Origin of the sequence: Aeromonas sp. QDB68, from assembly GCF_027707405.1 — a bacterium.
Lineage (GTDB): Bacteria > Pseudomonadota > Gammaproteobacteria > Enterobacterales > Aeromonadaceae > Aeromonas > Aeromonas caviae.
The window spans coordinates 1-56,193 of sequence record NZ_JAPCIQ010000006.1 but is presented as its reverse complement, the minus strand read 5'-3'; the positions used below and the strand labels follow the sequence as shown (position 1 = coordinate 56,193).

Genomic DNA, 56,193 nt, shown 5'->3' with positions numbered 1-56,193 from the left:
TTCGATGAGGGGGAGGAGTCCTTCATGGTCACCCTGGCGGCTCAGCTGGCTGCCCGCATCGCCCAGGCCCAGGCCAAGGGGTGGCTGCAGAAGACCGACTGGAGCAAGCCGCTGCGCGGTATTGCCGGGGCGAGTGGCATCGCCATCGCCAAGGCCTGGGTGTGGCGTCCGCGCAAGGCGCTCAATACCATCACGCCGCGCAAGGACGAGGATCATGCCAAGCAGCTTGCCCGTCTCGAGCTGGCGGTGGAGGAAGTGCGCCATGATCTGGAGAGCCTGGCACTGCGCTTTCGCGAGAGCTACAGCCAGGACTCGGTCGCCATCTTCGACATCTATCTGCACCTGTTGAACGATCCCGGCTACATCAAGCCCATCCGCAACAAGGTCAGCAAGGAACACTGGACGGCGATCTCGGCGGTCAAACTCATCAGCGATCGGCTGATAGAGCAGTTCAAGGGGATGAAGGATCCCTATCTGCGGGAACGTTCCACCGATGTGAAAGACATCGCCCAGCGGCTCATCAGCCGGCTGGTGCAGGACGAACCCGAGCAGCTCACCATCGGCGAACCCGTGGTGCTGGTCGCCGATGAAGTGACGGCCACCATCCTTGCGGAGATCCCGAGGGAATTTCTGAGCGGTGTGGTGTCGCTCAAGGGCGGGACCAACTCCCATGCCGCCATCCTGGCCCGTGCCATGGGGGTGGCGGCCATCATGGGGGTGGATCTGCCCCTCGGTGACATCGGCGGGCGCACTCTGGTCATCGATGGCTACAGCGGCGATCTCTTCATCGAACCCAACCAGGTGATCCTGACCGAGTACCGGCAACTGCTGAGTGAGGAGCGGGCACTCGACACCCTGGTGCGTAGCGTCGACAGCCAGCCCTCCGAGACTGCCGACGGCACCAAGGTCTCTCTGCTGCTCAACGCAGGGCTGAGTGCGGATACCGAGATCTCCCTCAATCATCTGGCGGACGGGGTCGGGCTCTATCGCACCGAGATCCCCTTCATGCTGCAGGACAGCTTCCCTTCGGAGTGGGAGCAGACTGCCCGCTATCGCGGGATCCTGGAAACCTATCGGGATCGCCCGGTTTGCATGCGGACTCTGGACGTGGGGGGGGACAAGCAACTGCCCTATTTCCCCATCGTGGAGGAAAATCCCTTCCTTGGTTGGCGGGGGATCCGGCTCACCCTGGATCACCCCGAACTCTTCTTGGTGCAGCTCAAGGCCATGTTGCGGGCCAGCGAAGGGCTGGACAATCTGGCCATCATGCTGCCGATGATCAGCAGTGTCAGTGAAATCAAGGCCTCCCGTCGTCTGCTGGATCAGGCGTGGCGCGAGGTGTCGGAAGAAGCGGCCAGCCGCGATGCGGTGATCCGCTACCCCAGTCTCGGGGTGATGATCGAAGTCCCCTCCGCGCTGTACATCCTGCCGGAGATGGCGCCGCTCATCGACTTCTGGTCGGTGGGCAGCAACGACCTGACTCAGTACCTGCTGGCGGTGGATCGCAACAATGCCCGTGTCGCCAGCATCTACGATGCCTTCCATCCCGCGGTGATCCGCGCTTTGCAACTGTTGGTCGATGCCTCTCAGCGCTATCACAAGCCGGTCTCTGTTTGTGGCGAGCTGGCTGGCGATCCGGTCGGAGTGCTGCTGCTGCTGGCCATGGGCTATCGCCGTTTCAGCATGAATACCCACAACATCTCCCGTATCAAATACGTGCTGCGGCAATCCGACCTTGGCGAGTTGAAGGCGCTGATGGCGGATGGTCTCAAGCATGACAATCCTCACGTGCTGCGGGGCCTGTTCGCCCGATATCTGGAAGAGCACGGTCTGGGCGGATTGCTGCGGGCTGGGCACAAGGTCAGGCTGCCCGATTGATATTCCACCTTGTTACTGCGTAAGAATGATCGGAGAATGCGGCTTTTCTTATGATTGGGGCCGCCTATGCAGCACGACGGATATTGGGTTTTCTCGCAGATTGATCCCGTAGCATTCAGTTTGGGACCATTATCGGTACGCTGGTATGGTCTCATGTACCTGTTCGGTTTTGCGTTCGCCATGTGGCTGGCAGGTCGCCGCGCCGATGCACCCAATAGCGGCTGGACCCGCAACGAGGTCTCGGATCTGCTGTTCTACGGCTTCCTCGGGGTGATCCTGGGAGGGCGCATCGGTTACGTGCTGTTCTATAACTTCGATCTCTTCCTCGCAGACCCGACCTATCTGTTCAAGATATGGACTGGTGGCATGTCGTTCCACGGTGGCCTCATCGGGGTGATCACCGCCATGATCTGGTTTGCCCACAAAACCCAGCGCCACTTCTTCACCGTGGCGGATTTCGTGGCACCGCTGATTCCGTTTGGCCTCGGTGTTGGCCGCATCGGCAACTTCATGAACGGCGAGCTGTGGGGTCGGGTGACCGATGTCCCCTGGGCAATCATCTTCCCCGAGGCGGGCCCCGAGCCGCGTCACCCGTCCCAGCTTTACCAGTTCGCGCTGGAAGGTGTGGTGCTCTTCATCATCCTGAACCTGTTCTGGCGCAAGCACCCACCCCGTGGCGCCATTTCCGGGATGTTCTTGCTGTTCTACGGCCTGTTCCGCTTCCTGGTGGAGTTTGTTCGTCAACCAGACAGTCAGCTGGGTCTCTACTTCAACGAGATCAGCATGGGTCAGATCCTCTCTACCCCGATGATAGTGGCGGGGGGCCTCATGGTCTGGGCCGCCTACAAACAGCCCCGTCTGTTCGGCAATGCACCCAAGGAGGCGAAGTAATGCGTGCCTATCTCGACCTGATGCAGAAAATTCTGGATGAAGGGACCGTCAAATCCGATCGCACCGGCACCGGGACCGTCTCCCTGTTCGGTCATCAGATGCGCTTCAACCTGGCCGAGGGATTCCCGCTGGTGACCACCAAGAAGTGCCACCTGCGCTCCATCATTCACGAGCTGCTCTGGTTCCTCAACGGCGATACCAACACCGCCTATCTGAAAGAGCACGGTGTCAGCATCTGGGACGAGTGGGCCGACGAGCACGGTGATCTGGGGCCTGTCTATGGTGCCCAGTGGCGCTCCTGGCCGGCAGCCGATGGGTCTGTCATCGACCAGATCCAGAAGGCGGTGGACGACATCCAGCACAACCCGGATTCCCGCCGCATCATCGTCTCCGCCTGGAACGTGGGCGAGCTGGACAAAATGGCGTTGGCACCCTGCCACGCCTTCTTCCAGTTCTATGTGGCGGATGGCAAGCTCTCCTGCCAGCTCTACCAGCGTAGTTGTGATGTTTTCCTTGGCCTGCCGTTCAACATTGCCAGCTATGCGCTGCTGACCCACATGATGGCGCAGCAGTGCGATCTGGAAGTGGGTGACTTTGTCTGGACCGGTGGCGATGTGCACCTCTATTCCAACCACATGGAGCAGACGGCACTGCAACTCACCCGCGAGCCGCGCCCCCTGCCGCAACTGGTGATCAAGCGCAAACCTGACTCCATCTTCGATTACAGATTCGAGGATTTCGAGATCCAGGGCTATGATCCTCATCCTGGGATCAAGGCGCCTGTCGCTATTTGAGTAGGTAATGAGCCTGGGGCGAGTATCGTCTCCCAGGTGACGATGAGTCGACACTCAGCTGTTAGAGGCACCTTCGGGTGCCTTTTTGCATTTTCTGTGAATTAATATGCAACATTCCGGGTGGAGAGATGGCTCCTGAAAAGGGGAAATAACCTGCTTATAGCAGGCATTATCTGTTTTGCTTTCGGTTTTTTCGTTGTTATCAGCCGTTAGAAACGATTTTTCATTGAGCTACTCTGGCCCTAGACTGAAAAGATGCAATTTTATGGGTAGTTAGATATGAGCGATGTATTCAAGCGTTTTCTCAAACTGGAGTCCGCTTCCGGGATCATTCTGATCCTGGCCGCCCTGCTTGCCATCGGCCTGGCCAATTCGGCGCTGGCGCAACACTATCAGGGCTTCCTCAATACCGAGGTACAGGTTCGCATCGCGGCGCTCGACATCAACAAGCCGCTGCTGCTCTGGATCAACGATGGCTTCATGGCGATCTTCTTCCTGCTGGTGGGTCTCGAGGTGAAGCGAGAGATGCTGGAGGGGGCGCTTTCCTCCCGGGTGCAGGCAACCTTCCCGGCCATTGCTGCCGTGGGGGGGATGTTGGCACCGGCACTCATCTATAGCTTCTTCAACTACGGGGACGAGGCTACCCGTGCTGGCTGGGCGATTCCGGCCGCAACCGACATCGCCTTCGCTCTCGGGGTCATGGCGCTGCTGGGCAAGCGGGTACCGACCAGCCTCAAGGTCTTCTTGCTGGCGCTGGCTATCATGGACGATCTGGGGGTCATCATCATCATTGCCCTCTTCTACACCCAGCAGCTGTCGCTGACTGCGCTGGCGATAGGTGTGGTGGCTACCCTGACCTTGCTCTGGATGAATCGCCGTGGTGAGGACAGGATTGGACTCTATATGCTGGTCGGCCTGGTGCTCTGGGTTGCCGTGCTCAAGTCCGGTGTCCATGCGACCCTGGCGGGGGTCATCGTGGGCTTCATGATCCCCCTCAACGGCAAGCGTTACGCATCGCCACTCAAGCATCTGGAGCATGTGCTGCACCCCTGGAGCGCCTTCCTGATCCTGCCACTGTTCGCTTTCGCCAACGCCGGGGTATCGCTGGAGGGGATCTACTTCTCGGCTCTGCTCAATCCGCTCCCCATGGGGATCATCCTGGGGCTCTTCGTCGGCAAGCCGCTCGGGATTTTCACCATCAGCTGGCTGGCTGTGAAATCAGGCATTGCCCAATTGCCGCAAGGAGTGAACTTCAGACAGATCTTTGCCGTCAGCATCCTGTGTGGCATCGGCTTCACCATGTCGATGTTTATCGCATCGCTGGCATTCGAGCATGGCGGACTGGACTACGGCAGCTACTCGCGCCTCGGGATCCTGGCAGGTTCCACACTCGCGGCCGTGATCGGTTACATCGCACTGCGGATATCGCTGCCCAATCGGGAGGCGAATCAAAGTACGGAGGGGTTATGAGAAAACTAGGATGGTTAGTCATGCTGGCGAGTCCTGCAATCTGGGCAAATGGCCTGGTCGATTGTCAGCGGGATGCCACCTCGGCAAGTTGTTCTGCCTATCTCAACGGGGTGGTCGACAGCGCACTCATGCTGGGGGACTCACAGGTAAAAGCTCGGTTCGGAGAGACCTTCGCCGAACGGGCACTGAGCAGTCGTGCCGGCGAGCGAGTCAAGCTGTCCAACAAGCGCTATTGTACCGAGCGAATGCCGGATGCCGGTCGTCTCAAGGCCCATCTGCAGGCACAGTTCGACGCGAACAAGGTTGACTCGATCAGCGACATGTATGACATTCTGGCGGTTGAACTCAGCTGCTACCGGAGCCCGCCTGGCGCGGGAACCCCATCGGATGTCACACCTTAACTACAACCATCTCTACTATTTTTGGATGACTCAGAAGAAGGGCTCCGTCACGCAGGCGGCGGAAGCCCTCTTTTTGACCCCACAGACCGTGACCGGTCAGATCAAACTGCTTGAGCAGCGTCTTGGCGGCAAGTTGCTGATCAGAAAGGGGCGCTCCCTTGAGGCCACCGAGCTTGGCCAACTGGTATTTCGCTATGCGGACAAGATGTTCAGCCTCTCCTACGAGATGCTGGATATCGTCAACTACCGCAAGGAGAGCCAGATCCTGTTCGATGTGGGCATCGCCGATGCTCTCTCCAAGCGTCTCGCCAGCCGGGTACTGCTCTCCGTGATCCCCAATGACGGTTCCATTCACCTGCGCTGCTTCGAGTCGACCCATGAACTGCTCCTGGAGCAGTTGAGCGAGCACAAGCTCGACATGATCCTCTCTGATTGCCCGGTGGACTCCAGCCAGCATGCCGGGTTGCTGTCCAAGCGTCTGGGGGGATGTGGCGTCAGTTTCTTCTGCAAGGCGCCTCTGCCCTCCCAGCCTTTCCCTGCCTGCCTGGAAGAGCGCAAGCTGCTCATCCCGGGCCGCCGTACCGCCATGGGTCGTCAACTGACCCAGTGGTTCGAGCAGCAGGGAATTTCCCCCAGCATTCTGGGAGAATTCGACGATGCGGCGCTGATGAAGGCGTTCGGCTTCTTCAACCAGGGCATCTTCATGGCACCGACCATTTATCGGGAGGAGATCCTGGAGGGGGAGGAGGTGATGCTGCTGGGTGAAACCCAGGATCTGATGGAGGAGTATTACGTCATCTTTGCCGAGCGGATGATCCAGCATCCTGCGGTCAAGCGGGTATGCGAGAGTGATTTCTCCTTCCTCTTTGCGGGGCAGGAGGATTTCACGGCCATTCAGCCGGCAAGCCTCTCGTTTTAAATCGACGGTGACGGCGCTATGATGCCAGTCTTGGAAGAGGAGGGTGAGATGCAATTGGAAGAGATGGAAGCGAATGCCGGGCGTGCCGTCACCCTGCTCAAGGCATTGGCCAATGAGCGACGGCTGTTTATCTTGTGCCAGTTACTGGATAGGGAGCTGTCGGTCGGCGAGCTGAACGAGGTCTTGGGATTGAGCCAGTCAGCCATGTCGCAGCATCTGGCGGTGTTGCGCCGGGATGAGCTGGTGGCGACGAGGAAGGAAGCCCAGACGGTCTATTACTCCCTGCGCAGCCATGAGGTGCGCGAGATGATCGGATTGTTGCACAGACTGTACTGTAGCGACCCCAAATAAAAAACCGGCACTAGGCCGGTTTTTTCAGCTTTCATCAGCGGATGCTGATTAAGCCATGGCTTTGATCTGGGCAGACAGGCGGCTCTTGTGACGAGCAGCTTTGTTCTTGTGGATCAGGCCTTTGGTCGCCATACGATCCATGATCGGCTGAGCAACAGCGAAAGCGGCAGTGGCAGCAGCCTTGTCACCAGAGGCGATGGCAGCGATCACTTTCTTCAGGTAGGTACGGGTCATGGAACGACGGCTGGCGTTGTGCTGACGACGTTTCTCTGACTGAAGAGCACGCTTCTTAGCAGATTTGATGTTAGCCAAGGTAAAACTCCTAAAACTGTCTTAGCGAGTGTATTGAAAAGGCCCGGAAATATGCCTTCCCAACCACATATTGTCAAATGATTTGTGCAAATAAACACCGCCCCCCGGTGGTGTGTCAGATGGGAGACGGTTAAACTGTCGGCCGATTCTAACAGCATTCTTTTCTTTCCGACAGTTCCAGAGGCCCCGTCTTGAGTAAGAAATTGATCAAATCCGGCATGATTGTGTCCGGAATGACGCTGGCATCCCGTGTGATGGGCTTGGTGCGCGATGTGGTCATCGCCAATTTGCTCGGTGCCGGGGTGGCCTCAGACGTCTTCTTCTTCGCCAATCGCATTCCCAACTTCTTGCGCCGTCTCTTTGCCGAAGGGGCATTCAACCAGGCCTTCGTGCCCGTGATGACGGAGTACAAGAAAAACGGTGACGAGCAGGCGGTTCGCGAGTTGCTGGCGGCGGTGGCGGGCACCCTGGGTGGTATCGTCACCGTGGTCACCTTGCTCGGGGTGCTGGGTTCCGGTGTCCTGACGGCCCTCTTTGGCTGGGGCTGGTTCTGGGACTGGCTGCACGGCGGACCGGCGGCGGAGAAGTTCGAGTTGGCCAGTCTGATGCTCAAGATCACCTTCCCCTATCTCTGGTTCATCACCTTCACCGCCATGGCGGGGGCCATTCTCAATACCTTTGGCCGTTTTGCCGTGTCCTCCTTCACGCCGGTGTTCCTCAACATCACCATGATTGCAGCGGCCTGGTGGATCGCGCCCTTGATGGAGCGCCCCGAGATCTCCCTGGCGATCGGTGTCTTCCTCGGCGGTCTGGTCCAGTTTTTGTTCCAGTATCCTTTTCTGCGCCAGCTCAACATGCTGGTCTGGCCCAAGTGGGGTTGGCACCATCCCGGGGTGGTGAAGATCCGTACCCTGATGATCCCGGCCCTGTTCGGCGTGTCGGTCAGCCAGATCAACCTGCTGATCAACACCATGCTGGCCTCGTTTCTGGCTACCGGTGCCATCAGCTATCTCTATTACTCGGACAGGTTGCTGGAGTTTCCCCTCGGCCTCTTTGCGGTGGCCATCAGCACGGTGATCCTGCCTGCCCTGGCCAGAAAACACGTGGATGCGGATCCGGCTGATTTCTCTCGCACCATGGATTGGGGGGTGCGCATGGTGATGCTGCTCGGCTTGCCAGCCATGGTCGGCATCGCCGTACTGCGCGAGCCCATACTGCGGGTACTTTTCATGCGCGGTGAGTTCGGTCTGCACGAGGTGAGCATGTCCAGTGCGAGCCTGCTGGCCTCCACCACGGGGCTGCTCTCCTTGATGCTCATCAAGGTGCTGGCCCCCGGTTATTACGCCCGCCAGGACACCAGGACGCCGGTGCGTATCGGCATCATGGCCATGGTTGCCAACATGGTGTGCAACCTCATCTTCATCTATCCGCTCGGCTACGTGGGGCTGGCTCTCGCCACTGCCTGCTCCGGCACCCTTAACGCCGTACTGCTGTTCAAGGGGCTCTATCAGCAGGATGTTTATCGCCCTTCCCGCAACACCGGGCTGTTCTGCCTCAAGCTCTTGGCGGCAACGGTCTTGATGGGGGGGCTTCTGGCCTATCTGTCACCGGATCTCGCCCAATGGGGGGCCTGGAGCATGGGCAAGGCCAGCCTGGAGTTGACCCTGCTGCTCTGCCTGGGCGGAGCGCTGTATGGCATTGTCCTTTTGGCATTGGGGATCCGGCCACGGCACCTGAGAGCCGGTCAGCAATAAGGAGCCAGCTGCAAGGGAGGGGACAGTACAGGGTCGATGGGGGCGGTCTCAGGGGCTGTCGGGTTGGCCCGCCAACGAGGTGCGATGCTCCTGGCCAAGTCCGAGAAGCGAGTGGGATGGCTAAATCGGGTCAACGGCAGGGCTGACCCTGCCTGCTGCCTGATATATAATCCGCCGATTTCCATGGCAGCAACGCACAAGGCACTGATGGAGCTTATTCGCGGCATTCACAATATCAAGCCCCGTCACCGGGGCTGTGTATTGACCATAGGCAACTTCGATGGGGTTCATCAGGGGCACCACGCAGTGTTGGCCCGTTTGCAGGAGAAGGCCGCCCAACTTGGCCTGCCGGCCTGTGTCATGTTGTTCGAACCCCAGCCGCTGGAGCTGTTTGCGGGCAGTGCCGCGCCCGCCCGTCTCAGCCGTTGGCGGGAGAAGTACGAAGCCCTCAAGGGAATGCAGATCGATCGCATGCTCTGCGTGCGTTTCACCCATCGTTTTGCCGAGCAGGTGGCCAGCACCTTCATCGAGCAACTGCTGGTGGAGAAACTCGGCGTGCACTATCTGGTGGTCGGCGACGATTTTCGCTTCGGCAAGGGGCGGGAAGGGGACTTCCACCTGCTGGAGGAGGCCGGTCGGCGCTTCGGGTTCGAGGTGATCAGCACCCAGAGTTTCCAGCTTTCCCGCCAGCGGGTCAGCAGCACCCTGGTGCGTGAGGCCCTCAAAGCGGGCCGCATGGCGGAGGTGGAGCTGATGCTCGGTCGCCCCTATGCCATCAGCGGCCGGGTGGCCCACGGCGATAAGCTGGGGCGCACCATAGGTTTTCCCACCGCGAATCTGGCCCTCAAACGCCAGGTTGTCCCGGTCGGTGGCGTGTTTGCGGTGGAAGTGATATGTTCCGGCAAGACTTTCCCCGGCGTCGCCAATGTGGGTGTACGTCCGACTTTGAGCGGTACACAAGCCAGATTGGAAGTACATCTATTTGATTTTTCTGGTGATCTATATGGTCAGCAGGTCAAGGTGCTGCTTCGCCACAAGCTGCGCGAAGAGCAGAAATTTGACTCTTTCACCGCCTTGAAAGAGCAGATCGAACGAGATGCCCTGGCGGCCCGAGCCTGGTTCGGGCTGCCACAATTTCATTTACCCAGCACTCTTTTAGAAAAGAAGGGAACCCAGGACTGATGAGCGACTATAAACACACCCTGAATCTGCCGGAAACCGAGTTTCCGATGCGTGGCGATCTGGCCAAACGCGAACCCAACATGTTGAAACGTTGGTACGATCAGGATCTTTACGGCGCCATTCGCCGCGCCAAAGCGGGCAAGCCTTCTTTCATTCTGCACGATGGCCCCCCCTATGCGAACGGCAGCATTCACATCGGTCACTCGGTCAACAAGATCCTCAAAGACATCATCATCAAGTCCAAAGGCCTTTCTGGCTTCGATTCCCCCTATGTACCGGGCTGGGATTGCCACGGTCTGCCCATCGAGCTGAAAGTGGAAGGCATGGTCGGCAAGCCGGGCGAGAAGGTTTCCGCCGCCGAGTTCCGCGCCGAGTGCCGCAAATACGCCAAAACCCAGATCGAAGCGCAGAAGACCGACTTCATCCGTCTGGGCGTGCTGGGTGACTGGGAACACCCCTACCTGACCATGGATTTTGGGACCGAAGCCAACATCATCCGCTCCATGGCCAAGATCGTTGAAAACGGCCACCTGCACAAAGGCTCCAAGCCGGTGCACTGGTGTACCGATTGCGGCTCCGCGCTGGCTGAAGCGGAAGTGGAGTACTACGACAAGAACTCCCCCTCCATCGACGTGCGCTTCAAGGCCGTCGACGAGGCTGCTGTTGCCGCCAAGTTTGATTGCGCCGAAGGCCACACCGGCAAGGGCGCGCTCTCTGCCGTGATCTGGACGACCACCCCGTGGACCTTGCCGGCCAACCGCGCCATCGCCATGCATGCCGATCTCGACTACGCACTGGTGCAGGTTGAGGGCGACAATCCCGAGCGTCTGATCCTGGCCGCCGAGCTGGTGAAGGATGTGATGGATCGCGCCGGCATCGAGCACTTCCACAACCTGGGCTACGCCAAGGGTGCCGCACTCGAGCTGCTGCGCTTCAACCACCCCTTCTACAGCTTCGACGTGCCTGTGGTGCTGGGTGACCACGTCACTCTGGACGCCGGTACCGGCGCGGTGCACACCGCCCCTGGTCACGGTCAGGAAGACTTCGTGGTCGGTCAGAAGTACGGTCTGGAAGTCGCCAACCCGGTTGGCAGCAACGGCGTCTATCTGCCGGATACCGAACTGTTTGCCGGCCAGCACGTGTTCAAGGCCAATGCGGCCGTGGTCGAGGTGCTGACCGAGCGCGGCGCCCTGCTGCATCACAAGGTGTTCAACCACTCCTACCCGCATTGCTGGCGTCACAAGACCCCGATCATCTTCCGTGCCACCCCCCAGTGGTTCATCAGCATGGAGCAGAAGGGTCTTCGGCAGCGCGCACTGGAAGAGATCGAGCGTATCGAGAAAGAGGGCATTGCCCAGCATGGCCAGAGTGGCTGGGTCCCGGCCTGGGGCAAGAACCGCATCCAGGCGATGGTCGAGAACCGTCCCGACTGGTGTATCTCCCGTCAGCGTACCTGGGGCGTGCCCATCTCCCTGTTCGTTCACAAGGATACCCAGGCGCTGCACCCGGATTCCGTGCGCCTGATGGAAGAGGTAGCCAAGCGGGTCGAGCAGTCCGGCATCCAGGCCTGGTGGGATCTGGACAAGGCCGAGCTACTGGGCGTCGATGCCGACAACTACGAGAAGGTACCCGACACCCTGGACGTCTGGTTTGACTCCGGCTCTACCCATGCCTCCGTGGTCGATGCCCGTCCCGAGTTCAACGGCAAGCCGGCCGACATGTATCTGGAAGGCTCTGACCAGCACCGTGGCTGGTTCATGTCATCCTTGATGATCGGCGTGGCGATGAAAGACAAGGCTCCCTACAACCAGGTGCTGACTCACGGCTTCACCGTGGATGGTCAGGGCCGCAAGATGTCCAAGTCCATCGGCAACGTGGTAAGCCCTCAGGACGTGATGAACAAGCTGGGTGCCGACATCCTGCGTCTGTGGGTAGCGAGCACTGACTACACCGGTGAGATGACCGTCTCCGACGAGATCCTCAAGCGCTCCGCCGACGCCTATCGTCGTATCCGCAACACTGCCCGTTTCCTCTTGGCCAACCTGAACGGTTTCAATCCGGCGACCGACATGGTGGCGCCTGCCGACATGGTGGTGGTGGATCGCTGGGCAGTGGGCCGTGCCAAAGCGGTACAGGCCGAGATCGTGGCCGCGTTCGACGAGTACAACTTCCACGGCGTGACCCAGAAGCTGATGCAGTTCTGCTCCATCGAGATGGGTTCCTTCTATCTGGACGTCATCAAGGATCGTCAGTACACCGCCAAGGCCGACAGCCTGGCCCGTCGCTCCTGCCAGACCGCCCTCTATCACATTGCCGAAGCCATGGTGCGCTGGATGGCGCCCATCATGAGCTTCACCGCCGACGAGATCTGGGCCCTGCTGCCGGGTGAGCGCGGTGAGTTCGTGTTCACCGAGGAGTGGTACGACGGCCTGTTCGGGCTTGAAGCGGGCGAAGTGCTGAACGACGAGTTCTGGGCCGAGATCCTCACCGTGCGCGGTGAAGTGAACAAGGCGCTGGAAGTGGCCCGTGGCGAGAAGCGCATCGGCGGTTCTCTGCAGGCCGAGCTGACCCTGTTCGCCAAGCCTGAGTTGGCCGCGCGTCTGAACGCATTGGCCGATGAGCTGCGCTTCGTGCTGCTCACCTCCAAGGCCAAGGTCGTCAGCGTCGATGTCGCACCGGCAGAGGCCGTGGCGACCGAGCGCGATGACCTGTGGCTCTGCGTGGCCCAGTCAGCTGCAGCCAAGTGCGACCGCTGCTGGCACCATGTAGAGGACGTGGGTACCATCGCGGGTCACGAAGAGATCTGTGGCCGCTGCGTCACCAACGTCGAGGGTGACGGCGAAACGCGTCAATTTGCCTGATGAACATGACTCAACATAAAAGCGGCCTGCGTTGGCTGTGGCTGGCAGTGCTGGCCTTTGTTCTGGACCAGGCGAGCAAGCTCGCCGTGGTCAAACTGCTGCCATTTGGCTACCCGGGGGTGGAGATCACCCCCTTCTTCAACCTGGTCCATGTCTACAACAAGGGCGCTGCTTTCAGCTTCCTGGCGGATCAGGGAGGCTGGCAGCGCTGGTTCTTCGCCGTGCTGGCGTTCGCCATCTGTGGCCTGCTGATCCACTGGCTGCGCAAGCAGTCGGTCACCCAGCGCTGGAGCGGTATCGCCTACAGCCTGATCATCGGCGGGGCGCTCGGCAACGTGTTTGACCGGCTGGTGCTGGGCCATGTGGTCGACTTCCTCGACTTCTATTGGCATCGCGCCCATTGGCCGGCGTTCAACCTGGCTGACAGCTTCATCTTCATCGGTGCCGCCATGATCGTGCTGGACGGCTTCCGTGGCGAGAAAAAACAGGACGCTACCTCATGAGCCAGCTGATTGTTGCGGACAGCAGCGTGCTGTTCCATTTCTCTATCAAACTGGAAGATGGCTCGGTGGCCGACAGCACGGCGCTGCACGGCAAGCCTGCCCGTCTGCGGATGGGAGACGGCAGCCTGACGCCGAGCTTCGAGCAATGCCTGCTGGGGCTGCGCGAAGGGGAGAGCAAGAGCTTTACCCTGGCGCCGGAAGAGGCGTTCGGCCTTTCCAATCCTGACAACATCTACCATCTCGATCGCGCCAAATTCGGTAACGAAGTTGAGCCCAAGGTGGGTACCATCATTCTGTTTGACCAGCCCAACGGCAGCGAACTGCCCGGGATCATCCGGGCGGTGGAAGGGATGTCGGTTACGGTCGATTTCAACCACCCCCTGGCCGGTCACATCGTCACCTTCGAGGTGGAGATCCTGGGAGTTGATGACGAGGAGAAGGTTCACTGATGGATATTCTGCTGGCTAACCCCCGTGGCTTCTGTGCCGGTGTCGACCGGGCCATCAGCATCGTCGAGAGCGCGCTGGAGAAGTTCGGTGCCCCCATCTATGTCCGTCACGAGGTGGTGCACAACCGCTACGTGGTGAACAAGCTCAAGGAGGCGGGTGCCGTTTTCGTCGAAGAGCTGGACGAGGTGCCGGATGACAGCATCGTCATCTTCTCCGCTCACGGTGTCGCCAAGGTCGTGCGCGAGATGGCCAAATCCCGCGCCCTCAAGGTGTTCGATGCCACCTGTCCGCTGGTGACCAAGGTGCACATGGAGGTCCATCGTGCCAGCCGCAAGGGTTCCGAAGCCGTGCTCATCGGCCATGCCGGCCACCCCGAGGTGATCGGCACCATGGGACAGTACGAGAACAGTGAAGGGGGCATGTATCTGGTGGAGACGCCGGAAGATGTGGCCAAACTCAAAGTGAAGAACCCGGACGATCTCTGTTTCGTCACCCAGACGACACTCAGCGTTGACGAGACCTCGGATGTCATCGATGCCTTGCGTGCGCACTTCCCCAAGATCCAGGGGCCGCGCAAGGATGACATCTGCTACGCCACCCAGAACCGCCAGGATGCGGTGCGGGAGATGGCCGGGCTGGTGGACGCCATGCTGGTGGTGGGGTCGCGCAACTCTTCCAACTCCAACCGTCTGCGGGAGCTGGCCGAGAAGGTGGGCGCCAAGGCCTACCTCATCGACGATGCCTCCATGATTGAGCCGCAATGGCTGGACGGGGTTGTCCGTATCGGGGTCACGGCGGGTGCGTCAGCCCCCGATGTGCTGGTTCAGAATGTCATTGCTCGTCTGCGCGAGCTGGGAGGCAAGATAGTGACCGAGCATCCTGGCCGGGAAGAGAATGTGGTGTTTGAAGTGCCGCCGGAGCTGCGCATCCTTTGAGTCAGCCATCCCGTGCGGCATAGTGCCATGAGTGCCTGAGCCACCTCCTGTGAGGTGGCTTTTTCATGGGCGATTCTTATGACTCTTGTTGTCCGGTTTGTGGTGAGATTGCAGCGAAATTTGATGATGTATGTCCAAGATCTGAGTAGATTGAATTGCAAGCGAAGGTCTGCGGTCTAGACTGCTGATGATCTTCTCATCTGGCTTGATGGCACATGGATATGCGAACGAGCCTCCCCGACAAAATCAGAGCGAAACAGGATGTTTTTGCGTTCAGGTTTTAGCCTCATCGAGCTGATGGTCACCGTTGCGCTCATCTCTATCCTGCTGACGTTGGGAGTCCCCTCCTTTAGCGCGATATTGCGCAACATGACGCTGACCAGCCAGGCCAACAACTTCGTGGCCGCCATCAACCTCGCCCGCTCCGAAGCCATTCGCCGCAATACCGCGGTCACGCTCTCCGCAACCGCCAGCAACCTGACCCAGAACCACTGGGAATTGGGCTGGCAGATCTGGGTCGATCGCAACGGCAATGGCACCCTCGACAACGGCGAACTGCTGCGGCTCTTTCCCGACATGGGCGCAGGCACCCTGGTCAGCAATACGTCGCTGGTTCGCTTCAGTGGCAATGGCTTTCTCGACGGACGTCAGCAGGTGGCGCTGGTGTTCTCTCTGCAGCCGCCGGAGTGTGCCCAAGAGGCATCGCGCGACATCACGATCACCCCGGCCGGGCGCCCATCCATCGTGGAGACCAGCTGCATATGAAACGACATCAGGGGGTATCTCTGCTTGAGATCATGATCGCCGTGCTGGTGCTGTCGATCGGCATTCTCGGCATGGCGACCCTGCAGTTGCAGGCGCTCAAGAGCAATCAATCGGCGCTTACCCGCACAGAAGCGACCCAGTTCGGCTACATGATCGCCGACATGATGCGGGCCAATCGCAGCGCGGCCCTGCTCGGTCAATACAATGTCGGGCTGGGAGAGGCTGTCTCCGGCAGCTCGATGGCGATACAGGATGTGCAGTACTGGAAACAGGCGCTGACCGGCCTGCCGGGCGGTGACGGGGCCATTGCCGTCAGCGCCGGGCAGGCGACCATCACCATCCAGTGGGATGCCAGCCGGCTGGCTACCGAGCCTGCGCTGCGCAGCATGACCCTGAGGACGGATCTGTGAGCGGGCGGCGCACCTTGTTGCGTCAGGCCGGTGTCGGTCTGGTGGAGGTGATGATCGCCCTGCTGCTGTCACTGCTGACGGTCGGGGTCATCATCCAGGTGCTGCTTGGCAACCACAAAACCTACCTGACCGGTGAGGCCATCGCCCGGGTGCAGGAGGACAGCCGGTTTGCCGTCAACCTGCTGCAACAAGAGCTGCGGATGGTGGGCTACCAGGGCTGCCTCAGCAAGCAGGGGGTCAACATCACCAATACCCTCAACGGGGCGACGACGCTGCCCTACAACTTCACCGTCTATCTGCGCGGCTATGACAATGTCACGGCGACGCTGCCTGCGCCGTTGTCGGCCCTGTTTACCGCGGCCGAGCCCAAACCCAAGCCGGGAACCGACGTGCTGCTGGTGCAGGGGCCTACCGGCAGCGGTGTGCCGGTGACCCGCAACAACAGTGCGGCCCAGCTGTTCGTGCAGCAACTCTCCAGCAAGGCCAACTACTGCGGCACCGGCAAGCAGGGCTACAGCGACCTGTGCGAGGGGGACATCGTCATGGTTTCCGATTGCCAGAAGGCGCGGATCTTCCAGATCACCCAGACCCAGGTGGTGGGAGGGGGCAGCGAGGTCAACATCGGCCACTCCAATGACAACAAATACACCCCAGGCAATGCCGTCAGCTCCTGGGGCGGGGCCAGCAGCCCGGTCGAGGAGCGCTTCGGCGCCGGTTCGGTATTGAGCCGGATGGAAACCAGGGTCTATTACATCGCCCGTCCCTCGGCCGGCGCGCCCTATGCCCTCTATCGCAAGAGCGGACTGGGGGCGGGCATGCCGCTGGTGGACGGGGTCACCGACATCCAGCTGACCTTCGGTGAGGATCAGAACCGGGATCGGGCGGCGGATCGTTACGTGAGTGCCGCCAGCAACCCGAACTGGGACAACGTGCTGGGGATCGGCGTTCAGCTGTTGATGCGCAGCAACCAGGGCAATGTGGTGTCGGATCCGCAGGCCATCAGCTTCGCCGGGGCTACCTTCCAGGCAACCGACAGCCACTGGTACTGGGTGGCCGAAACCACGGTCGCCTTGCGCAACCGGCTGCCATGAGGAGGGAGGCATGATGGGGCGACAAGGGGGAATGGCACTGGTGATCAGCCTGATTTTTCTCGCGGTAGTGAGCCTGCTGGCGATGGCCAGCATGCAGAGCGCCCTGCTGCAGGAGAAGATGGCGGGCAACCAGAAGGAGTCGCAACAGGCGCTGCAGGCGGCGGAGGCGGCACTGCGCGCTGCCGAGCGCTATCTGGAGGCGGGCAACTCAGGCCCCTACGACAACAGCGCCGGTCTCTATGAGTTCGTCAGCGTGGCGGTGGATCCCGCTTCTCCCTCCACGGCCTGGCGGACCTATGCCAATAGCGGTCTGGCGGGACGGGCCCCAGAGTACTTCATCGAGCGGCTGCCCTACACCCAGAGCAGCAACGAGAGTCTGGCGGTGGACGAGCCCATCAGCGAGCGCCGTCTTTATCGCATCACGGCTCGGGGATTCGGCCTCTCGGACGAGAGCCGGGTGCTGTTGCAATCGACCTACAGCCGCTAGGAGGGAACCATGCGTGCATCTGGCTACGGATTTTGCGCCCTGTTGCTCTGCACCCAGGTGCAGGCGGCGCTCGACATCGCCCAGGTTCCCCTCTATCTCGGCACCCGGGCCGAACCTAACATCATGTTCAGTCTGGATGACTCCGGCTCGATGCACTTCGAGCTGATGCCGGAGGATTTGATCGAAAACAGCGCTCGCTACGTCTATCCCCGTGCCGACAACGTCTATGGCAGCGAGGACTATGACAACCGGACCGTGACCTTCACCAGCAACAACGATCGCAACGCCTACACCCGCTCGAGCAACAACAACAAGCTCTACTACAACCCCTTGCTGAGCTACCGCCCATGGGCCAAGGCGGACGGTACCCTGATGGCGAATGCCAGCATCAGCTGCGCGCCGCACAACCCCTTCAACACCGCCGCCGGCTGTCGCGACCTGACCAAGAACAACCGCTCAAAGTCGTTGCGCTACTACACCGGGTTTTCCTCCAGCGACTACAACGATGACGAGACCTTCTGGCCCGCCGTCTATTTCGCCTACAAGGGCAGCGGTGACGTAAAGAGGGCGAGCAGCTATACCCGGGTCGAGATAAAGTCCGGCAGCACTTATGGCGGGCGCCCCAATCGCAGCGACTGCAAGAGCGCACCGGTATGTACCTATGAGGAGGAGATCCAGAATTTCGCCAACTGGTACACCTACTATCGCTCCCGGATCCTGGCGGCCCGGGCCGGGGTCGGTCGTGCCTTCGCCAGCCAGGGACAGGCCCTGCGGGTGGGGTTTGCCACCATCAATGCCAGCGGCAGCGTGATCCGCGGGGTGGCGCCCTTCTCAGGCACCGATCGCAGCGCCTTTTTCAGCGACCTCTACAGCCGCGACATTCCGGCCGCCGGCACGCCGCTGCGCACCAGCCTGAAGGATGTGGGGGAGTATTTCTCCCGCACCGACAACAATGGCCCTTGGGCGGCCAGCGCCGGCAGCACCTTGCCCCACCTCACCTGCCGGCAGAGCTACAACATCCTGATGACCGATGGCTACTGGAACGGGGATACCCCCTCGGTGGGGGATCTGGACAAGGATGGCTACAGCAATACCCTGGCCGATGTGGCCTACAAGTACTGGAAAACAGACCTGCGTGCCGATCTGGCCGACAAGGTGCCGACCAGCACGGCAGATCCTGCCAACTGGCAGCATCTGGTCAACTTTACCGTTGGGCTCGGGGTCAACGGGTCGCTCAATCCGGCCAACGGCATCCCGAACAGCTGGCCCAATCCCCATGATCCGGATGACAAGGAGTACAAGAACGCGACCTATATTCCGGAGTACAAGATCGATGACCTGTGGCACGCGGCGCTCAACAGCAAGGGCAGCTTCTTCAGCGCGGGTGACCCCGACGTCTTTGCCGCGGCCCTGAGCAGCACTCTGGCCCAGATCGCGGCCCGCAACAGCTCCGCCAGTTCGGTGACCGCCAACGCCACCCGGCTGGACAGCAATACCCACATCTATCAGGCCCGCTACAACAGTGGCGACTGGTCCGGGCAGCTCGTCTCCATTCCGCTCAACAGCGACGGCTCGCTGGGCAACATGGCCTGGGATGCCGCAACCCAGATCCCTGCCCATACCGCCCGCAGCCTCTTCACTCGCCAGAACGGGGTCGGCATTCCCTTCACCTGGGCCGATCTCAACGCCACCAATCGCGCCCTGTTCAACCTCGCCGGTGACAACCAGGGGGAAAACCGGGTCGCCTACTTGCGCGGTGATCGCAGTCGCGAGCAGAACAATGGCGGCCTGTTTCGCAGTCGCAGCGACCTGCTGGGGGACATCATCAACTCGGATCCCGTCTATGTCGGCAACCGGGACTACGGCTATGGCAGCGCCACCGGCCTGACCCAGGCCGAGCGGGAGGGCTACCAGAGTTTCCTCGGCTCGACGGCCATCAGTCGCCGCACACCCATGCTCTACGTGGGGGCCAATGACGGAATGCTGCACGGTTTTCGGGTCGCCAACGGGGTGGAGACGCTGGGCTACATCCCGGCCAGCCTGTTGGGGGATCTGAGCCTGCTGACCAAGCCGGATTACAGCCACCGCTACTATGTGGACGGTACGCCCAAAGTGGGGGATGCCTATCTTGGCAGCAGCTGGAAAACCGTGCTGCTGGGGTCGACCGGCGCCGGAGGCAAGGCGGTCTTTGCCATCGACGTAACGGCCCCCGACAACTTCACCGCCGACAAGATGTTGTGGGAGTTTACCAGCGCCGAGATGGGGGTAGCGCTGGCTGCGCCGACCCTGGTCCGGGTGAAGTCCGGCAACAAATGGGTGGCGCTGGTGGCCAACGGCTACAACAGCACCAGCCAGACCGCCCGGCTGTTTGTGCTGGATCTGGCGACCGGCGCCGTGATCAAGGAAATCGATACCCAGGTGGGCTCGGCCAGCGAACCCAATGGCCTCTCATCCCCCCTGCCGGTAGACGAGGACGGTGATCGGGTGGCGGACTATGTCTATGCCGGCGATCTGCAGGGCAATCTGTGGAAATTCGACCTGACCGACAACAACAGCGCCCAGTGGGGGAGCGCCTTCAAGACCGGCAACAAGCCAAAACCGCTGTTTCAGGCGTGCAACGGGACCTGCTCTGCCAGCACGCGCCAACCCATCACCATGCGCCCGTTGGCCATCCGCCACCCCAAGGGGGGGATCATGGTGCTGATGGGAACCGGCAGCTATTTCACCAATGACGACAAGCTGTTGCCGGCAACCCCCAGGCTGGAAGCCGTCTACGGCATTTGGGATGCGGGGGCGACCGTGCTCGCCAGCCAGTTGCAGCAGCAGAGCATCACTCACGAATACTCCGCCAATGGCACCACCATCAAGTTCAACGTGAGGGTGGTCTCCAACACGGCGGTCAACTACACCAGCCAGAAAGGGTGGTATCTGGTGCTCAAATCCCCTGCGTTGAGTAAGGGGGTAGGGGAGCGAGCCGTTTCGGAGATGCTCTACCGCAACAAACGGCTGATCTTCAATACCCTGATCCCCTCGGCGGATGCCTGTGACTTTGGTGGGCGCTCCTGGCTGATGGAGCTGGATCCTGTCTCGGGGGCGCGTCTGAGCTACTCGGTGTTCGACGTCAATGGCGATGGGGCCGTCAACGATGACGACTATGTGGGGATCAAGGACGGCAGCGGCAACGACATCAAGGTGCCGGTCAGCGGCAAGCAGTTTGACGAGCTCACCACGACGCCGAGCGTGGTGGAGGATGCCGACATGGAGCGCAAGTACATCAGTGGTTCCAGCGGCAATATCTCGGTCACGCTGGAAGAGGGGGCGGGTGACCTTGGGGGGCGCCAGTCCTGGTTGCAACTGGAGTAGAGGTGGAGATGGAGCGTGGATTTTCCCTGCTGGAGCTGATGATTGCGGTAGCCGTGATGGCGATTCTGACCCTGATTGCCTACCCCAGCTACAACAGCTACATGGCGTCGGCCAAGCGGGCCGAGGCCAAGGCGGCGCTGCTCGAGGCGGCGCAATACATGGAGCGGCAGTTTACCGCCGATGGCAACTATGATGGCGGCAATCTGGCCTCAGCCGGACTGGCCACCTTGCCTAGGGATGGCGGGGCTGCCTATTACAATCTGGCGCTCAATGCCAGCGGTGCCCGCTATACCCTGACGGCGATCCCGACCGGAGTGATGAACGGCGATCCCTGCGGCTTGCTGACTCTGGATCAGGGGGGACAGCAGGGGGTGTCGATGGCCAGCATGACGGCCGCCGAGTGCTGGTAATACGTTACCAGCAGGCGGCCGGGGTCTTGATGTCAGCCTTGTTGAGGGTGAGGGTATCGCAGGCGGTGCTGCCGCTCTTGTCACCCACCTGCGCTCCCTTGCTGGTGGCGATCAGGGTGTAGGTGGTTGCGGTAGCCCCGGAGATGGTGAAGTCGTAGTAGCTGCTGGTGGGGTTGCCCACCTGGGACGGGGTCGTGCCGTAGCTGGTGTTGGAGACTCTGAACTCTTCCTGTTTCAGCTGCATGCTGAGCAAGCCCTTGAATGCCTCGGCTCGACGGGATTTGCGCAAACCGTCGCTGAAACTGGGGTAGGCGATGGATGCAATGATGGCGACGATGGCGACTGCAACGAGCAGTTCCAGCAGCGTGATTCCGGACTGTTTGGCTTTCATGGGGCGGCATGCTTCGTGAAACAGGTTGATACTATAGGATAGTACTGACGGTGTGCTCTACTGGCATGTGCAAAAGAAAGGAGTCTTGAACGATGGAAGGCAGAAAGGGCAGATCCGCCGGTTTTACCCTGATAGAGCTGATGGTTGCCCTGTCTCTGGTCGCTCTGCTGCTGACCGTTGCGATTCCCAGTTATCAATCACTGCGCCAGGAGCAGATGGTCAAGGCCGCCACCCAGGCGGTGTATACGGATGTGATGTTGCTGAAGTCCGAGGCCATCAAGCGTAATCGCACCCTGCAATTCATCATCTTCAACAGCGGCACCAGCAATTGGTGTTACCGCATTTTTATCGATGGCAGCTGCAACAGTTGCAGCGATCACTGTTCCAGCATTGAGGGGCGTAAGGGGGGCGATGCCAGTGAATATCCCGGTATCAGCCTGGTTGCCAGCTACAGTGAATCGTCAAGCAACATCAGGCCCCTGAGTATCTCTCCCAGAAGGTCCTCCTTGACGGCGGGGAATATTGCCATCTCATCCGGTGCCTACTCCATGCAGGTCAAGACCAACAATGTCGGGCGTGTGCGTACCTGCGGTGTCAGCAATGTCAGTGGGGTGCCTGCATGTTGAGAGCACCAAGGGGATTCAACGTGGTGGAGCTGATGGTTGCCATGGTCGCAGGCCTGCTGCTGGTCGCCGCGGTGACATCCTTGTTCGCCACCATCCTCAGGGTCAATCAAACCTCCATGCAGGTGAGCCGCCTCAATCAGGAGCTGCAGAGCGTCACCGACATGATTGCCCGTGACGTGCAGCGCACCGGTTATGATCAGGGGGCGACAGCCTTTCTCGGCGCCGCATCGGGAGCCAGATCCCCTTTCTATTTCGATACCAGCAGCGATCTGATGAATGAGACGGTCACAGGCTCCAAGATTTATCGCTGCATCCGGCTGAAATACGATGATGATAACAACGGCGTGCTTGGGGCTGATGAAACTTATATCTACAGCTACGACAGTGCCGACAAAGGGGTGCAGCTTGGCACCAGTTGCAGCACCGGCAGCCTGCTGAGTACCGACAATACCATCGAAATTACGGATCTCACCTTCTCGCTGTTGAGTGGCAGCGTCTCGTCAGGTGCACGGACGGTGCGGTTGAACATATCGGGCCAGTTCAAGGCCAACACCGCGCTCAAACTCACCCTGCAGCGTGATATCAAGCTGCGCAACGACGGGTATTGATGTCATGCAACGTCATCTTGGTTTTACCACCTTCACCGTTACCTTGCTGCTTACTGTGATGTTACTGAGCATCTCGCTGCTGGTGGGCAAGCTGATGGTGTCTGACCGCCGTGTCAGCCTCAACGAAGTGCAGTATCGACAGGCACTGGCCCTGGCCGAACTGGGTTTATCCGACGGGGTCGGCCGCTTGGCGCAGGACGCAAGTTGGCGTAGCGCCAGCAGTGGCGTGTCGGTCACTGTGTCGGCCGGTACCTATACCCTGTTTGCGCTGGACGACACAGCCGTGACCGTGGGCGGGGCGAGCGTGACACCGGTCAGGGTGCGAGCCCAGGCTACCCTAGTTGACAGTACTGCCAATGCCGATGTGGAGATAAAGACCATCAAGGTCAGCGTATTGGCTGGCACCCCGGCTGCCCCTCTGACGGTTGCCGGTGGCATGGCCGTTTCCGGCAACTTTACCGTGGTGGCCAATCCCAACGGGGGCGGGCCTGGCGTGCCGCTCTCCATCTGGACCAACGGTAATGTGGATCTGACCAATGGCTCCGGTCAGACCTGCCATCAGGGGGATTACAGCGGAGGGTGCAGTGCCTACATCAGCCAGAAGGGGGACAAGCAGTCGGACATCAAGGACAACGATACCGCCTTCCCAAGCGATCTGGTCTGGTATCTGTTCAACGAGAATGACGATGCAACAGGATGGGCCAATCTGGAGTCGCGGGCAGTGCAGATGCTGACCAATTGCGATTCGTTGTCGACCGCCTCCCGTGGACTCATCATCGTCGATGGGGACTGCAAGCCGGGCGGTTCGATCGGTTCGGTTGCCGCACCTGTGGTACTTATCGTGCGCAACGGGGATCTGATGGTCAACGGCAACGCCACCCTCTATGGGCTGGTGTTCGCCTACTCCTCCACACCCGCCACGACTACCAACGATATCAGCCTGAAGGGGGGCGCCATCGTCAATGGCGCTGTGGTTGCCAACTACCAACTGGGCAAGACCGCCAACGGGACCTTCGACGCCAAGTACGACCAAGCGGTGCTGAGCAATATCGAGAATGGAGCCGCATTTCAGATCATTAACCTAGTGCCCGGTAGCTGGCGGGACTGGTAGGAGCGAACATGAAACCGCACAAGGGATTCGGGCTGTTGGAGATCTTGATCACCCTGGTTCTGCTCGGGGTGGGGGTGGCCGGGTTGGTGGCCATGTCGCGCGGGATCCTCGGGGCCTCCCAGGACGGTCGGCGCTATGAGGTGGCGATGCGGCTGGCCGAGTCGAAACTCGATGATTTTCGTACCTTCAACGGCGTAGTGAGTGCCGTCTCTCCGCTCACGGCCTATAACAGCATTGCGGCGGGCACCAGTACGGTCACCCCCGCCGACGGCGGCGGGACCTATACCCTGAGCTGGACCGTCAACAACCAGTACTGGAATGGTACGGCCTGGCAGACGACGGCCCCGGCGGGATACCTGCAGTCCTACCCGGGTCGCAAGGTCGTCAACGTAACCGTCAGCTGGAGCGACAATGACGGGAATCCAGTCTCGTTGTTATTGGCCGGTGCAGTGTCGCCGGCAGAGTCACTGGCCCAGAACCAGTTGAATGGCGGGCTCGATACCAGTCGCGAGCCACCCCAGGTGGTCTATACCCCGGGGGTGGCGCCGGACGTCATCTCCATCCAAATCGATCAGGAAGGGCGCAAGCAGGAGACCAGCAAACCGCTGCCGACGGTGACCTCCAAGGATGGCACCGTCGGCAAGCTGGTGCAGTTCGAGACGGTCACCTACAAGCCCGACAACGGCGGCAACACCCAGCAGGTGCTGCAGGATCTGGCCTCGGTCTCCTGCTCTTGCAGTTACGGCTCGAGCGTCAATGCCTACCTGCCGGGCCAGGCGATCCTGACCGACAGCAATCTTCTCTACTGGAGCGTGGGCTCCCAGGTCACCAAGCAGACCGGCATCCTCAACAGCAGCGTCAAGGATCAACCCACTCTCTGCACCAGTTGCTGCAAGAACCACTTCGATGGCAGCGGCAGCAGCTTTGATCAGTTCTACTCCCCGCTGCACACCAACAGGCAGCGCTATAACAGCTCGCTCACCTCGGTCAACAGTGGCGACTATGTGGATGCCTGCCGCTTCGTCCGGCTCGATGGCTATTATCGCCCTCTGCCCGAGTGGAACCTGATCAAAGTCATAGTGACCAGCGCCGACTTCCTCGCCAAGACGGCCAATCAGACCAGCTACCAGAATTACATCAAGTACGTGGTCACCACCTACATCACCTGGCAGAAGAACACCCTCAACTGGACCGCGAACCCCACCGCCACGCCACCGACCATCACCGAGTTTGCCGACTGGTTGCCTGCCAACGCGGCGGCGGGGGGAGACACCACGACCAAGGTCACCATGAGCACTGGCACGGCCCAGCTGATCGCGCGTGGCATCTATGTGGATGTGCTCTCGCCCACCTATCTGGCCGCACTCGACCTGACCTCGCAGGATCTGCTGGCCAGGGTGCCATTCCAGGATATCAACCTGACCATGCTGGCCGAGTGGAGTCTGGTACCCTTGAGTGGCCAGCTGACCGGCAGTGTCTCCGACTATGTAGGGGTGACCAACGAGACGGTCAAGACGGTGGTCGATCTCAACAACTACTACTTCGGCAGCTACAGTCGCGGCTACCTGTCTGCCAAGAAGAGCACCAAGGATGCCTCCAACGTGTTGCAGAGCGCGTCGATCAAGGTGACCGCCTATCAAGGCAACTCGGGGATCACCGCCTCGCTCATCTCTCCCGTGGATCAGAGTGAAGCCAAGAGCGCCAGCATGCCGGTGGCGATCGATACCAGCGCTCAAACCGTACCGACCCTGACCGTGTCGGGGCGGATCGAGTGTCTGGAGAAGGTCAGCAACAAGGACCCATCCCCCACGGCGTGCAACAAGAACACCTTCAACGGGTTGAGCGTGACCACCACCACCACGGGGGCCACCTGCCGTATCGACAAGCCCCAGGCCAACAACCAGCCAGCCACCTATGTCTGCACGGCGGCGCAAAACAGCAGTCTGGTGGTGAGTTTCTCTTACAGTGCCCAGGGCAACACCACCTATCTGCTGAAACCGGCGTCGTTGAGCATTGCCATGACACCGCCCGCCAGCGGTCAGGTGATCACCGGGCCCTGTGGCCTGCTGGTGGACAACGGCGTGACCAACGCGAGCAGCCTGACTTGTACCCCCTGAGTCTTGGGCGCTGGCACAGCCAGCGCCTTTTCTTTATCATTCCCCATCATTTTCGAATTCAAGATGCATCGCCATGGCAAAAGCCCTCTCTCTGATGCTTGCCCAGTTGAATCTGACGGTAGGCGCCATCGAAGATAACTGTGACAAGGTGCTGGCGGCAGCCGCCGAAGCCGATCGGCAAGGCGCCGATCTGCTGGTTTGCTCCGAACTGGCCCTGACCGGCTACCCGCCGGAAGATCTGCTGCTGCGCGCCGATCTGATGATCCGGGTGGAGGCCGCGCTGACCCGCATCGCGGCATGGCAGGGGGCTTGCGCCATTCTGGTGGGTCACCCCTGGCGTGAAGGGGAGGCTCTCTATAACGCCGCCTCCCTCTATGAACAGGGGCAGCTGGTCGCACGCTACTTCAAGCAGGATCTGCCCAACTACGGGGTCTTCGACGAGAAGCGCTACTTCACCGCGGCAACCGAGACCTGCGTGGTCCCCTTCCGTGGTCATCAGCTGGGCTTGCTCATCTGCGAAGATCTCTGGCAGCCGGGGCCGGCGCTGGCCGCCAAGGCCGCTGGAGCCGAGCTGCTGCTCACCATCAATGCCTCGCCCTACGATCAGGAAAAACCCTGGATCCGCCGTGAGCTGATGGCCGAGCGCTGCGATCAGACCGGTTTGCCGCTCATCTACCTCAACCAGGTATGCGGTCAGGACGAGCTGATCTTCGACGGCTGCTCCAAGGTGTTCAACAGCCAGGGCGAGCTGACCCACAAGCTGGCCCCCTTTGCCGAAGAGCTGGCGCTGGTGCACTTTGCCGATGGTCAGCCGGTGAAGGAGCGGGAACCCGCCGCACCACTGGAACCCTTGGCCGAGACCTATCAGGCACTGGTACTGGCGGTGCGCGACTACGTCACCAAGAACGGCTTCCACGGCGCCGTGCTGGGCCTCTCCGGCGGCATCGACTCGGCGCTGACCTTGGCCATCGCGGCCGATGCCATCGGCGCCGACAAGGTGCAGGCGGTGATGATGCCATTCCGCTACACCGCCCAGATGAGCGTGGAAGATGCCAAGGAGCAGGCCGAACGGATGGGGGTGGAGTTCAACATCATTTCCATCGAGCCAATGTTCGAAGGCTTTATGGCCCAGCTGGCGCCGCTGTTTGAAGGGACCGCCCGCGACACCACCGAAGAGAACCTGCAGGCTCGCTGCCGTGGTGTGTTGTTGATGGCGCTCTCCAACAAGCGTCGTCGCATCGTGCTGACCACCGGCAACAAGAGCGAGATGGCGGTGGGCTATGCCACCCTGTACGGCGACATGGCCGGCGGTTTCGACGTGCTCAAGGACGTTCCCAAGACGCTGGTCTTCAAGCTGTGCGAATACCGCAATTCCGTCGATTATGTGATCCCGCAGCGGGTCATCGACCGTCCTCCTTCGGCAGAATTGGCACCGGACCAGGTGGATCAGGACAGCCTGCCCCCCTATGACATCCTGGATGCCATCCTCAAGCGCTATGTGGAAGAAGATGCCTCCGTGGCCGACATGGTGGCGGAAGGCTTCGAGGAGGCGGTGGTGCGCAAGGTGATCCGTCTCGTGGATCTCAACGAATACAAGCGCCGTCAGGCTGCGGTCGGGCCCCGCATCACGGCCCGCAACTTTGGTAAGGATCGCCGTTACCCCATCACGTCCGGGTTTGGCAAACAGAACTGGTAAGGAGTCACCATGAAGAAGATTGAAGCCATCATCAAACCGTTCAAGCTGGACGATGTGCGCGAGGCCCTGGCCGAGATCGGCATCAACGGCATGACGGTATCCGAGGTCAAGGGCTTCGGCCGCCAGAAGGGCCACACCGAGCTCTATCGCGGCGCCGAGTACATGGTCGACTTCCTGCCCAAGGTGAAGGTGGAGCTGGTGGTGCAGGACGAGGATCTCGATGCCTGCCTGGAAGCGATCCAGAACACCGCCCGCACCGGCAAGATTGGTGACGGCAAGATCTTCGTCTGCGAGGTGGAGCGGGTCATCCGCATCCGTACCGGCGAAGAGAACGAAGACGCCATCTGATGTGGTGGATGTGCCCTGTGATGAACAGCAAGAGTCTGTCGTTCTGATGTCGTTGTACCGTATCGGGGTCGTGGCGGCGTGCCTGATGGCGCTCACCGCGTGCAGTACCCGGCCGCCGGCCCAGCCGGAAAACCTGTGCCAGATCTTTCGGGAGAAACCCGAGTGGCACGAGGCGGCGCTCAAGATGAACGAGAAGTGGGGGACACCTGTCCAGGTAGTGATGGCCATGATGTACCAGGAGTCCTCCTTCGTGCACGATGCCCAGCCGCCGATGCAGTATTTCCTCTTCATCCCCACCGGGCGGGCCAGTTCAGCCTACGGCTATGCCCAGGTGAAAGACGAAACCTGGGCCGACTATCAGCGGGAAACCGGCAACGGCTGGAGCGATCGCGACGACTTTGCCGACGCCATCGATTTCATGGGCTGGTACACTCACAAGGCACAGCGGCTCAACGGCACCTCCAAGTGGGATGCCTATGGCCAGTATCTCAATTATCACGAAGGGTGGGGTGGCTATCGGCGTGGCAGCTACCGCAGCAAGGGATGGCTGATGAAGGTCTCCCGCAAGGTGGAGGCCCGTGCCCAGCGCTACGGTGCCCAGTATCGACAATGCAAGGATCAGCTCTCCAGCGGGGGCTGGTTCTGGTAACCAAATCAGGAGTCAGAAATGCCGTTATTGGACAGTTTTACCGTCGACCATACCCGCATGGCCGCCCCGGCAGTGCGGGTGGCGAAGACCATGCAGACCCCGAACAAGGACACCATCACCGTGTTCGACCTGCGTTTCTGCGTGCCGAACGAGGAGATCCTCTCCGAGCGCGGCATCCACACCCTCGAGCACCTGTTTGCCGGCTTCATGCGTGACCACCTGAACGGCAACGGGGTGGAGATCATCGACATCTCTCCCATGGGTTGCCGCACCGGCTTCTACATGAGCCTGATCGGTGCGCCGGATGAAGCCCGTGTTGGCGCTGCCTGGCAGGCCGCCATGAGCGACGTGCTGACCGTGCAGGATCAGGGCAAGATCCCCGAGCTGAACGAATACCAGTGCGGTACTTACAGCATGCATTCGCTGGAAGAGGCCCATGCCATCGCCCGCCATGTGCTGGAGCGCGGTATCGGTGTCAACCACAATGACGAGCTGGCCCTGCCGGAAGAGAAGCTGAAAAGCCTCTGATCCCGAGAAGGGAAGCATGAAAAAGGCCGGTCAATGACCGCAATGCTGTTCAGATAAGCACTTTTTTGACTGATTATTCATAAATTGGATTTGAGTTGAGGGGGCAAGGCTGTGTCCAGTCGATCTTCCTCCAGCCTTTATCCAGCGGGGCTTGCAATAGAAAGAGGGAGGCATCATGCCTCCCTCGATTTTTTGTCCTGATACTACGTAGACTGGAACTCAAATTCTCTTAAGTGAACAGCATTGCGGTCAATGACCGGCCTTTTTGCATTTGGTGGGATCAGGAGGGCAGTGGCATCACCCGATTGCGTCCCAGCTCCTTGGCCTTGTAGAGCAGCTTGTCGGTACGCTCGATCAGGGTGTCTGCCGTCTCCTGAGGGATGTATTCCCCCACGCCGAACGAGGCGGTGATGTGATCGATGCGTCGCCCGGATTTGCGATCCAGAATCGACATCCGCTCGATGACGCGACGCAGGCTCTCGGCCATCTGGCGGGTCAGCGCCAGGGCGCGGTTTGGCACCAAGAGGGCAAACTCCTCACCCCCCAGGCGATAGGCGGTTATGCCCTCCTTGCTGGCCTCTCGCAGCCGCTTGCCGACGATGCGCAGCACCTGGTCCCCCAGCAGATGTCCGTATTCGTCGTTGAAGTTCTTGAAGCGATCGATATCGGTCAGGATCAGGGAGAAGGGCTGCTTGCTGCGGATGAGGCTGTCCATCTCGAGATCGAAGGCGCGTCGATTGAGCAGAGACGTGAGCGGGTCCTCGGTGGCCAGCTTCCTCGTCTCGTTCAGGGCCTGTTTCAGCTCCTTGATCTCTTTCTCGGCGCTGCTGAGCTGGTTGCGAAAGTGGAGGGTGGACATGCGTACGTCGCGCGACTCGCGCACGAGATCCCGCAGGATCCCCATGGTGTCTTCCAGGCTGAGCCCCTCGTCGTCTATCTTGCTCAGCTTGTCGAAACTCTTGTCGAGCATCTCCTGAAACAGCCCGGTATCGGAGATGGCATCCTGCATCGAGTGACTCAGCTCGCTGGCCATGGCCGCGAGGTTGAGTTTCATCGCCTCCATCTGCTGCTCGTCCTGGGCCGCAAGGTGCTGGTGGTAGAGACGCTCACAGGTGGTCAGGGAGAAGGTTCCCTGCTGTTTTATCGCCTGATCGACGGCATGGTTGAGTTCGGGCATGTCGCCGGAGACGTAGCTGTACCAAAGGTGATAGTTGTTCGGCGTGGTGGGAATTTGATACTTGATCATCAGGGGAACCGCCTGTTTCAAATAGGCGGCAGATTGGGCGAACGAGTCCTTGCTCATGAGTTCCGAGTCTCACATACCTGCAAACTGTGTCCAGTATGACAGAGAGAATGGCCAAAAGGCAGTCGATGGATGCCATTAGCTCCCCCCTCCGATATAATGTCTGCGTTATTACCTACCCTAAGGCCTGCTTATGTCTCAAAAAGATCCTTTCCTCCAACGCGAGGCCGAAAAATACGAAAACCCCATCGCCAGTCGCGAGATGCTGCTGGAGCTCATCAAGGGCCATGAGAAACCCATGTCCCGGGAAGAGCTGGCCAAGGTCCTCAAGCTGACCGATGAAGAGCCGTTGGAAGCCTTGCGACGTCGTCTGCGCGCCATGGAGCGCGACGGGCAGCTCGTGTTCACCCGCAACCAATGTTACGCCCTGCCGGATCGCCTGAATCTGGTCAAAGGCTATGTGCTTGGCCACAAAGATGGATTCGGTTTTCTGCGCCCCGAGGGTGGTGGAGCGGATCTCTTCCTGAACAACCGCGAGATGCAGCGCCTGATGCATGGCGACTATGCCCTGGTGCAGCCGACCGAGATCGATCGCAAGGGTCGTCAGGAAGCGCGTCTGGTGCGCCTGCTCAAATCCCGCGAGGCGGACATCGTCGGTCGTTACTTCGTCGAGAACGGCGTCGGTTTCGTGGTACCCGATGACAGCCGCATCGGCCAGGACATCATCATCCCGGAAGGGGAGAACAAGGGGGCTCGCCAGAGCCAGGTCGTAGTCGTGCGCATCAACCAGCGCGCCACTGCTCGCTTCAATGCGGTCGGTACCGTCTTGGAAGTCCTGGGTGAGAACATGGCGCCCGGTATGGAGATCGAGATCGCCCTGCGTACCCACGGCATTCCGCACACTTGGCCGGAAGAGGTGACCAAAGAGGTCGCCGGTCTCGGTGAGCAGGTGCCGGAGAAGGCCAAAGAGGGTCGCATCGACCTGCGCGCCCTGCCGCTGGTGACCATCGACGGGGAAGACGCCCGCGACTTCGATGACGCTGTCTTTTGTGAAGCCAAGCGCGGTGGCGGCTGGCGCCTGTGGGTCGCTATTGCCGACGTTTCTGCCTATGTGAAACCGGGCACGGCCCTCGACACCGAAGCCTATCAGCGCGGAAACTCGGTCTATTTCCCCGAGTTCGTGGTGCCCATGCTGCCGGAGGTGCTCTCCAACGGTCTGTGTTCCCTGAACCCGCAGGTCGACCGGCTCTGCATGGTGTGCGAGATGACCATCTCCGCCGCCGGCCGCATGTCCGGCTACAAGTTCTACGAAGCGGTAATGAACTCCCACGCTCGCCTGACCTACACCAAGGTAGCGGCGATCCTGGACGGGGATCCCAAGCTGCGTCAGCAGTATGATCCGCTGGTGGGCCACATCGAGGAGCTGAGCAACCTCTACAAGGCGCTCAAGCATGCCCGTCATCAACGCGGTGCGGTGGAGTTCGAGAGCGAGGAGACCCGCTTCATCTTCAACGCCCAGCGCAAGATCGACCGTATCGTACCGCTGGTGCGCAATGACGCCCACAAGATCATCGAAGAGTGCATGATCCAGGCGAACGTGGCTGCCGCCCGCTACATCGAGAAGAACGAGGCCGCCGCCCTGTTCCGGGTGCACGACCGCCCGGGCGAGGAGCGTCTGACCGGCTTCCGTGACTTCCTGGCCGAACTGGGTCTGGAGCTCAAGGGGGGCCTGGAGCCCGAGCCGAAGGACTTTGCCGACCTGGCCGCCAAATTCGAAGGGCGCCCGGATGCGGAATTGCTCTCCACCATGCTGCTGCGCTCCATGCGTCAGGCCATCTATCAGGCCGACAACATCGGTCACTTCGGCTTGGCCCTGAAGTCCTACGCTCACTTCACCTCGCCGATCCGTCGCTACCCGGATCTCATCCTGCACCGGGCGATCAAGTACCAGACCGCCAAGGAGCAGCAGGCCAACCTGCGTCACAAGTGGACGCCGAGCGGTGGCTACCACTACCAGCTGGAAGAAGTGGACCCCATGGGCGAGCACTGCTCCATGACGGAGCGCCGTGCCGATGATGCCACCCGCGACGTGGCAGACTGGCTCAAGTGCGAGTACATGCTGGATCACGTGGGTGACGAGTTTGACGGCGTCATCGCCAGCGTCACCGGTTTTGGCTTCTTCGTGCGTCTGGCGGAGATCCACATCGACGGTCTGGTGCACGTCAGCACCCTCACCAACGACTACTACCAGTTCGACCCGCTGCACCAGCAGCTGATCGGCGAGAACTTCCGCCGTCGCTATCGTCTGGGTGACAAGGTGCGGGTCAAGGTGATGGGCGTGAACCTGGACGATCGCAAGATCGACTTCGTGATGGTGGAAGAGCCCCTCAAGGCCACCGGCAAGAACGCCAAGGAGATGGCGCGCAAGCAGGCCGAGATCAAGAAAGAGAAGGCCAAGAGCGCCCAGCGCCACGAGAAACGCAAAGAGGGCAAGGAGAGCGGCAAATCCGACAAGGGTGGCCGTGCCAAGCCCAGCAACAGACGACCGAGCAAAAAGGCTCGCGACAAGGCCAAGAGCACTAAATGAGTACTGAACTGATCTACGGCATTCACGCCGTCTCCGCGCTGCTGGAGCGCACCCCCGAGCGCTTCATCGAGGTGTGGGCTCTCAAGGGCCGCGATGACGAGCGGCTGCATCCCCTGCTGGCCGAGCTGGAGTCCCTCGGTATCAGGGTGCAGAGCGTGAACCGCAAGACGCTGGATGACAAGGCGGAAGGCAACAATCACCAGGGCATCATGGCCAAGGTGATTGAAGCGCCCAAGCTGGCCGAGCACGACCTGGCCAGCCTGCTGGACGGTCTGGCGGCGCAAGAGACAGCGCCCTTCCTGCTGGTACTGGACGGGGTGACCGACCCGCACAATCTCGGCGCCTGTCTGCGCAGTGCCGATGCGGCCGGGGTACATGCGGTGATCGTGCCGCGGGACAAGGCCACAGGCCTCACGTCCGTGGTGCGCAAGGTCGCCTGTGGCGCCGCCGAAGTGGTGCCGCTCATCCAGGTCACCAACCTGGCCCGCAGCCTGCGCGAGCTGCAGGAGCGCGGCGTCTGGATCGTGGGTACCGCCGGCGAGGCGGATCACGATCTCTATCAGGCCAAACTCACCGGCCCCATGGCGCTGGTGATGGGGGCCGAAGGCAAGGGGATGCGCCGCCTGACCCGCGAACATTGCGACGAGCTGGTGAGCATCCCGATGGCGGGGGCAGTATCCAGCCTCAACGTCTCGGTGGCGAGCGGTGTCTGCCTGTTCGAAGCCGTGCGCCAGCGCCGCGTCTGACAAGACGATGACCGACAGACCCCCCTTTGTCTGGGAACGGGTTGCAGATGAGCAGGAGGCCGAGCGCCTCCTCTCTTTTGTCCGCTCCCTGACCTTGCCCCCTCGCACCTGCCTCTGGCATGCCGGTGACAGTCCGGCGCTGCTGGTCAGAGTGGAGGAGGGGTTGCTGCGGGCCAAGGTGGTGCTGGCGGATGGCCGCGAGTACATCAAGGAGTTCTATTGGGAGGGGGACGAGTTTATCGACTTCCACCACCTGCTCAGTGGTGAGCCCGCCCGCTACAGCGTGGAGGCGCTGGAGCCTTGCCGGCTGCAACTTCTTCCGCTGGCGGATCTGCGCCGACTCCCTTGCTGGCCCGCCTGGTATCACCATCTCCTTGAAGTGCAACTGCGCATCAAGGAGGAGAAAGAGCTGTTACTGCTGACCGGGGGCCCAGAGGCGCGCTATCAGCATTTTCTGCGAAGCTTCCCCGCGCTGGATGCCAGGGTTCCGGATCACCAGATTGCCGCATATCTGGGGATCACCCCCATCAGCCTGAGCCGCATCCGCAGGCGGCTGAAAACGCGCGATCAGGGTTGAGCCAGAAGGGATTGCCGATGAACCTGGGCAGAGATCGGCTCTTTGTCGGCCATGTCCGCATTGGATGAGAAGGGGGCCAACTTAACCAAGGTTAATGCCCCTCGTCGGGAGCAAGATTATGCTGTCAGACCCCATTAAACAGGAGTCATTCATGAACTGGAGTATGAAATCCTGGTCCGAGCTGACCACGGATGAATTGTATGAGCTGCTTGCCCTGCGCGCCGAGGTGTTCGTGGTGGAGCAGACCTGTCCCTTCCAGGATCTGGACGGGCTGGATCGCCGTGACGGCGTGCTGCATCTGCTCGGTCGTGAGGGGGATCACCTGGCGGCCTATGCCCGCATCATGGCGCCCGGCATTGGTGATGGCAGCGGCGCCGCCATCGGCCGTGTGGTCACCTCTCCCACGTCGCGGGGGGGCGGACTGGGTCACCGCCTGCTGGCGCAAGCGGTCAGAGAGTGCGAGGCTCGCTGGCCTGCACACAGCATCTGGCTCGGTGCACAGGCCCACCTGCAAGGCTTTTACGGCCAGCATGGTTTCGTGGCCGAAGGGGAAGGATATCTGGAAGATGACATCCCTCACATGGGGATGCGAAGGGAGCCTGCCTGACATCGTCAGGCGCCAGGAAAGGGGCAAGTGGCCCCTCATCCGTGGTGCATCGCATGGTTTTTTGCTACCCCGTGGCCATGGGGTCGCAGCCCGGGGTGAGATACCGCCGCGCTGATCTGCCTGCTGGTCTCTCTGTCGGGACACCGCCCCGGTCAGGGCGGTGCGACATCAGGAAGGCTGTGGTGGTTCAGGGAGTGACCCGGGTGGTGAGGGTAAATCCCTCTTCACTGGAGGCCAGCGTCACCTGAACCTGGCCCAACTCGGTCAGAGTGCTTACATGGGTGCCGCCACAGGGAATGGTGATCTCCCGACCGTCCACCATGCCATGCCAGTAGCGGGAATCGATGATGGCATCACCGGCCCGGCTGCGGCGGATCTCGCCTCCCTCTTTGAGCCAGCGCATCAGCTGCTCGTTGACCTGGAGCGCTATCCTGTCGAGGTCGGCCAGCAGTGCCTCGCTGTTGATTCCCTTTTTCCGAAGGCTCTTGCCGATCCGGTACTGCTCCTTTGATCCTCTGGGCTCGACCCGGGAGTGCTGGATGGCGAGGCGGTCGAAATCCGGCTGCCCGAGAGCGTCCAGCTCGCTTGTCTCCTTTCGCCAATAGGGCGTGAGCGCCCGATTGAGGGCCAGTGCCACCAGGTGGCAGGCGCTGTGGCCCAGGCTCAGGGCATGGCGTGCCTCGGCATCCACCGTCAGTTCCACAGGCGAGCCAATGGCAAGGTGATGGGAACCAGCGAGGGGGTGCACCACCACGAAAGCCCACCCATCAGCCCCTCGCTTGACCGGAATCTCCGTATCCACGAACAGCTCGCCCTCGGGACTGATGGCGCCCATGCGGCAGGGGCCCACGGCCGCTTCCCCCCCTTCCCAGCGCACAGTGCCCACGTCACCGGGTTGATCGGGCCAGAGGTGGCTCTGGGGATGAAAGGGGGTGAGGTCGGTGACCAGCAGGGTCGGATCCCCCTGTTTGCAACAGACGACGCTGGCCTGTTCCTGATGGTGGCCCAGTACGAAGCTGGCTCGGGTATGTTCCATGGCAGGGCTCCCGCAACGAGATGATGAGAAGGGAAAGAGGCAGCATACGCGAAAGTGCGAAGAGGCTCATCAACCCGGGTCAATGAGCCTCAAGATGGCTTTAGAGGGTGGTGACCAGCAGATAGGCATTGAGGCCGATCACCAGGGCGACGATGAGGCGCCCCACGGCCTGGGTGACGGGGTGATTGCGATGTGCCCCCATCAGGGCGCGATCACCGGTCAGGATCAGCAGCGGAATAAGAGCGAGGGCGATGCCGAAGCTCAGCACTACCTGGCTCAGTACCAGAATTTCCGTGGTGTTGAGGCCCATGGCGATCACCACGAAGGCGGGAGCCATGGTGATGGCTCGGCGCAGCCAGAGCGGAATGGTGAAGCGCACGAAGCCCTGCATCACCACTTGTCCCGCCAGCGTTCCCACCACGGTGGAGGAGATGCCGGAGGCGACCAGGGAGAGGCCGAACAGGGTGGCGGCTGCCGGGCCCAGCAGGGGCGTGAGGGTCTGGTAGGCCGTTTCCAGCTCGGCCACCTGCTGATTGCCGGAGCTGTGGAAGGCGGCCGCCGCCATGGCCATCATGGCCAGGTTGACGAAGCCGGCGATGGTCATGGCGATGGCCACGTCGACCCGGGTGCTGTGCAGTCGCTGGGTCACCGTGCCCTGCTCCTGGGTATGCTGGGTCAGGGCCGAGTGGAGATAGATGACATGGGGCATCACGGTGGCACCAAGCACGCCGGCGGCAAGATAGACAGCATCACCATTGGGGAGGCCGGGGAAGAGTGCCCCTTCCAGCAGACTCGGCAGGTGGGGGCGCGAGAAGATCAGCTCGACGATGTAGGCGGCGGCCACGAACAGCAGCAGGCCGCCCACCACGAACTCCAGCGGCTTCTGGCCGCGGGATTGAAGCATCAGGATCCCCCAGGTGACCACGGCGGTGATGCAGGCCCCTTCCAACAGGGTGATGCCGAGCAGCAGTTTGAAGCCGACCGCAGCGCCGATGAACTCGGCGAGATCGGTGGCCATGGCGATGATCTCGGCCTGCACCCAATAGGCCCAGACTGCGGGCCTGGGCATACGATCACGAATGTGTTCCGCCAGGTTCTTGCCAGTGACGATACCGAGCTTGGCCGAGAGGGTCTGCACCAGCATGGCCATCAGGTTGGCCCACACCACTACCCACAGCAGTTGATAGCCGAAGGTGGAGCCGGCCTGGATATTGGTCGCAAAATTGCCCGGGTCGATATAACCGATGGCGGCGATGAAGGCGGGGCCGAGCAGGGTCAGCTTGAATTTGCGGGCCGGGATGGCCGTGGTGAGCGCAGGTTGCATACTGTCATCCTCCGTGGGGATATGAGGAGAGTATGGATCTAAATGATAATTGTTATCAATTAAAGTTTTGTATCGGGCTCATCGAGAAAAACATCTTGCTTCGCCAGTTGCAGTGGGAGAGGTGATTTCGTACAATACGCCGCCCTAGAAAGCAGCGTCTAAACATCACTATGTTCCTTGCCTCCGAGGTCTGGCTGCACCTGGGCGGAGGCTGAATTAATCCGTAAGGAGCTAAAATGCGTCATTACGAAATCGTCTTCATGGTTCATCCGGACCAGAGCGAGCAAGTACCTGGCATGATCGAGCGTTACACCGGCGCTATCACCACCGCTGGTGGTACCATTCATCGCCTGGAAGATTGGGGCCGTCGTCAACTGGCTTACCCGATCGACAAGCTGCACAAGGCTCACTACGTTCTGATGAACGTAGAAGCTGAACAGGCCGTTATCGATGAGCTGGAAACCAACTTCCGCTTCAACGATGCCGTTATCCGCAACATGATCATGCGCACCAAGCACGCCGTGACTGAAGTTTCTCCGATGGCCAAGGCCAAGGAAGAGCGCTTCACCCGTCGTGACGACGAGCGTCGCGAAGATGCTGTTGAAGCGTCTTCCGAAGAGTAATTCTTAGATCACCGCATTAGAGGATAAAGGCCATGGCACGTTATTTCCGTCGTCGTAAGTTCTGCCGCTTCACCGCCGAGAACGTTACCGAGATCGACTACAAAGATATCGTTACTCTGAAAAACTACGTCACTGAATCTGGCAAGATCGTACCGAGCCGTATCACCGGTACCCGCGCCAAGTATCAGCGTCAGCTGGCACGCGCCATCAAGCGTGCTCGTTACCTGGCTCTGCTGCCGTACACCGATCTGCACAACAAGTAAGAATCGGCCCGGCGCTTACGCCTAACTCAACGAAATTTATAGAGGAAAGGTAATGCAAGTTATCCTGCTCGATAAGATCGCCAAACTGGGCGGTCTGGGTGACCAAGTTTCCGTAAAAGCTGGTTATGCCCGTAACTACCTGATCCCGCAAGGCAAAGCTGTTATGGCCACCAAGGCCAACATCGAAGCCTTCGGTGCTCGTCGCGCTGAGCTGGAAGCCAAACTGGCTGCCAACAAGGCTGCTGCCGAAGAGCGCGCTGCCAAGCTGGGTGAGCTGGCTGCCGTTGTCATCGCCTCCAAGTCTGGCGACGAAGGCAAGCTGTTCGGTTCCATCGGTACCCGTGATGTGGCTGAAGCCATCACTGCTGCCGGCGTAGCCGTTGCCAAGAGCGAAGTCCGCATGGGCAACGTTCTGCGTAACACCGGTGAGTACGAAGTTGTTGTTCAGCTGCACGCTGACGTCAAAGCAACCGTACAAATCCAGGTTGTTGCTCTGTAATAGCGTTCCGCTCTTGCAGAAAAACCCGCGCACATGCGCGGGTTTTTTATTTTCAGATCAAGGGGTAAAGTGAAGGTCTGTTCCTCTGGAGGAGAACCTTTATGGCTGCCTGGGTTGAAGGTCGGGTCATCGAGCGCATCGAGTGGACACCCACCCTGCTCTCCCTGCGTGTGGAGGCGGAACTTGCCCCCTACAAGGCGGGTCAATTCACCAAGCTGGCCCTGGAGCAGGGCGAGCGTCGAGTCCAGCGTGCCTATTCCTTCGTCAATCCTCCCGGCACGCCCTATCACGAATTCTATCTGGTGGAGATCCCCGGCGGTGAACTGAGCCCCTCTCTCGGTTCCCTGCAGGTGGGCGACGGCCTGCTGGTGCAGTCCCAGGCCACCGGTTTTCTGACCCTGGATGAGATTCCCCCGGGACGGGATCTCTGGCTGCTCTCAACCGGCACCGCCATCGGCCCCTTCCTCGCCATGCTGGCAGAAGGACAGGTCTTCGACCGCTTCGAGCATCTGGTGCTGGTACATGGGGTGAGAAAAGGGGAAGAGCTCAGCTATCAGCCGCTTATCGCAAGTTTTGCCGAGCAGCATGGCGAGCGTTTTCGCTATGTTCCCTTCGTCAGTCGTGAGACCTGGCCGGAGGCGATGGCAGGGCGCATCCCGGCAGCCATCGTCGATGGCAGCTTGCAGGCGAGGGTGGGGCTGAACTTCTCCCCCGAGTTGAGCCAGGTGATGATCTGCGGCAACCCCGCCATGGTGAAAGAGACTCAGCAGACCCTGCTCGGGCTGGGGCTTGCCAAGAACCTGCGTCGCGCTCCCGGCAATATCAGCATGGAAAACTACTGGTAGGGGACATGACTCCAGGGGCCACAGGCCCCTCAACCATGTCCATGGGCATGCTGGTCAGTGTTTTTGGTGGCCGTTGCCGCCGTGCTTGTTCCTGGGCTTGTCATGGCCCTGACCCGGGTTGTTGCCACTGTGAATGCTGCGGTTGTAATGGTCGCGGTATTTGCCATCCACGTTGTCGCAGTTGAGCTGGATGCGGCTGGTCCGGGTGCTGACATCCAGGCAGTTGTGCTGCCACCACTCGTACTCCTTGTCGTCCCAATCCAGGCTTACCCGGCCCTGGTCGGTGGAGATCCGGATGTCGTCATCGTGTTTGGAAGGGGGGGCAGCAAAGGCCATTCCCTGAACCAGAAGCAGGGAGAGCAGCAGTGCGCCGCGGGAAGTCATGGTCATGTGGGTCATCGCATCAAGGCTCCTGTCAGGGGGATCATTGATCCGGTTGCGTGCTGATCTGATTGGTGCTGGGGGGCTGGTTGCGCTGCGTCTCGTCCTCCAGATTGAGGTTGATCCTCTTGCAGTCGGCGGCTGTGTCACCGCTCCCGAGATCGAAGCAGTTGCTCTGGGACCAGTCAAACTGCGTGTCATTCCAGTCCAGATTGAAGGTCAGCGCATCCACGGAGAAGGTCTGGCTCCCTTCGTCCTGTGCCAGGGCGCTACCAGTGATCAGAAAAAGAGAGAGCAACAAAGCCGTCGTTCTGTTCATGATGTCCTCGAGTCGTGTTCGGTGGAAATGAGTGTAATGCGGCGGGCTTAACCCGAGCATAACCGCAGATGTTCTTCAGGTACGGGGTCGATTGTAGTGTTTTTCTGCTGCGGATTTGCACGTTTTGGTCGCACTCTGGGCAGCTGATCGTCCATCGGCGGGAATTCGGGGATTTGCCCTTCTCTCCGGGGGAGTGGTGACTATAATCGGCAGCCAACTTTTCCTGCAGATGTTTCCCGCTTCATCATGACTACACAGGCTTGCGCCGCATTGCGTTACCCCAAGGGATGGTTCGCCCTCACGACAGTCTACAGTTTTACCGGGCTGGCCATTCTGGCTTCCATCGTCTTCTCCCTGCTGCTGTTTCTCTCCATCGACGAAAACCCCCTGATGAAGTGGCTGTTCGGCGGGCTGGCCATCATCTTCGAGCTGGGCAAGTTCTACGTCTGGTACGAGTACGGCGAGTGCAAGGCGAGGCGGGATCTGGGCGGCGCCTTCTGGTCGCTGCTGTTCTACAGCGTGCTGGCCGCCATCTCCATAGGGGGCAGTATCGGCGGCATCAACAGCGCCACCAACACCATCCTGAGCCAGCAGGCGCGTCACGAGCGGGAGATAGCCCGTTTCGACGAGCAGATAGCCAGCATAGAGCGGCAGATCCAGCTCAACGAAGAGGCGGCCCGCAAATACATCGAGATGGCGCGTATCTCGAGCGGCGTCAGCGGTCTGCAGCAGGCCAACACCAAGCTCAGGCTGCGTCAGGACGAGCTGCGCCAGGAGCGGGACGCCAAGCCGCTGGGGGAGCAGTCCTCCATGCTGGGGCTGATGAGCAGTCTGGCGGACGGGGTGGGCATGAGCATCGGCCAGGTGCAGTTCCTGCTGGTCTGCTTCCTGTCTATCCTGCTCGATGCGTTTGGTGCCTTTTTCGTCAGCCTGATCGGTGAGGAGAACCGCTTCCGCCGTCAATGGATGTGGCAACGGGAGAAGGCGCAAGCCGAGGCCCGGGTCGCAGCGCCGACCCCGGAGCCGTCAGCATTCAGCAGACCCGTGCCCGAGCCAGCCGTGGTCGCCCAGGTGCGCGGCGCGCTGGAGAGCGGCGAGCTCAAATGCAGCAAACGCAAGGTGGCAGAGGCATTGTCACTGTCTCTGGAGGAGGTGGACCGGGTGTTCCAGCATCTGCTGGCGCAGGGCGTGCTGGGGCAGGGCAGCAATCGTCACTACCATCTTCGTGCCGAGCAGGGGTGAATCCGGCTCAGTCGAACCAGATAAGACCCTCATAGGGTTGCTGTCTGAGAGAGGCGAGCCGGCTATCCAGGTTGCCTGCATGGATTTCCAGTCGGTGCCCGTCGGGATCCAGCAGATAGAGTGAATCCCCTTCGCTGCTGTTCTTCTTCCACTCCACGACGCCCGCCGCGCGCAGACGGGTGCAGAAGGCAGGAAACTGTTCAGGCGAGATGCCAAACGCGACATGGCTGTAATCTCTGGCCGGTTGGGGAGGATCGCAGGAGAGACAGAGCCAGAGATCGCCGAGGGTGAGATAGGCTCCCCGTGCCCATCTCACCCTGGGGCGACATCCCAGCAAGTCGACATAAAAGGCAACGCTTCTGTCGAGATCGCCGGTTACCAGTGTGAGATGGTTCACTCCATGCAGCATCTTCTCTTCTTCCCCCTTGTCCCTGAACCCTAGTGTGTGAGCACCATCATCAGGCTGAGGAAGGCGGCCAGCCCGCCGCCGATGCCGATGATCCAGTAAAAGCCCTTTGCCCCCTGTTTGAGCGGAATGCGGAAGTAGAGCAGAAACGCCCACCACCCCAGGGCCAGCAACAGAGGAATAAGAAACATTCGAGCCATGGTGTCCTCGCTGTTATTCTGTTGACCCTTGATCAATCAACAGGATGGATTGTGCAATGACGCAGCTACAGATTACCGCATTCGGCGACCCCTCGGTACTCAGGCTCAACCCTTCCCTGGACAAGGTACCCGCAGAGGGAGAGGTCCGGGTGCGCATCTGCTTTGCGGGGGTCAACCCCATCGATGCCAAGACCCGGGCCGGTCTCGGCTGGGCGGCGGCCCAGAACAAGGACAAGCTGCCCTGGACGCCGGGTTATGACGTGGCCGGCGTGGTGGAAAAGGTGGGGCCCGGCGTGACCTCCCTGGCCGAGGGGGAACTGGTGTGCGGCATGGTGGGCTTCCCCCTCGCCGCCGGTGCATATGCCGAATCCGTGGTGGCCCGCGAGGAGGAGCTGGTCAAGCTCGATGGGGTGAGCCTCAGGCAGGGAGCGGCCTTGCCGCTGGCGGGACTCACCGCCTGGCAGGGGCTGCTGGAGCACGGTGGCTTGCAGTCGGGGCAACGGGTACTGATCCTGGCCGGTGCCGGTGGCGTCGGCCACCTGGCGGTGCAGTTTGCCGCCGCCTATGGTGCCCACGTGGTTGCCACGGCAAGCGGCGACAATCACAGCTTCCTTCATAGTCTCGGGGCAAGCCGGATGGTGGATTACCACCAGGCCGGGTGGTGCACCGAGGCGATCACCGATGGTCCGTTCGATCTGGTGCTGGATCTGGTGGGGAGCGAGAGCGGCAAGGCGGCGCTGGCCTGCGTCAAGCCGGGCGGCCGTCTGGTGACGGTCCCCACCATCACGGCCCAGCAGATCAAGGACGCGGGGGCCGAGCTCGGCGTCGAGGTTGTCGGCATGCTGGTCCATCCCGATCGAACGCAGCTGACCCAGATGCTGACGCTGCTTCGCCAGGGGGAGGTGAAGATCACCGTCTCCGGTGAATACACGCTGGCAGAAGGGGCGCTGGCCCATCAGGCCATCGAGCAGGGCCATGTGCGCGGCAAGCTGTTGCTGCGCATGTCCGCCGCAGACGGCCAGCCCGGATGATAGACTTCACCGGGATGGGGCTGGGAGGGTTGTTTCTGAGCGCCTTCACCTCCGCCACCCTGTTGCCCGGCAGCTCGGAAGTGCTGCTGGGCGCCATGGCGGTCAAGGGGGAGTGGAGCATGACCAGCCTGCTTTTCTGGGCGACGCTGGGCAATACCCTGGGTTCCATGACCACCTGGTGGCTCGGCTGGCTCGCCACCCACAAGAAAAAACCGGAAGATTTTCAAGGCCGTGGGGAACAAAAAGCCCTTGGTTGGCTCAAACGTCATGGCCACTGGTGTCTGCTGCTTGCCTGGACGCCTGTGGTCGGCGATGGTCTCTGTCTGCTGGCTGGTTGGCTGCGCCTCTCCTTCTGGCGCTCCCTCATCTTGATCGGGCTCGGCAAATTGCTTCGTTATGCCCTGGTGTTTCTGCTGGCCAGTCAGATCTTCTAGCCCTTTTGTCACTCACGAGGTACCCGTGAACAAACTCATTCCATTAAGCATGCTGCTGGGCTTCTCCCTTCCCGTGCTGGCGGCCCCGACCCTGGTGTCCGAGCAGGTCAAGCAGGAGGGCAAGCTCGGCATTCCCTACCAGATGTACAAGCTGGACAACGGTTTGACCGTGATCCTGGCCCCCGACCACTCCGATCCCCTGGTGCATCTGGACGTCACCTATCACGTCGGCTCCTCCCGGGAAACCGTGGGCAAGTCGGGCTTTGCCCACTTCTTCGAGCACATGATGTTCCAGGGCTCCAAGCACGTTGGTGATCAGGAACACATGCGGATCATCAACGAGGCGGGCGGTGACATGAACGGCACCACCAACAAGGACCGCACCAACTACTACGAAACCGTGCCGGCCAACCAGCTGGAGAAGGTGCTCTGGCTGGAGGCGGATCGCATGGGCTTCCTGCTCGATGCGGTGAGCCAGAAGAAGTTCGAGATCCAGCGCGCCACCGTCAAGAACGAACGGGCCCAGCGCATCGACAACCAGCCTTATGGCCTGGTGGGAGAGCGGGTGGGGGAGGCACTCTATCCGCGCACCCACCCCTACTCCTGGCAACCCATCGGTTATGTGGAGGATCTCGACCGGGTCGACGTCAACGACCTCAAGCAGTTCTTCCTGCGCTGGTACGGCCCCAACAATGCGACCCTGACCCTGGGCGGCGACTTTGATACCAAGCAGGCGCTGGCCTGGATTGAGCAGTACTTCGGTTCCATCCCGCGCGGTCCGGACGTGGCCGAACCGACGCCTCAGCCTGCCACCCTGCCGGCAACCCGCTACGTGACGCTGGAAGACAAGGTGCATCTACCGCTCCTGTATATCAGCTATCCGACCGTCTCCCTGGGTGACCCGCAGGAGCCGGCGCTGGACATCTTTGCCGATGTGCTGGGGGGCTCTGCCAGCTCCATGCTCTACCAGTCTCTGGTGAAAACCGGCAAGGCCATCGAGGCGGGGGCCTCCCACTCCTGCGAAGAGCTGGCCTGTACCCTGACGGTCTATGCCTACTCCAATCCGGCGGCGGATGGCAGCCTCAAGACCCTCAAGGGCGAGGTGGACAAGGTGATCGGCGAGTTCGCCCAGCGCGGCATCAAGCCCGCGGATCTGGAGAAGGCCATCAGCAGCTATCGCGCGTCCGCCATCTGGGGACTCGACAGTATTGAGGGCAAGGTAAGCCAGCTTGCCATGGGGCAGGTGCTGGCCCGGGATCCCGACTATGTGTTCAAGAATCTGGATGCCATCGCCCGGGTCAAGGGGTCTGACGTCAAGGCTGCCTACGACAAGTTCATCCAGAACAAGCCTGCCGTGGTGCTGAGCGTGGTGCCCAAGGGCAAGAGCGACTGGCAGGCCGCGACCCCGAACTTCACTCCCGCCAAGCGGGAGCTGCCGGATTACAGCAAGCATGACAAGGTGCTGGCGGAGCGGCCGGTGAAAGATGACTTCGATCGCAGCGTGCAGCCCAAGGCGGCCGATGCGGTGAGCGTCAAGGTGCCCGCCATCTGGCGTGGCAAGCTCGACAAGGGGATCGAGATCATCGGCACCCACAGTGACGAGATCCCGGCCGTCTCCATCATGATCGCCCTGCCGGGTGGCATCCGGGCCGAAGGCAAGGGAGAGCTGGGGCTGGCCAGCCTCACCGCCGCCATGTTGGAGCAGGGGACGACGCGCCTCTCCGAGGCCGAGTTGAGCGACGAGCTGCAAAAACTCGGCGCCAGCATCAGCGTCTCCAGCGCCCAGTACAACAACCTCATCACCATCAGCAGTCTGGCGGACAAGCTGCCCGAAACCCTGGCGCTGGTGCGGGAAGTGCTGCTGCAACCCGGCCTGCGGGAAGCGGACTTCGAGCGGCTCAAGACCCAGATGCTGCAAGGCATGAAACAGAGCGAGCAGCAACCCGAGTGGCTGGCGGGTCAGGCGTTCCGCGAACTGGTCTATGGCAAGCAGAACCGCCTCGGCCAACCCTCTGACGGGGTGCTGGCGGACGTGGAGAAGCTGACCCTGGCGGATGTGAAGCGCTTCTATGAGGCTTATTACAATCCGACCAATGCCAAGGTGGTGGTGACAGGTGATGTGACCGCCCAGCAGGTGGAATCCGGTCTCGCCTTCCTGACCCAGTGGCAGGGGGCCGCCCCGACCCTGGGGGATCTCAAGCCCGGGGGAGAGCAGGCCAAGCCAGGCATCTATCTGGTGGACAAGCCGGGGGCCCCCCAGTCGGTGATCCGCATCGGCCGCCGCGCCATGCCGTTTGACACCACGGGAGACTATTTCATCGCCAACCTGATGAACTTCAACCTGGGTGGCAACTTCAACAGCCGCATCAACCTCAACCTGCGGGAAGACAAGGGCTACACCTATGGTGCCAGCTCGGGCTTCCAGGCCAACCGCGAGGCGGGTGTCTTCGCGACCGGCGCCAATGTGCGCACCGATGCGACCGTGGATGCCATCCGCCAGTTCCTCAAGGAGATGGACGGCTACCGCAAGAGCGGGCCGACCCCGGTGGAGCTGGCCTACATGCGCAGCGCCGTCTCCCAGCAGGATGCGCTCTCCTACGAGACCCTGGGGCAGAAGGCTGGCTTCCTGCTGCAGATGATCATGTACGACCTGAAGCCGGACTATGTGCAGGCCCAGAACAACCTGATCAAAACAGTGTCACCCGAGACGCTGAAGGCCAGTGCAGCCCGCTGGCTGGATCCGGCCGAGATGGTGATTGTGGTGGTGGGAGACAAGCAAAAGCTTGAAAAACCCCTGAGCGAGCTTCATCTTCCCATCTATCCACTGCAACTGCCCTGAGGGGCGTCGCAACAATAAGTGCCGCCCCGGGTGGGGCGGCCACACATGAGCCGTGAATATGACTACTACTAGCTTGTCGCTCACCGAGTTGCTGGCTGCGCTGGGCACCCCGGAACGGGTGACCGCCCTCAAGGGGATCCGGCGCGGGATCGAGCGCGAATGTCTGCGCATCACCCCCGAAGGGACCCTGGCCCAGACCGATCACCCCAGAAGCCTGGGGTCGGCCCTGACCCATGCCAACATCACCACCGATTACTCCGAGAGCCTGCTGGAGTTCATCACGCCGGCCACCGACTCCATCGAGAGCCTGATCGAGCAGCTCGGCGACATTCACCGCCACACCATTCATCATCTGGGAGAGGAGCGGATCTGGCCCCTCTCCATGCCCTGCTTCGTCGGTGACGAGGAGAGCATCCGCCTGGCCCAGTACGGCAGTTCCAACATCGGGCGGATGAAGACCCTCTATCGCCAGGGTCTGAAGAACCGCTACGGCAGCCTGATGCAGGTGATCGCCGGGGTGCACTTCAACTTCTCCATGCCGGACAGCTTCTGGTGCGAGTGGCAGGATCTGGTGGGAGAGGGCTGCTGCAGCCAGCGCTTCATCTCCGACAAGTACATGGGGCTTATTCGCAACGTCTACCGCTTCGGCTGGCTGGTGCCCTATCTGTTCGGCGCGTCTCCGGCCATCTGCGACTCCTTCCTCAAGGGGCGCAAGAGCAGCCTGCCGTTCCAGAAGACCGGCAAGGGCACCCTTTACCTGCCCTATGCCACGGCTCTGCGCCTGTCCGATCTCGGTTACACCAACAGCGCCCAGGCGGGGCTCAAGATCAGTCATGACAGCCTGCCCGCTTATGTGAGCAGTCTGCGCCGGGCCATCAATACCCATGATCCCGACTTCGCCAGGATAGGGGTCAAGGTGAACGGCGAGTACCGCCAGCTCAACGACAACGTGCTGCAGCTGGAGAACGAGCTCTACGCGCCGATCCGCCCCAAGCGCACCCCCCGCAGCGGCGAGAAGCCCTCGGATGCGCTGGAGCAGCGCGGCATCGAATACATCGAGCTGCGCACGGTGGACGTCAATCCCTTTACCCCGTTCGGTATCGAGGTGGATCAGATCCGCTTCTTCGATCTCTTCCTGGTCTGGTGCCTGTTGCGCCCGTCCCCCGTGCTCTCGGATGACGAGGTTGCCCGCAACCGCCGCAACCAGAACAAGGTGGTGCTGGAGGGGCGTCGCCCCGGCCTGACGCTTGAAGATGAACAGGGCAATGCCATCGGCCTCAAGGAGTACGGCCTCAAGCTGTTCGACGAGCTGGCCGAGGTCGCAGCGCTGCTGGATCGCTGCTGTGGTCGCAACCGCTATCGCGAGACGCTGGCGATGCACCGTGAGAAGCTGCTCGACCCCGAGCAGACCTACTCCGCCCGCCTGCTCAAGCAGTTGCTTTCAAGCGGCCAGGACAACGGCTGCTTCGGCGATGCGCTGGCGAGCCGCTACCGGGAAGAGATGCTGGCCGGCGATCTGCAGTACTGGGACGAGGCCTATTTTGCTGGCGAGGCACGGGACTCCCTGGCCAAGCAGCGGGAGCGGGAACGCAGTGACAGCCTGTCGTTCGACGACTTCCTGGCTGACTATTTCGGTACCCGCCAGACCACGGCCTGAGGATGCCGCCAGGATGACGAAAGCCGCTCCCGGGAGCGGCTTTTTCATGGGAGCCCGGCGGCGGCCGGGCATAAAAAAAACGGCCCGTTCGGGCCGTTTTACATGGGGTGGTTCATCGGTCAGAGAATGAGACCACCGAAGAAGAAGCCGAGCGCCACAGCCATGGCGATGGTGGCCACACCCGGGATGAAGAAGGGGTGGTTGAACACGGCCTTGCCGATGCGGGTGGAGCCGGTGTCGTCCATCTCGACCGCGGCCAGCAGGGTCGGGTAGGTCGGCAGCACGAACAGGGCGCTCACGGCGGCGAAGGAGGCGATGGCCGCCAGCGGGCTGACACCCAGTGCCAGGGCGGCAGGCATCAGGGCCTTGGTGGTGGCACCTTGCGAGTAGAGCAGCATGGAGGAGAAGAACAGCACCACGGCCAGCAGCCAGCTGTATTGGCTCAGCAGATCGCCGGCGAACGCCTGGATCTCGACCATGTTGCCCTTCACGAAGACGTTGCCCAGCCAGGCTACGCCCAGCACGCAGATACAGGCGGACATACCGGACTTGAAGGTCGGCATGTTGGTGATCTGGGCCGCGTCCAGTTTGCAGAACAGTACCATCAGGGTAGCGGCGGAGAGCATGATGCCCATGATGGCGCCATCGCGGGGGATCGGCGGGCTGCTGATGAGGCCGACGTTGCCGGAGATGGCGGTGGCATAGGCCATCACGGCCACGATGGAAGCGACGAAGATGCCGACGGAGAGCTTGGCATAAGGCTTGATCTCAACCTGGCTGGTACCGCGCAGCTTGATGAGTCCCTTGGCTTTGCGCTCCAGATAGACTTCGTCCTGATCCAGCGGCTTGCCCAGCAGGTTGGCGATGAAGGCCCCCAGCAGACAGGCGATGAAGCTGGACGGGATGCAGATGGCCAGCAGGGTCAGGTAGTCGACGCCAAGCGGCTCCAGCATGCCGGAGAAAGCGACCACGGCTGCCGAGATGGGGGAGGCGGTGATGGCAATCTGGGAGGCAACGACCGCGATGGAGAGCGGACGAGAGGGGCGAATGCCCTGCTCCTTGGCCACTTCGGCGATCACCGGCAGGGTGGAGAAGGCGGTGTGACCGGTACCGGCCAGCATGGTCATCAGGTAGGTGACGACCGGCGCGGCGAAGGTGATGTGCTTGGGATTCTTGCGCAGGGCTTTTTCGGCCAGGTGCACCAGATAATCCATCCCGCCGGCCAGCTGCATACAGGCGATGGCGCAGATGACGGACGCGATGATCATGATCACGTCCCACGGGAGATAGGTCACCAGCTGATCGCTCGGGATGGGCATGCCCAGCCCCCAGGTCAGCACCAGTACCCCCAGACCACCGGCAAAGCCGATACCTATGCTGCCTATCCGGGCCCCCAGATAGATAGCGGCGAGCACCACAAGTAACTCGATTCCAATCATAGCGAACACTCCATTTTCCAGTTTTTTTAGGTTTTATTAGGCTGAAAAGCCAATTCCCGATGGGGCTGTGGGGAGACCGCTCGGGAATTGACTTTAAATGGGCCGGGATCACCCCGGCCCATCTGCTCGCTTATACGGTGGCTTCGCGGGTGTAACGCTTGGCTTTGTATTGCGGGTTCATCAGGTTCTCGATGGAGAGGATCTCGTCCAGCTGTTCGGCGGTCAGCAGGCCGCGTTCCAGCACGACTTCGCGGACGTTCTTGCCGGTTTGGGCACAGATCTTGCCGACGATGTCGCCTTCATGGTGACCGATGAAGGGGTTCAGGTAGGTCACGATGCCGATGGAGTTCAGCACGTGGTTCATGCAGATGTCCGGGTTGGCGGTGATGCCTTCCACGCACTTCTCGCGCAGGGAGATGCAGGCTTTTTCCATCAGGCTCAGGGATTCGAACATGGCCTGACCAATCACCGGCTCCATGACGTTCAGCTGCAGCTGACCGGCCTCGGCGGCGAAGGTGATGGTGACGTCGTTGCCGAATACCTTGAAGCAGGACTGGTTGACCACTTCCGGAATGACCGGGTTGACCTTGGCCGGCATGATGGAGGAGCCAGCCTGCATTTCCGGCAGGTTGATCTCTTTGAGCGCAGTGCGCGGGCCGGAGGAGAGCAGACGCAGGTCATTACAGATCTTGGAGAGCTTCATGGCCAGGCGCTTGACCGCACCGTGCAGCATCACATAGGCCCCGCAGTCGGAGGTCGCTTCGATGAGGTCCTCTGCCGGCACGTAGGCACGACCGGTGATCTCGGCCAGACGCTTGATGGCAAGACCGGAGTACTCGGGCGGAGTGTTCAGACCGGTACCGATGGCGGTGGCGCCCAGGTTCACTTCCAGCAGCAGCTCCTGGCAACGCTTGATGGATTTGATCTCTTCACGCAGGGTGACGGCGAAGGCGTGGAACTCCTGACCCAGGGTCATGGGCACCGCGTCTTGCAACTGGGTACGGCCCATTTTCAGGATATGTTTGAATTCCTTGGCTTTGACATCGAAGGCGGCGATGAGGGCTTCCAGAGCGTGCAGGGTGGTGTCGGTGCTGTTGACCACGGCCACGCGGAAACCGGTGGGGTAGGCATCGTTGGTGGACTGGCACTTGTTGACGTGATCGTTGGGGTTGATGACGTCGTAGCGACCCTTTTCAAGTCCCATCAGCTCGAGGGCGATGTTGGCCAGCACTTCGTTGGTGTTCATGTTGACGGAGGTACCGGCGCCGCCCTGATAGACATCGACCGGGAACTGATCGAAGCACTTGCCGGTGTTCAGCATCAGGTCGCAGGCTTCGACAATCTTGTCTGCGATCTCGGGACGGATGGTGCCCAGCTCACCGTTGGCCAGTGCAGCCGCCTTCTTGGTCAGGACCATGCCACGAACAAACTCGGGAACGTCAGAAATCTTCTGAGTGCTGATCTTGAAGTTTTCAACAGCGCGCAGGGTGTGCACGCCGTAGTAGAGGTCGTTGGAAACTTCTTTGGTGCCCAGCAGGTCTTCTTCAATGCGGACGTTCTTGATGTCGCTCATTGTTATGCCTCAGAAATCAAATAAATGGAAACGATCCTCACCGAGTGGTCGCGATTTCCCTACGCACATTTCATCCTGAAGCACCACACATCGGGTGGGGCAGTTGGGAGCCAGTTGCTCCCTGTGCAATGACTGGTGTTGATGTTACCCCAATTGAGGTATCCGGTATTAGACCTGGATCACTAAATTTGAGGCAACCTCAAATTTCTTGTGGTCATTAAACAGATATTGCAATCGGGCGATTAACTTTGACAGAACAACCACCTCAATCCCAGTTGGGCGGACAAATATTTATCCGTATTCCGGGGCCTGCGGCAGGAGAGGCTTGAAAAATGATCAACCAGCCCCATGTTAATGTCAGAAGACCTGAACCCGGCGCGTCAGCATCAGCGATGTGCGGCTGCCGACCGGACACCCCGGGTCCATTCATTCATCGCTCCGAGGTTGCTATGGGCAAGTTGTTACTGTTGTTGGTCGGGCTGGTATTGCTGGAGCTCACCGTCATGATCAAGGTGGGCTCCGTGATCGGGGCCTTGCCGACCGTTGGCTTGTTGGTGCTGACCGCCGTGCTGGGATCGTCGCTGGTGCGCAGCGAGGGGATCAAGACCCTGCTCACTGCCCAGCAGAAGATGCAGCTGGGGGAGATGCCCGGCCGCGAGGTGATGGGTGGCATGATGCTGGCGTTGGCGGGTTTGCTGCTGATTATCCCGGGGTTTGTGAGCGATATTGTCGGCATCCTGCTGCTGCAGCCCTGGCTGCGCAACATGCTGGCCGACAAGCTGATTGGCAGCAATCAGTTCAGGATGCAGATGGGGGGCTTCCAGGCTCGCCAGCAGCCGTTCGAGCCGGGTCCCGGCGATGACAGGCCCGGACAATCCCCGCGAGGGGGTGGCAACACCATCGAAGGGGAGTTCGAACGCAAAGAGTAATCGCGAGCCTCGGGCTGTGCCGTCAGGATCTCCCCTGATGGCACAGCCGCTCGAATCTGTGGCGGGCATACCCCCATGCCAGCAATCCGGCGGCCAGGTTCGCCAGCAGCATCCCCAGATAAATCCCCTGTTCTCCCCCCAGTTTTGCCCCCAGCCAGGCCCCTGGCAGCAAGAAGACAAACAGTCTGATGCCGTTTATCAGCAGTGACACCGCCGATGCCCTGACGCCGTTGAGGGCCGAGGCCAGCAGCATCACCATGCCCTGAAAACCGTAGCCAATGGGGACCAGATGCAGATAGAGCACGATGAGTCGCACCACTTGCGGATGATCGCTGAACAGATCGGCGATGAAGGGGGCGAGAAGCCAGGTCAGCACGTAGACCCCAAGCTGGAACAGCAGGGCGAAGCGCATGCAGAGCAGCAGGGCGGCCTTGGCTCGGGCCGGATTCCCGGCGCCGCAGTTCTGCGAGATGAAGGGGGCCAGCACGGAAGAGAGCGCCATCATCACGATGAGCAGCAAGGCCTCGACCCGGGATGCCGCGCCGTAGGCGGCGACCACCTCGGTTCCGAGCCCGGCGAAAATGATCATCAACACGGCGTTGGCCAGTGGGTTGAGCATGTTGGTAAACGATGCGGGCACAGCCACATGGAGCAGGGCGCGCCAATGGGCCAACAGCTGAGGGCGGGGAGAGAGGCGCCAGGTCAGCAGCGTCTCCCGCTTGCGCAGCAGATGGAGGCTGACCAGCATGGCCATCAACCAGGAGAGGGAAGTGGCGATGGCGGCTCCCCGAATGCCCCACTCGGGGAAGGGGCCCGGCCCGAAGATGAGCAGAGGATCCAGCACGCCGTTGACCAGACCGGCGACCCCCATCACCAGACTGGGGGTCTTGGTATCCCCCGTGGTCCGGATGGCCGCATTGCCGACCATGGGCACGACCAGCATGGGGACGGTCAGATACCAGATGAGCATGTAATCGTGGATGAGGGAGATGAGCTCGGGGCTGGCCCCCAGCAGGGTGAACAGAGGGGTAATGGTCATTGCCCCCAGTCCAGCAAGCAGACTCACCAGGATGACGGCGAGGAACAGGCAGTCTGTGGTGATGCGGGCAGCCTCGTCATGGCGACCCTGCCCCAGGGCATGACCGAGCAGGGCGCACAGGCCCGCTCCCAGCCCCATGGTCAGGGAGGTGACGACAAAGGTGACCGGGAAGGTGAAGCTGATGGCGGCCAGCGCCTGGGTACCCAGCATGCCGATGAAGAAGGTATCGACCAGGTTGAAGGCCAGGATGGCGATGATGCCCAGGATCATGGGGCCCGTCATGCGCAGCAGCATGGGTGTCATGGGGGCGGTCAGCATGGGATTGGGTCGGCTCAAGGCAGAGTCTCTAGGTGCTTTGGGCCTGAATGCTGGCCGTCTCCATCCGCCTTCCTGATTGGGGATGGGTGATCCATCGAAGGTATTCATAGTACGTGAAAATATTTTTTTTGTATTTGCCCTTGAAGGGCTAGCCCTGTTGCCCCAGATCAGGGACATGACAAATTTGGCCGATTGCGGCCATTCCTCAAGCAACACAGAGACTCATTTTGGGAGAGTTATCGATGAAAATTCGTCCACTGCACGACCGCGTCATCATCAAGCGCATCGAAGCTGAAGCCAAATCCGCTGGCGGCATCGTCTTGACTGGCACTGCGGCCCAGAAGTCCACCCGTGGTGAAGTTCTTGCCGTGGGGACTGGTCGAATTCTGGACAATGGGGATGTCAAAGCACTGGCCGTCAAGGTGGGTGACAAGGTGATCTTCAACGAAGGCTACGGCGTGAAGACCGAAAAGCTGGATGGCCAGGACGTACTGATCCTGTCCGAGACCGACATCCTGGCGATTGTCGAAGAGTAATCACCCTCCCTCTTTTCCCGAATTGATTTAAGGATTGAAGAACATGGCAGCTAAAGAAGTTAAGTTTGGCAACGAAGCTCGCATCAAAATGCTGGAAGGCGTCAACATCCTGGCCGATGCCGTCAAGGTGACCCTGGGCCCGAAAGGCCGCAACGTGGTGCTGGACAAGTCCTTCGGCGCTCCGACCATCACCAAGGATGGCGTCTCCGTTGCCCGTGAAATCGAACTGGAAGACAAGTTCCAGAACATGGGTGCCCAGATGGTCAAGGAAGTCGCTTCCAAGGCCAATGACGCCGCCGGTGACGGTACCACCACTGCCACCGTACTGGCTCAAGCCATCGTCAACGAAGGCCTGAAGGCCGTTGCTGCCGGCATGAACCCCATGGATCTGAAGCGTGGTATCGACAAGGCCGTTGTGGCTGCCGTTGCCGAGTTGCAAGCACTGTCCACCCCCTGTGCCGACAACAATGCCATCGCCCAGGTAGGCACCATCTCCGCCAACTCCGACGAGAAGGTCGGCAAGCTGATTGCTGAAGCCATGGACAAGGTCGGTCGTGACGGCGTCATCACCGTGGAAGACGGTCAGGGCCTGGACGACGAGCTGGCGGTGGTAGAAGGCATGCAGTTCGACCGCGGCTACCTCTCCCCTTACTTCGTGAACAAGCCGGAAACCGGCTCCGTCGAGCTGGATGACCCCTTCATCCTGCTGGTGGACAAGAAAGTCTCCAACATCCGCGAAATGCTGCCGGTGCTGGAAGGTGTGGCCAAGGCGGGCAAACCGCTGATCATCGTGGCCGAAGACGTGGAAGGCGAAGCGCTGGCGACCCTGGTGGTCAACACCATGCGTGGCATCGTGAAAGTGGCCGCCGTCAAGGCGCCGGGCTTCGGTGATCGCCGCAAGGCCATGCTGCAGGATATCGCCATCCTGACCGGTGGTACCGTGATCTCCGAAGAAGTGGGTATGGAGCTGGAAAAAGCGACCCTGGAAGATCTGGGCCGTGCCAAGCGTATCGTCATCACCAAAGAGAACACCACCATCATCGATGGCGTGGGTGATGCTGCCCTGATCGAAAGCCGCGTGGCCCAGATCCGTCAGCAGATCGAAGAGACCTCTTCCGATTACGACCGTGAGAAGCTGCAAGAGCGCGTGGCCAAGCTGGCCGGCGGTGTTGCCGTGATCAAGGTGGGTGCTGCCACTGAAGTTGAAATGAAAGAGAAGAAAGCCCGTGTTGACGATGCCCTGCACGCCACTCGCGCAGCCGTGGAAGAAGGCGTGGTTGCCGGTGGTGGTGTAGCGCTGGTGCGCGTTGCTGCCAAGCTGGCCTCCCTGCGTGGTGACAACGAAGACCAGAACGTCGGCATCAAGGTTGCCCTGCGCGCCATGGAAGCCCCGCTGCGTCAAATCGTCATCAACGCCGGCGAAGAAGCCTCCGTCATCGCCAATGCCGTGAAGAACGGTGAAGGCAACTACGGTTACAACGCCTACACCGAACAGTACGGCGACATGCTGGCCATGGGTATCCTGGATCCGACCAAGGTAACCCGTTCTGCCCTGCAGTTCGCCTCGTCCGTCGCTGGCCTGATGATCACCACAGAGTGCATGATCTCCGAGCTGCCGAAGAAAGATGCACCTGCCATGCCTGATATGGGTGGCATGGGCGGTATGGGTATGATGTAATCCCGTCAAGTCATCAAACGGCTCGCTTTTGCGGGCCGTTTTTTTTAGTGCTACTAAGCTGAAGTTGTTGATAGTGAAATGATCTGAGGTGAACATGCGATACTTAGGGCTTCTCCCGTTACTCCTTTTCCTGGCCTTGCCGGGCATGGCGCTGGCGACACCGCAGGGGCCGGTCATTCTCAAGGTGACGGGGAATCTGGACCCTGCCGACCCGGCAGATGGAGAGGTGCTGTTCGATATGGCCATGATCCAGGCGCTGCCGCAGCATGAGGTGGTGACGAGCAATCCCTGGGTGGACAAACCGCACAAATACGTAGGGCCGAAACTGGCGGACGTGCTGACTGAGGTGAAGGCCAACGGCAAGAGCATCACGCTCACCGCCCTGAACAGTTTCCAGATCCGGATCAACTGGGATAAGGTCAAGCAATACGATCCTATCCTGGCCTCATGTACAGGATCTTTAGCTACAACCAATTGAAATAGATAGAAAAAAGGCTTCGTTTGTGATCTGATTTAATCGCA

At 60.7% G+C, this 56,193-nt stretch carries 55 protein-coding genes and 1 pseudogene (1 of these 56 only partly in view); 44 read left to right on the top strand and 12 right to left on the bottom strand.

The features are described from left to right. From ptsP to PG892_RS03640, 7 genes are all read left to right on the top strand, one after another. A protein-coding gene (gene ptsP, locus PG892_RS03670) for a phosphoenolpyruvate--protein phosphotransferase (RefSeq protein WP_160837185.1) crosses the window boundary here: on the top strand, window positions 1-1,878 show its 3' portion. 402 nt of this gene lie to the left of the window's left edge; 1,878 of the gene's 2,280 nt are visible here — the last part of the coding sequence; the start codon falls outside the window, past its left edge; its stop codon occupies window positions 1,876-1,878. A gap of 66 nt (window positions 1,879-1,944) precedes the next feature. Further along, a complete protein-coding gene (gene lgt, locus PG892_RS03665) occupies window positions 1,945-2,769 on the top strand; it encodes a prolipoprotein diacylglyceryl transferase (RefSeq protein ID WP_043153049.1) in 825 nt (274 codons plus the stop codon). Further along, window positions 2,769-3,563, top strand: a complete 795-nt coding sequence (gene thyA, locus PG892_RS03660) for a thymidylate synthase (protein ID WP_042014892.1) — start codon at window positions 2,769-2,771, stop codon at window positions 3,561-3,563. Before lgt ends, thyA begins: the two co-directional genes overlap by 1 nt. A 279-nt stretch (window positions 3,564-3,842) precedes the next feature. Next, window positions 3,843-5,033: a Na+/H+ antiporter NhaA gene (nhaA, locus tag PG892_RS03655; protein ID WP_103261680.1), complete on the top strand. Its 1,191-nt coding sequence runs from the start codon at window positions 3,843-3,845 to the stop codon at window positions 5,031-5,033. Between the two features lie 20 nt (window positions 5,034-5,053). Further along, complete coding sequence (locus PG892_RS03650; protein ID WP_010673094.1) at window positions 5,054-5,434, top strand: hypothetical protein; 381 nt, start codon at window positions 5,054-5,056, stop codon at window positions 5,432-5,434. Beyond that, on the top strand, window positions 5,421-6,353 hold the full coding sequence (nhaR, locus tag PG892_RS03645) for a transcriptional activator NhaR (protein WP_010673095.1): 933 nt from the start codon (window positions 5,421-5,423) through the stop codon (window positions 6,351-6,353). The genes PG892_RS03650 and nhaR overlap by 14 nt, the downstream gene beginning before the upstream one ends. A gap of 48 nt (window positions 6,354-6,401) precedes the next feature. Next, complete coding sequence (locus PG892_RS03640; protein ID WP_029313781.1) at window positions 6,402-6,704, top strand: ArsR/SmtB family transcription factor; 303 nt, start codon at window positions 6,402-6,404, stop codon at window positions 6,702-6,704. 48 nt (window positions 6,705-6,752) lie between these two features. On the opposite strand, the gene rpsT is transcribed toward PG892_RS03640, so the two are convergent. After that, complete coding sequence (gene rpsT / locus PG892_RS03635) at window positions 6,753-7,016, bottom strand: 30S ribosomal protein S20 (RefSeq protein ID WP_005308808.1); 264 nt, start codon at window positions 7,014-7,016, stop codon at window positions 6,753-6,755. A 191-nt stretch (window positions 7,017-7,207) separates the two neighbouring features. Here rpsT and murJ point away from each other — a divergent pair, with 191 nt between their 5' ends. From murJ to tppA, 12 genes are all read left to right on the top strand, one after another. Further along, the gene (gene murJ / locus PG892_RS03630; protein WP_109421858.1) at window positions 7,208-8,770 is read left to right on the top strand and encodes a murein biosynthesis integral membrane protein MurJ; all 1,563 of its coding nucleotides are present in this window, start codon (window positions 7,208-7,210) and stop codon (window positions 8,768-8,770) included. 207 nt (window positions 8,771-8,977) lie between these two features. Continuing rightward, entirely contained in the window at window positions 8,978-9,952 is a 975-nt protein-coding gene (gene ribF, locus PG892_RS03625) for a bifunctional riboflavin kinase/FAD synthetase (RefSeq protein ID WP_109421804.1), read from the top strand. Then, window positions 9,952-12,813 carry an isoleucine--tRNA ligase gene (gene ileS, locus PG892_RS03620; protein WP_171864925.1) on the top strand — a complete coding sequence of 954 codons (2,862 nt, stop codon included), beginning with the start codon at window positions 9,952-9,954 and terminating at the stop codon, window positions 12,811-12,813. The genes ribF and ileS overlap by 1 nt, the downstream gene beginning before the upstream one ends. Next, window positions 12,813-13,316, top strand: coding sequence for a signal peptidase II (lspA, locus tag PG892_RS03615; protein WP_114522713.1), 504 nt, complete (start codon window positions 12,813-12,815; stop codon window positions 13,314-13,316). Before ileS ends, lspA begins: the two co-directional genes overlap by 1 nt. Next, the gene (gene fkpB, locus PG892_RS03610) at window positions 13,313-13,765 is read left to right on the top strand and encodes an FKBP-type peptidyl-prolyl cis-trans isomerase (RefSeq protein WP_114522714.1); all 453 of its coding nucleotides are present in this window, start codon (window positions 13,313-13,315) and stop codon (window positions 13,763-13,765) included. Before lspA ends, fkpB begins: the two co-directional genes overlap by 4 nt. Continuing rightward, window positions 13,765-14,700, top strand: coding sequence for a 4-hydroxy-3-methylbut-2-enyl diphosphate reductase (gene ispH / locus PG892_RS03605; RefSeq protein WP_270825123.1), 936 nt, complete (start codon window positions 13,765-13,767; stop codon window positions 14,698-14,700). Before fkpB ends, ispH begins: the two co-directional genes overlap by 1 nt. 261 nt (window positions 14,701-14,961) lie before the next feature. Beyond that, window positions 14,962-15,465: a type IVa pilus pseudopilin TppE gene (tppE, locus tag PG892_RS03600; RefSeq protein WP_160837176.1), complete on the top strand. Its 504-nt coding sequence runs from the start codon at window positions 14,962-14,964 to the stop codon at window positions 15,463-15,465. Next, complete coding sequence (gene tppB / locus PG892_RS03595; RefSeq protein ID WP_106553390.1) at window positions 15,462-15,875, top strand: type IVa pilus pseudopilin TppB; 414 nt, start codon at window positions 15,462-15,464, stop codon at window positions 15,873-15,875. The genes tppE and tppB overlap by 4 nt, the downstream gene beginning before the upstream one ends. Then, on the top strand, window positions 15,872-16,966 hold the full coding sequence (locus tag PG892_RS03590; protein ID WP_270825122.1) for a PilW family protein: 1,095 nt from the start codon (window positions 15,872-15,874) through the stop codon (window positions 16,964-16,966). The genes tppB and PG892_RS03590 overlap by 4 nt, the downstream gene beginning before the upstream one ends. Before the next feature lie 10 nt (window positions 16,967-16,976). Then, window positions 16,977-17,453 carry a pilus assembly PilX family protein gene (locus PG892_RS03585; RefSeq protein WP_005308830.1) on the top strand — a complete coding sequence of 159 codons (477 nt, stop codon included), beginning with the start codon at window positions 16,977-16,979 and terminating at the stop codon, window positions 17,451-17,453. A gap of 9 nt (window positions 17,454-17,462) precedes the next feature. Further along, a complete protein-coding gene (locus PG892_RS03580) occupies window positions 17,463-20,816 on the top strand; it encodes a pilus assembly protein (RefSeq protein WP_270825121.1) in 3,354 nt (1,117 codons plus the stop codon). A gap of 8 nt (window positions 20,817-20,824) precedes the next feature. Then, complete coding sequence (tppA, locus tag PG892_RS03575) at window positions 20,825-21,226, top strand: type IVa pilus pseudopilin TppA (RefSeq protein ID WP_017763999.1); 402 nt, start codon at window positions 20,825-20,827, stop codon at window positions 21,224-21,226. Window positions 21,227-21,230: 4 nt separating this feature from the next. Here the strand turns inward: tppA and PG892_RS03570 are convergent, their stop codons facing one another. Continuing rightward, window positions 21,231-21,617, bottom strand: coding sequence for a type IV pilin protein (locus PG892_RS03570; protein WP_005308836.1), 387 nt, complete (start codon window positions 21,615-21,617; stop codon window positions 21,231-21,233). 92 nt (window positions 21,618-21,709) lie between these two features. Here PG892_RS03570 and PG892_RS03565 point away from each other — a divergent pair, with 92 nt between their 5' ends. The 8 genes from PG892_RS03565 to luxS all read left to right on the top strand — a co-directional run bounded on the left by PG892_RS03565 (window position 21,710) and on the right by luxS (window position 29,300). After that, the gene (locus PG892_RS03565) at window positions 21,710-22,243 is read left to right on the top strand and encodes a GspH/FimT family pseudopilin (RefSeq protein ID WP_270825120.1); all 534 of its coding nucleotides are present in this window, start codon (window positions 21,710-21,712) and stop codon (window positions 22,241-22,243) included. A gap of 20 nt (window positions 22,244-22,263) precedes the next feature. Further along, complete coding sequence (locus PG892_RS03560) at window positions 22,264-22,851, top strand: PilW family protein (protein WP_017780260.1); 588 nt, start codon at window positions 22,264-22,266, stop codon at window positions 22,849-22,851. Between the two features lie 4 nt (window positions 22,852-22,855). Further along, a complete protein-coding gene (locus tag PG892_RS03555; protein ID WP_005308842.1) occupies window positions 22,856-23,962 on the top strand; it encodes a hypothetical protein in 1,107 nt (368 codons plus the stop codon). An 8-nt stretch (window positions 23,963-23,970) separates the two neighbouring features. After that, on the top strand, window positions 23,971-26,079 hold the full coding sequence (locus PG892_RS03550) for a type IV pilus modification PilV family protein (RefSeq protein WP_017782211.1): 2,109 nt from the start codon (window positions 23,971-23,973) through the stop codon (window positions 26,077-26,079). Window positions 26,080-26,152: 73 nt separating this feature from the next. Further along, complete coding sequence (locus PG892_RS03545) at window positions 26,153-27,775, top strand: NAD+ synthase (RefSeq protein WP_268027393.1); 1,623 nt, start codon at window positions 26,153-26,155, stop codon at window positions 27,773-27,775. Between the two features lie 9 nt (window positions 27,776-27,784). Continuing rightward, window positions 27,785-28,123: a nitrogen regulatory protein P-II gene (glnB, locus tag PG892_RS03540; protein ID WP_005308848.1), complete on the top strand. Its 339-nt coding sequence runs from the start codon at window positions 27,785-27,787 to the stop codon at window positions 28,121-28,123. Between the two features lie 46 nt (window positions 28,124-28,169). Next, complete coding sequence (locus PG892_RS03535) at window positions 28,170-28,772, top strand: transglycosylase SLT domain-containing protein (protein ID WP_041214486.1); 603 nt, start codon at window positions 28,170-28,172, stop codon at window positions 28,770-28,772. A gap of 18 nt (window positions 28,773-28,790) precedes the next feature. Next, the gene (luxS, locus tag PG892_RS03530; protein WP_010673112.1) at window positions 28,791-29,300 is read left to right on the top strand and encodes an S-ribosylhomocysteine lyase; all 510 of its coding nucleotides are present in this window, start codon (window positions 28,791-28,793) and stop codon (window positions 29,298-29,300) included. Between the two features lie 280 nt (window positions 29,301-29,580). Here luxS and PG892_RS03525 read toward each other — a convergent pair whose 3' ends face one another. Continuing rightward, window positions 29,581-30,603: a GGDEF domain-containing protein gene (locus tag PG892_RS03525; protein ID WP_041214487.1), complete on the bottom strand. Its 1,023-nt coding sequence runs from the start codon at window positions 30,601-30,603 to the stop codon at window positions 29,581-29,583. 133 nt (window positions 30,604-30,736) lie between these two features. Between PG892_RS03525 and rnr the strand changes: the two genes are divergently transcribed. The 4 genes from rnr to PG892_RS03505 all read left to right on the top strand — a co-directional run bounded on the left by rnr (window position 30,737) and on the right by PG892_RS03505 (window position 35,060). Then, window positions 30,737-33,130 (top strand): ribonuclease R, encoded by a 2,394-nt coding sequence (gene rnr, locus PG892_RS03520; protein ID WP_049636454.1) that lies wholly within the window; start codon window positions 30,737-30,739, stop codon window positions 33,128-33,130. Continuing rightward, window positions 33,127-33,876, top strand: coding sequence for a 23S rRNA (guanosine(2251)-2'-O)-methyltransferase RlmB (gene rlmB / locus PG892_RS03515; RefSeq protein ID WP_041214488.1), 750 nt, complete (start codon window positions 33,127-33,129; stop codon window positions 33,874-33,876). The genes rnr and rlmB overlap by 4 nt, the downstream gene beginning before the upstream one ends. A gap of 7 nt (window positions 33,877-33,883) precedes the next feature. Continuing rightward, the gene (locus tag PG892_RS03510) at window positions 33,884-34,453 is read left to right on the top strand and encodes a Crp/Fnr family transcriptional regulator (protein WP_010673116.1); all 570 of its coding nucleotides are present in this window, start codon (window positions 33,884-33,886) and stop codon (window positions 34,451-34,453) included. Between the two features lie 151 nt (window positions 34,454-34,604). Beyond that, window positions 34,605-35,060, top strand: coding sequence for a GNAT family N-acetyltransferase (locus PG892_RS03505; protein WP_042878826.1), 456 nt, complete (start codon window positions 34,605-34,607; stop codon window positions 35,058-35,060). A 187-nt stretch (window positions 35,061-35,247) separates the two neighbouring features. On the opposite strand, the gene PG892_RS03500 is transcribed toward PG892_RS03505, so the two are convergent. Next, window positions 35,248-36,096 (bottom strand): hypothetical protein, encoded by an 849-nt coding sequence (locus PG892_RS03500; protein WP_052814588.1) that lies wholly within the window; start codon window positions 36,094-36,096, stop codon window positions 35,248-35,250. Window positions 36,097-36,196: 100 nt separating this feature from the next. Next, on the bottom strand, window positions 36,197-37,420 hold the full coding sequence (locus PG892_RS03495; protein WP_160838884.1) for an Nramp family divalent metal transporter: 1,224 nt from the start codon (window positions 37,418-37,420) through the stop codon (window positions 36,197-36,199). Between the two features lie 236 nt (window positions 37,421-37,656). On the opposite strand from PG892_RS03495, the gene rpsF reads away from it, so the two are divergent. The 4 genes from rpsF to PG892_RS03475 all read left to right on the top strand — a co-directional run bounded on the left by rpsF (window position 37,657) and on the right by PG892_RS03475 (window position 39,650). After that, window positions 37,657-38,043: a 30S ribosomal protein S6 gene (rpsF, locus tag PG892_RS03490; RefSeq protein WP_005331771.1), complete on the top strand. Its 387-nt coding sequence runs from the start codon at window positions 37,657-37,659 to the stop codon at window positions 38,041-38,043. Window positions 38,044-38,075: 32 nt separating this feature from the next. After that, entirely contained in the window at window positions 38,076-38,306 is a 231-nt protein-coding gene (gene rpsR, locus PG892_RS03485) for a 30S ribosomal protein S18 (protein ID WP_005313392.1), read from the top strand. A 52-nt stretch (window positions 38,307-38,358) separates the two neighbouring features. Continuing rightward, window positions 38,359-38,805 carry a 50S ribosomal protein L9 gene (gene rplI, locus PG892_RS03480; RefSeq protein ID WP_010673120.1) on the top strand — a complete coding sequence of 149 codons (447 nt, stop codon included), beginning with the start codon at window positions 38,359-38,361 and terminating at the stop codon, window positions 38,803-38,805. A gap of 101 nt (window positions 38,806-38,906) precedes the next feature. Continuing rightward, window positions 38,907-39,650: a ferredoxin--NADP reductase gene (locus PG892_RS03475; RefSeq protein WP_052814586.1), complete on the top strand. Its 744-nt coding sequence runs from the start codon at window positions 38,907-38,909 to the stop codon at window positions 39,648-39,650. Window positions 39,651-39,704: 54 nt separating this feature from the next. On the opposite strand, the gene PG892_RS03470 is transcribed toward PG892_RS03475, so the two are convergent. Further along, window positions 39,705-40,049: a hypothetical protein gene (locus tag PG892_RS03470; protein WP_223932073.1), complete on the bottom strand. Its 345-nt coding sequence runs from the start codon at window positions 40,047-40,049 to the stop codon at window positions 39,705-39,707. A gap of 25 nt (window positions 40,050-40,074) precedes the next feature. Next, window positions 40,075-40,350, bottom strand: a complete 276-nt coding sequence (locus PG892_RS03465; RefSeq protein ID WP_270825118.1) for a hypothetical protein — start codon at window positions 40,348-40,350, stop codon at window positions 40,075-40,077. Between the two features lie 246 nt (window positions 40,351-40,596). On the opposite strand from PG892_RS03465, the gene PG892_RS03460 reads away from it, so the two are divergent. Continuing rightward, complete coding sequence (locus PG892_RS03460; RefSeq protein WP_210600321.1) at window positions 40,597-41,592, top strand: Preprotein translocase subunit SecY; 996 nt, start codon at window positions 40,597-40,599, stop codon at window positions 41,590-41,592. Between the two features lie 7 nt (window positions 41,593-41,599). Here the strand turns inward: PG892_RS03460 and fos are convergent, their stop codons facing one another. Both fos and PG892_RS03450 read right to left on the bottom strand, forming a co-directional pair. Continuing rightward, window positions 41,600-42,001, bottom strand: coding sequence for a fosfomycin resistance glutathione transferase (fos, locus tag PG892_RS03455; protein WP_270825116.1), 402 nt, complete (start codon window positions 41,999-42,001; stop codon window positions 41,600-41,602). A gap of 29 nt (window positions 42,002-42,030) precedes the next feature. After that, on the bottom strand, window positions 42,031-42,198 hold the full coding sequence (locus tag PG892_RS03450) for a hypothetical protein (RefSeq protein WP_005308905.1): 168 nt from the start codon (window positions 42,196-42,198) through the stop codon (window positions 42,031-42,033). 56 nt (window positions 42,199-42,254) lie between these two features. Between PG892_RS03450 and PG892_RS03445 the strand changes: the two genes are divergently transcribed. From PG892_RS03445 to gshA, 4 genes are read left to right on the top strand one after another with little or no spacing between them, the layout of a single operon-like run. Next, entirely contained in the window at window positions 42,255-43,229 is a 975-nt protein-coding gene (locus PG892_RS03445) for an NADP-dependent oxidoreductase (protein ID WP_270825115.1), read from the top strand. Further along, window positions 43,226-43,663 carry a YqaA family protein gene (locus tag PG892_RS03440; protein ID WP_029313803.1) on the top strand — a complete coding sequence of 146 codons (438 nt, stop codon included), beginning with the start codon at window positions 43,226-43,228 and terminating at the stop codon, window positions 43,661-43,663. The genes PG892_RS03445 and PG892_RS03440 overlap by 4 nt, the downstream gene beginning before the upstream one ends. Window positions 43,664-43,688: 25 nt before the next feature. Further along, window positions 43,689-46,502 (top strand): M16 family metallopeptidase, encoded by a 2,814-nt coding sequence (locus PG892_RS03435; protein WP_270825114.1) that lies wholly within the window; start codon window positions 43,689-43,691, stop codon window positions 46,500-46,502. 58 nt (window positions 46,503-46,560) lie between these two features. Further along, a complete protein-coding gene (gene gshA / locus PG892_RS03430; protein WP_049636442.1) occupies window positions 46,561-48,159 on the top strand; it encodes a glutamate--cysteine ligase in 1,599 nt (532 codons plus the stop codon). Between the two features lie 119 nt (window positions 48,160-48,278). Here gshA and PG892_RS03425 read toward each other — a convergent pair whose 3' ends face one another. Both PG892_RS03425 and aspA read right to left on the bottom strand, forming a co-directional pair. Then, window positions 48,279-49,598: an anaerobic C4-dicarboxylate transporter gene (locus tag PG892_RS03425; protein ID WP_041210978.1), complete on the bottom strand. Its 1,320-nt coding sequence runs from the start codon at window positions 49,596-49,598 to the stop codon at window positions 48,279-48,281. 130 nt (window positions 49,599-49,728) lie between these two features. Continuing rightward, complete coding sequence (gene aspA / locus PG892_RS03420) at window positions 49,729-51,171, bottom strand: aspartate ammonia-lyase (protein ID WP_010673133.1); 1,443 nt, start codon at window positions 51,169-51,171, stop codon at window positions 49,729-49,731. 449 nt (window positions 51,172-51,620) lie between these two features. Between aspA and PG892_RS03415 the strand changes: the two genes are divergently transcribed. Further along, on the top strand, window positions 51,621-52,100 hold the full coding sequence (locus PG892_RS03415; RefSeq protein ID WP_039040009.1) for an FxsA family protein: 480 nt from the start codon (window positions 51,621-51,623) through the stop codon (window positions 52,098-52,100). A 22-nt stretch (window positions 52,101-52,122) separates the two neighbouring features. Here the strand turns inward: PG892_RS03415 and PG892_RS03410 are convergent, their stop codons facing one another. After that, window positions 52,123-53,457 carry an MATE family efflux transporter gene (locus tag PG892_RS03410; protein WP_223919970.1) on the bottom strand — a complete coding sequence of 445 codons (1,335 nt, stop codon included), beginning with the start codon at window positions 53,455-53,457 and terminating at the stop codon, window positions 52,123-52,125. Window positions 53,458-53,699: 242 nt separating this feature from the next. Here PG892_RS03410 and PG892_RS03405 point away from each other — a divergent pair, with 242 nt between their 5' ends. From PG892_RS03405 to PG892_RS03395, 3 genes and pseudogenes are all read left to right on the top strand, one after another. Continuing rightward, the gene (locus PG892_RS03405) at window positions 53,700-53,993 is read left to right on the top strand and encodes a co-chaperone GroES (RefSeq protein WP_005309514.1); all 294 of its coding nucleotides are present in this window, start codon (window positions 53,700-53,702) and stop codon (window positions 53,991-53,993) included. A gap of 43 nt (window positions 53,994-54,036) precedes the next feature. Next, on the top strand, window positions 54,037-55,671 hold the full coding sequence (gene groL, locus PG892_RS03400; protein WP_010673136.1) for a chaperonin GroEL: 1,635 nt from the start codon (window positions 54,037-54,039) through the stop codon (window positions 55,669-55,671). A 94-nt stretch (window positions 55,672-55,765) separates the two neighbouring features. Next, window positions 55,766-56,116 (top strand): annotated as a pseudogene (locus PG892_RS03395) (molybdopterin-binding oxidoreductase); the annotation flags it as partial. Window positions 56,117-56,193: the final 77 nt, after the last annotated feature.

Excerpts from the sequence above, each read along its gene's own strand:
- lgt (WP_043153049.1), top strand. The coding sequence starts at position 1,945 with ATGCAGCACGACGGATATTGGGTTTTCTCGCAGATTGATCCCGTAGCA.
- thyA (WP_042014892.1), top strand. The coding sequence starts at position 2,769 with ATGCGTGCCTATCTCGACCTGATGCAGAAAATTCTGGATGAAGGGACC.
- nhaA (WP_103261680.1), top strand. The coding sequence starts at position 3,843 with ATGAGCGATGTATTCAAGCGTTTTCTCAAACTGGAGTCCGCTTCCGGG.
- PG892_RS03650 (WP_010673094.1), top strand. The coding sequence starts at position 5,054 with ATGCTGGCGAGTCCTGCAATCTGGGCAAATGGCCTGGTCGATTGTCAG.
- nhaR (WP_010673095.1), top strand. The coding sequence starts at position 5,421 with ATGTCACACCTTAACTACAACCATCTCTACTATTTTTGGATGACTCAG.
- PG892_RS03640 (WP_029313781.1), top strand. The coding sequence starts at position 6,402 with ATGCAATTGGAAGAGATGGAAGCGAATGCCGGGCGTGCCGTCACCCTG.
- ribF (WP_109421804.1), top strand. The coding sequence starts at position 8,978 with ATGGAGCTTATTCGCGGCATTCACAATATCAAGCCCCGTCACCGGGGC.
- ileS (WP_171864925.1), top strand. The coding sequence starts at position 9,952 with ATGAGCGACTATAAACACACCCTGAATCTGCCGGAAACCGAGTTTCCG.
- lspA (WP_114522713.1), top strand. The coding sequence starts at position 12,813 with ATGAACATGACTCAACATAAAAGCGGCCTGCGTTGGCTGTGGCTGGCA.
- fkpB (WP_114522714.1), top strand. The coding sequence starts at position 13,313 with ATGAGCCAGCTGATTGTTGCGGACAGCAGCGTGCTGTTCCATTTCTCT.
- ispH (WP_270825123.1), top strand. The coding sequence starts at position 13,765 with ATGGATATTCTGCTGGCTAACCCCCGTGGCTTCTGTGCCGGTGTCGAC.
- tppE (WP_160837176.1), top strand. The coding sequence starts at position 14,962 with ATGTTTTTGCGTTCAGGTTTTAGCCTCATCGAGCTGATGGTCACCGTT.
- tppB (WP_106553390.1), top strand. The coding sequence starts at position 15,462 with ATGAAACGACATCAGGGGGTATCTCTGCTTGAGATCATGATCGCCGTG.
- PG892_RS03585 (WP_005308830.1), top strand. The coding sequence starts at position 16,977 with ATGATGGGGCGACAAGGGGGAATGGCACTGGTGATCAGCCTGATTTTT.
- PG892_RS03580 (WP_270825121.1), top strand. The coding sequence starts at position 17,463 with ATGCGTGCATCTGGCTACGGATTTTGCGCCCTGTTGCTCTGCACCCAG.
- tppA (WP_017763999.1), top strand. The coding sequence starts at position 20,825 with ATGGAGCGTGGATTTTCCCTGCTGGAGCTGATGATTGCGGTAGCCGTG.
- PG892_RS03570 (WP_005308836.1), bottom strand. The coding sequence starts at position 21,617 with ATGAAAGCCAAACAGTCCGGAATCACGCTGCTGGAACTGCTCGTTGCA.
- PG892_RS03565 (WP_270825120.1), top strand. The coding sequence starts at position 21,710 with ATGGAAGGCAGAAAGGGCAGATCCGCCGGTTTTACCCTGATAGAGCTG.
- PG892_RS03555 (WP_005308842.1), top strand. The coding sequence starts at position 22,856 with ATGCAACGTCATCTTGGTTTTACCACCTTCACCGTTACCTTGCTGCTT.
- PG892_RS03550 (WP_017782211.1), top strand. The coding sequence starts at position 23,971 with ATGAAACCGCACAAGGGATTCGGGCTGTTGGAGATCTTGATCACCCTG.
- PG892_RS03545 (WP_268027393.1), top strand. The coding sequence starts at position 26,153 with ATGGCAAAAGCCCTCTCTCTGATGCTTGCCCAGTTGAATCTGACGGTA.
- glnB (WP_005308848.1), top strand. The coding sequence starts at position 27,785 with ATGAAGAAGATTGAAGCCATCATCAAACCGTTCAAGCTGGACGATGTG.
- PG892_RS03535 (WP_041214486.1), top strand. The coding sequence starts at position 28,170 with ATGTCGTTGTACCGTATCGGGGTCGTGGCGGCGTGCCTGATGGCGCTC.
- luxS (WP_010673112.1), top strand. The coding sequence starts at position 28,791 with ATGCCGTTATTGGACAGTTTTACCGTCGACCATACCCGCATGGCCGCC.
- PG892_RS03525 (WP_041214487.1), bottom strand. The coding sequence starts at position 30,603 with ATGAGCAAGGACTCGTTCGCCCAATCTGCCGCCTATTTGAAACAGGCG.
- rnr (WP_049636454.1), top strand. The coding sequence starts at position 30,737 with ATGTCTCAAAAAGATCCTTTCCTCCAACGCGAGGCCGAAAAATACGAA.
- rlmB (WP_041214488.1), top strand. The coding sequence starts at position 33,127 with ATGAGTACTGAACTGATCTACGGCATTCACGCCGTCTCCGCGCTGCTG.
- PG892_RS03510 (WP_010673116.1), top strand. The coding sequence starts at position 33,884 with ATGACCGACAGACCCCCCTTTGTCTGGGAACGGGTTGCAGATGAGCAG.
- PG892_RS03505 (WP_042878826.1), top strand. The coding sequence starts at position 34,605 with ATGAACTGGAGTATGAAATCCTGGTCCGAGCTGACCACGGATGAATTG.
- PG892_RS03500 (WP_052814588.1), bottom strand. The coding sequence starts at position 36,096 with ATGGAACATACCCGAGCCAGCTTCGTACTGGGCCACCATCAGGAACAG.
- PG892_RS03495 (WP_160838884.1), bottom strand. The coding sequence starts at position 37,420 with ATGCAACCTGCGCTCACCACGGCCATCCCGGCCCGCAAATTCAAGCTG.
- rpsF (WP_005331771.1), top strand. The coding sequence starts at position 37,657 with ATGCGTCATTACGAAATCGTCTTCATGGTTCATCCGGACCAGAGCGAG.
- rpsR (WP_005313392.1), top strand. The coding sequence starts at position 38,076 with ATGGCACGTTATTTCCGTCGTCGTAAGTTCTGCCGCTTCACCGCCGAG.
- rplI (WP_010673120.1), top strand. The coding sequence starts at position 38,359 with ATGCAAGTTATCCTGCTCGATAAGATCGCCAAACTGGGCGGTCTGGGT.
- PG892_RS03475 (WP_052814586.1), top strand. The coding sequence starts at position 38,907 with ATGGCTGCCTGGGTTGAAGGTCGGGTCATCGAGCGCATCGAGTGGACA.
- PG892_RS03470 (WP_223932073.1), bottom strand. The coding sequence starts at position 40,049 with ATGACCCACATGACCATGACTTCCCGCGGCGCACTGCTGCTCTCCCTG.
- PG892_RS03465 (WP_270825118.1), bottom strand. The coding sequence starts at position 40,350 with ATGAACAGAACGACGGCTTTGTTGCTCTCTCTTTTTCTGATCACTGGT.
- PG892_RS03460 (WP_210600321.1), top strand. The coding sequence starts at position 40,597 with ATGACTACACAGGCTTGCGCCGCATTGCGTTACCCCAAGGGATGGTTC.
- fos (WP_270825116.1), bottom strand. The coding sequence starts at position 42,001 with ATGCTGCATGGAGTGAACCATCTCACACTGGTAACCGGCGATCTCGAC.
- PG892_RS03450 (WP_005308905.1), bottom strand. The coding sequence starts at position 42,198 with ATGGCTCGAATGTTTCTTATTCCTCTGTTGCTGGCCCTGGGGTGGTGG.
- PG892_RS03445 (WP_270825115.1), top strand. The coding sequence starts at position 42,255 with ATGACGCAGCTACAGATTACCGCATTCGGCGACCCCTCGGTACTCAGG.
- PG892_RS03440 (WP_029313803.1), top strand. The coding sequence starts at position 43,226 with ATGATAGACTTCACCGGGATGGGGCTGGGAGGGTTGTTTCTGAGCGCC.
- gshA (WP_049636442.1), top strand. The coding sequence starts at position 46,561 with ATGACTACTACTAGCTTGTCGCTCACCGAGTTGCTGGCTGCGCTGGGC.
- PG892_RS03425 (WP_041210978.1), bottom strand. The coding sequence starts at position 49,598 with ATGATTGGAATCGAGTTACTTGTGGTGCTCGCCGCTATCTATCTGGGG.
- aspA (WP_010673133.1), bottom strand. The coding sequence starts at position 51,171 with ATGAGCGACATCAAGAACGTCCGCATTGAAGAAGACCTGCTGGGCACC.
- PG892_RS03415 (WP_039040009.1), top strand. The coding sequence starts at position 51,621 with ATGGGCAAGTTGTTACTGTTGTTGGTCGGGCTGGTATTGCTGGAGCTC.
- PG892_RS03410 (WP_223919970.1), bottom strand. The coding sequence starts at position 53,457 with ATGCTGACCGCCCCCATGACACCCATGCTGCTGCGCATGACGGGCCCC.
- PG892_RS03405 (WP_005309514.1), top strand. The coding sequence starts at position 53,700 with ATGAAAATTCGTCCACTGCACGACCGCGTCATCATCAAGCGCATCGAA.
- groL (WP_010673136.1), top strand. The coding sequence starts at position 54,037 with ATGGCAGCTAAAGAAGTTAAGTTTGGCAACGAAGCTCGCATCAAAATG.